The following is a 57671-nucleotide window of genomic DNA, read 5'->3' on the forward strand; positions in this document are numbered from 1 at the left end:
AAGGTGAGTCTGCTGAAAAACGAAGAGCAGAGCGTCAAACAGACGCCAAACCGATACTCGATGAGCTTTACGAATGGATGACAACTCAACAAGTGCTTGAGTCTAGCCCGCTGGGTAAAGCGATAAAGTACACGCTAGGCCAATGGCCGAAACTTATCCGCTATATCGATGACGGTCATTTATCGATAGATAATAATCGTGCTGAACGCGCAATAAAACCGCTGGTTATTGGGAGAAAGAACTCTGGCTCTTCTCGACCAATCCCAATGGAGCTGAAGCGAGTGCGATGCTTTACAGTATCGTCGAGACCGCGAAAGCCAATGGTCTTATCCTTTACGACTATATGGTCAAGTGTATGAAAGAGCTGGCGAAAGCGGAGCCAGATATCGATGCGCTCCTGCCTTGGAACTTCAAACACTAGCAGTGTCGCCCCGTGGGATCATGGGGCGGATACGCATCATGTTTAATAATGCCGTTGTTTACACAAAAGGATTGAATTTGACAATGAAAAAACTAATGAAAAACATTACTACCGTTAGTATAGCTACCTTAGCGGCTCTACTTCCAAATCTATCTTCCGCTGCCGAAACGACTAATGAAAATAACTTACTAGGCTATGCTGTTGCTTGGAAACAAACAGCAGCAGAATATCGAGCACTCTATTATCAAGGGTTCAATGTGGCGAAAATGCACATTGACAAAGCACTTTCGGAACACAAAAAAGGAGACAAACCTTTAGCTATTGTGACAGATCTTGATGATACTCTGGTACTTCCTCTTGAATATTGGGGACACTTAATAAAACACAACAAGGATTTCTTCGAAGATCCAATTTGGGATGAATGGGTTCCAACTAATGGTATGATCCCATCGTTTGGAGCAAGTGATTTTCTTGAATATGTGAATAGCAAAAATGTCGATATTTTCTATGTCACTTCACGCAATCAAGGAGCTCCGACATGGGAGCTAGCCAAACAAAATATTCTGGCAATGGGATTCCCTTTGAAAGACGACTCTCATCTGACTGTACTCATGGACACATCCAACAAAGAAACGCGTCAGAAAGAAATTTTAAAAGGCTATAACGTCATTGTCTTTCTTGGCGATAACTTGAATGACTTTAAGCGTAAATACTACATCAAAGGTGATGTAGATGGTCGTATAGCTAAAATGGAAGAAGATAAAGAGCTATACGGTAGCAAGTACATTCTTTTTCCTAATCCAACCGATGGTCATTGGATCGCAGCTATTTTTGGTGATTCAGAGCCACTTCAGAGTAAAGAAAACCGAGAAGTCCTCATTAACGCCGCTACAAAATCTGCTTGGGACGGCAACTAATTTTAAATGATACAACTAACATTTAAGCCCCAAGTGGGGCTTAAATTGAAGGGTGCTTAAAATCTGGTGTCAGCCAAATTGGGTTCGCTATGTTCCCCCTAATTATTGCTACACTTAAAGTAAGCAGCAACTGTAAACTCGTCAGTCAGTTGGCTAAACTCACCGATAGCCAATCTACTCATATAGCGATGTCGCTCAAAGGGGCAGATCAAAGGACTGTCAGTTCGGAAATTTTGGCGGTTTGGGTGTAGACCCCTGTATAAGTCTAAGGATATAACAAAGAAAAGGGCTTCCATTTGGAAGCCCTTTGCATATGTGAGCGGATTAGCCCGCAAGCACGTCAGTGGCGACCTTGTAGCTTGGGTCTTCTTTGACGTTAATTTCGACCAGACTACCCGCCTTGTGGAGCAGTTTACGGCAGTCAGGGCTTAAATGGCGCAGATGTAATGTCTTACCTTGAGCAGAATAGCGCTCTGCAAGGGTTTCAATCGCTTCGATAGCAGAATGGTCAGTGACGCGTGAATCTGCGAAATCGACAATAACATCGCTAGGGTCTTTGATTGCATCGAAAATTTCTAGGAAATTAGCCACTGAGCCAAAGAATACTGGACCGTGGATCTTGTACTCTTTTGAGCCTTCCTCGTTAATGCAGGTATCCGCGTAAATGTGTTTAGCGTGCTGCCAAGCAAACATCAGAGCGGACGCAATCACACCGACAAAGACAGCGATAGCAAGGTCAGTGAGTACAGTAACGACGGTTACCAATACAATAACAAAGAAATCTTGCTTAGGTACACGACGAGCGAGTTTAAAGGTTGCCCATTCAAATGTGCCGATAACCACCATGAACATCACACCAACAAGTGCCGCGAGTGGAATCATTTCGATCAGCGCGGAAGCAAACAGGATGAACATCAGCAGTGCAACTGCCGCGACGATACCCGACAGGCGACCACGGCCACCTGAGTTTACGTTGATCATTGATTGACCAATCATCGCACAACCACCCATTGCCCCAAATACGGAACAGGTCATGTTTGCCATACCTTGACCGATACATTCGCGGTTAGACTGGCCACGACTGTTCGTCATCTCATCAAGTACTGTCAGTGTAAGCAGAGATTCAATCAGGCCGATAGCCGCAAGAATGATGGCGTATGGCAAGATGATTTGCAGCGTCTCAAATGTCAACGGTACTGCAGGGATCGAGAAAGTCGGTAATGAACCTGCTAGCGTTGCGGCTTCATCCCTTGACATAGTGCGTAAGAAGTCAACAACGGTACGTGTTTCCAGATCTAAGCCAATAACTAGAGCACTTACCGTCACGATAGCCACCAGTGATGAAGGGACGGCAGTTGTGAACTTAGGTAAGAAATGAATGATAGCCATCGTAAGCGCAACGAGACCAAGCATCAACATCATCTGGTCTTGTGGTAACCAAGTCAGCATACCATTGATATCCGGTGCTTTAAATTGACCAAGCTGTGCTAAGAAGATCACAATCGCCAAACCATTAACGAAACCGATCATAACAGGATGTGGCACGATACGAATGAATTTGCCGAGTTTAAATAGACCAGCAGCAATCTGTAGGATACCTGCGAGCAAGATAGCGGCGAAGAGGTATTGTACGCCGTGTGACGCAACCAGAGAGACCATAACAACGGCCATCGCGCCTGTTGCACCAGAGATCATTCCTGGACGACCGCCAAAAATTGAGGTGATTAGGCCAACGATGAAAGCGGCGTATAATCCGACCATTGGGTCAACACCCGCGACAAAAGCGAATGCGACGGCTTCAGGAACCAAGGCAAGTGCAACGGTTAAACCTGATAAAACATCATTTTTTACAGAGTGTTTTGAAAATTGTGGGAATTCAAACATGTTTGCTCAGTTTGGCTAAGTGGTTATAAGTAGTCTGAATTGTATTTAGTCGTCACTGGGCAAAATGCAATGTAAAAGAGCAGAGTGACTAAATGAAATACTCTCGGTGGTTAATTACGTAGAGTATAGATTCAGGTCGAGTCGGCGAATGCTACCGAAAAGTGTGATTAAGTTCAAGATTGGAGCCAGTATTGAACCATATTTGTGATCAATAGATGCAAATCGCTTAATCAGTTTCATTGTAGGTGTTTGCTTACATTGAAGTTTGCAAGAGATAAAAAAACAGCCTCTAACTAGAGGCTGTTTATCAACAGATCAGTGATGACTAAAACTGAGGTTTGGTCATTACTGCGCCAGCTTGGTTTGTAGCAACTTGGCTGCCTGCGCCACGAGACTGGTAACGGTCTTCTTTAAGCGGAGCTGAGACTACAGTGATCTCTTTCATCTCTTTGTTGCCAGGGGCTTTTGCCATAGGAGCACTTGCGTGACCTTTAAAGCCTTGAGGTACCAAGATTTCAGAAGTTGTGGCTTCGATAACTGGCTCAGCTTGAATAACTGTAGGTTCAGATTGCTCTACAACCTCAGCTACTGGAGCCGTTTCAACCGCTTCAACCTCAACTGTTTCAACTTCAACCACTGCAACTTCAACGATTTCGTTTTCAACCGCTGGAGCTTCATCAGCCACTTCAGTAACCACAGCTTGTTGCGCTTCAACAATCACTGGTTCTTCACGGCGAATGATGACTTTGCCCATTGCCATTTCTGGGCAAGCGAAACCACCTAAAGTGCTCGTTGCTGTTTCAACGACAACCGCTTCAACCACAGGAGACTCAACTTTATCAGCCTTCGCGTGTTTAGGTGCTGGCTTAATAATACCGTAGCTTGGCATCACTTTACCCATCGCCATCTCAGGAGAGGCTACGCCACCCTTACGTAAACGGAATGGGTTAGGACGACGGTCACGACCGCGACGGCGACGTTGTCCACTAGCACGTAAGTGACGAGGCGAACGACGGTTACGACGTTGTTTTGGTTGCTCAGCAGACTCTTCTGCTTCAGCTTCCACAACAGCTTCTTCGAACATCTCTGCTTTAGCATCGCTAGCAATCAGTTTTGCTTCTTCGTCAGCTTTAGCTTGTGCCTCTTGATCTTTAACACGAACTTGCTTAGAAAGTTTGCGACGCTGGCGGCGCTCTTTCACTTTTGCCGCTTTCTCTTCAGAACGTTCTTTAGCTGCTTCTGGCTTCTCATTAAGTTGTGCATCAGCCGCCAGTTTCAGGCCTTCTTCAGCAACTTTGCTTTCCTTAACATCGTCACGCTTGTTGCGACGTGGTTCCTGTTTAGGCTTACGGTTTTGTTGCTGCTTACTACGTTCGTTCGCTTTTACTTCGCTCTTCGCTTCGTCACGTGTGTTCTTACGCTTATTATCGCGCTTGTCTTCACGGTTTTCGTTACGACTTTCGTTGCGGTTATCGCGGTTGCTGCGACGACGGTTATCATTGCGATTACGGCGGTTACGGTTGTTACGGTTACCGTCTTTACGCTCGTTCTGCTGTTGCTTCTCTTGATCCTGCTCTTTTTGTGAAGAGCCGAAAAGGAAGCTGCCTAAAGCTTTAAAGAAGCGGCTTACAAGACCAGGTTGTGACTCTTGTTGTTCCGCGTTGTCTGCTTTCTTCTCAGGCGCTTTTACTGGGCTAGGAGCAGGTGCTGACTGTGTTGGTGCCGCGAAACCTTTCAGAGCAGGCTCTTCAATTTTCTTAGGCTTAATATCAACTTCTGCAGGTTCTTTACCTTCAGCCTCTTTCATTGCTTCGATTTTCTGAGGCAATAGGTAAGAGAGAAGATCAAACTCTTCGCCTTCGCGGATACGGATCACGTCAAAGTGCGGCGTTTCCATATCAGAATTTGGTACAACAGTAATTTTAACGTCTTGAATGCGCTCAATGTAGTTCACTGAGCGGCGCTTCTCATTTAATAGGTAAGAAGCGATAGGCACAGGTACAACTGCAAGAACCTGAGCTGTATTGTCTTTCAATGCCTCTTCTTCAATCAGACGAAGAACAGACAATGCAAGAGATTCGTTGTCACGAACTACGCCAGTACCTGTACAGCGAGGGCAAATATGGTGACTTGCTTCTGCTAGCGAAGGGCTAAGACGTTGACGAGACATTTCTAACAAACCGAAGCGAGAAATTCGGCCTATTTGTACACGTGCACGATCCATGCGAACAGAGTCGCGTAGTCGGTTCTCTACTTCACGCTGGTGTCGAACTGGAGTCATATCGATAAAGTCGATAACCACTAGACCACCGAGATCGCGTAGACGAAGTTGACGTGCAATTTCTTCCGCTGCCTCTAAGTTAGTGTTTAACGCTGTCTCTTCGATATCACCGCCCTTAGTTGCGCGAGCAGAGTTAATGTCGATAGATGTAAGAGCTTCTGTTGGGTCAATAACGATTGAACCACCCGATGGAAGACGAACTTCACGTTGGAAGGCCGACTCAATTTGGCTCTCTATTTGGTAGTGACTAAACAGCGGAACTTCACCATCGTATTTCTTAACACGATTTACGAAGTCTGGACGAACCAAACGGATGTGCTCAAGAGCACGTTCGTAAATGGTGTTGCTATCGATAAGAATTTCGCCAATGTCACGACGTAGGTAATCACGAATCGCTCGAACAATAACGTTGCTTTCCTGGTGGATTAGGAAAGGTGCCGCGTTTGCATCTGAAGCCTGCTTAATTGCGCCCCAGTGGTTCAAAAGCACGTTTAAATCCCACTCAAGTTCTTCTGCACTCTTACCAACACCCGCAGTACGAACAATTAGGCCCATACCTTGCGGTAGTTCTAATGTGCTAAGTGCTGATTTGAGTTGAGTACGCTCATCACCTTCGATACGGCGAGAAATACCACCGGCACGAGGGTTATTTGGCATAAGAACTAGGTAGCTACCCGCAAGCGAGATGAACGTAGTAAGAGCTGCGCCCTTGCTACCGCGTTCTTCTTTTTCAACTTGTACGATTACTTCTTGGCCTTCAGTAAGCACTTCTTTAATGCTTGGACGACCTTGGTAGGTGTAACCTTCAGGGAAATATTCGCGGGCAATTTCTTTAAGAGGGAGGAAGCCGTGTCTTTCTGCACCATAGTCAACGAAAGCCGCTTCAAGGCTAGGTTCGATGCGAGTGATACGTCCTTTGTAGATATTTGCTTTTTTTGATTCATGTCCAGGGCTTTCGATATCCAAATCGTACAGGCGCTGACCATCAACCAAAGCAACACGCAACTCTTCTTTTTGAGTTGCGTTAATTAACATTCTTTTCATTGATAAATCTCGTTGTCATTCTTTGTTTTATTACTTGTCATTGCTATCGCTTTCATGGTGCCAGATCCCATGGCTTAATCTTTGCAGCCTCCCGGCTGGAGGGATGCGCTCGGGCACTTCAGTCTCACAAGCTTTCTCGTTTAGCTTGTGAGCCGCATTATTGGCGGTAAACACTCAACATGATCGGCGACGAGTAGGGTGACAAGATTGTTAATTTCAAAAATGTCTTACGCCGTGTGCTGCATTTTGGTAAATTAACGGGCTACTCAAATTATTGCTCAAAAATGAGTTGGTTTGTTTAAAAGGCAACCAAATCACTTATTGCAGGGGTGAACTATAGCAGTACCCATTAAAGTCAGCAATCTGCTTTATAATAATTCGCTAAAAAAGCCGATTTTATTTTCCGTAAGTATCTGTTTTATAGGTTTTATTGAGCCTAATTTATGAAATTGTAATAAAGTCGATGAATTTTTATTCGTAGCGGATCTTGCATCCATTATTAGTTGAGCCATTTTCCAATATGTTGCGAAGAAAATGTGATTTTGCGCAACTTTGAATGATAGAATAATCAGATGAGTGAAATAAGAACAAAAGTCCAGTTTGTCGACATAGACGAAGATATGGCGGGTCAGCGTATTGATAACTTCTTACGCAACCAGTTGAAAAGTATCCCTAAAAGCATGGTTTATCGAATCTTGCGTAAGGGAGAGGTACGAGTAAACAAAAAACGTGTCAAAGCGGAATATAAGCTGAAAGCTGGGGATCTGATCCGAATTCCACCAGTCACCGTTGAAGAAAAAGCCGATGAAGTCGCCCCTAGTACAAAGTTAAATAAGGTGGCTGAGCTTGAGCACATGATTATCTATGAAGATGATCATATGTTGGTTTTAAATAAACCTTCAGGTACAGCAGTGCATGGCGGAAGTGGTCTAAAGTTTGGAGCCATTGAAGCGTTAAGGGCGTTACGTCCAGAAGCACGTTTTCTTGAACTGGTGCATCGCATTGACCGAGATACGTCGGGAATCTTGTTGGTGGCGAAAAAACGTTCAGCGCTACGTCACTTACAAGCGCAATTTCGTGAAAAGACCGTTCAGAAGTATTACTTCGCTTTAGTCATGGGTGAGTGGAAAAGCAGTTGTAAGGTTGTCAACGCCCCTTTGCTTAAAAATGAAGTTAACAGCATTGTGCGAGTGAACCCTAACGGTAAACCATCAGAAACTCGATTTAAGATTATCGAGAAGTTTGCCGATGCAACACTGATACAAGCAAGCCCTATTACGGGTCGTACCCATCAAATTCGCGTGCATACTCAGTACACGGGTCATCCGATAGCGTGGGACGACAGATACGGTGACCGACGTTTTGATGCATACACGGCGAAAGTAGGGCTAGATCGTCTTTTCCTTCATGCGGCGAATATTAAGTTTCAGCACCCTTCTAATGATGAATGGATGGAAATTAATGCGCCGATGGAACCGAAGTTAGAAAAGACACTGGTAGGTCTAAGAGCAAGTACTGCTCGTTAGAGCACCTCAAACCCTTGGTTGCGTAACATATCAATCAAGTCGATCAATGGTAATCCGACCAAGGTGTTTGGATCTTTGCCTTCGAGTCGCTCGAATAGCGCGATACCCAAACCTTCACTCTTGAAGCTGCCAGCACAGTATAGTGGTTGCTCTTTAGCCACGTAACTTTCTATTTGCTGTTGGCTTAGTGAGCGAAAATGGACCGTAAAGGTGTCGACCTTAACCTCTGTCTGCTTGGTGAGGTTGTTGTGCACAGCCAGACCAGTGAAAAACTGAATCGATTGACCACTTTGTTGTGTCAATTGCTCAATCGCTTTTTGCTCGGTAAGTGGTTTACCAATGATTCGACCGTCAATCACACACACTTGGTCGCTACCAATGATCAAAGCCGTTTCTTCAACCTGACATGACTCTGCTTTTCCTTTGGCTAAGCGTGAAACTAGCTCAATAGGTGTTTCGTGCTCTAAGGGTGTTTCATCAAATTGTGGAGAGGCAGTAATAAATGAAACTGCCAATTTATTGAGCAGTTGTTGGCGGTATGGTGATGTTGAGGCTAAAACTAGTTGGTAATTCTGCATTTTAATTTACAATCTAACAGCGGGTTAGTGTGAGCTTAATCTATATTATGGTTGTGATACTAGCTCTCTTGAGGAGAAGGAAAAAAAGTACAACTTTTTGCCCTTTTTCTTTGACTCTAAACGATTTGGAAGATAAAATTCGCGCCCTATGCAAAAGGTAAAAATACCGCGTACGATTGATCCGTCACGCGCTGCTCAAAAGCGACTAGATGTTGAAGGTATTATTCAAGTTAGTCTCTTTAAGCGCTTAGAGGAATCAGTTGAAGGCGTTAAACGCGACGCCCAAGTGTCAATGTCATTTGACTTAGATGAGCAGCGACTCGTTGTTATCTCTGGTAAAGCTAACATCGTGGTCGACTTAGAGTGTCAACGCTGTAATGAGGTTTTCGCACATGAGTGCGACGTCCAATTCACTTATACACCGTATTACGGTGAAAAGACTGAAGAGGAAGCACCGGAAGAGTACGATTTGGTAGATCTGAACGAGTACGGTGAAATAGACCTAATACAGTTAGTTGAAGACGAGTTCATTCTAAACTTGCCTCAAATAGCAATGCACGATGAAGCGGACTGTAGCGTTGATTCAGATAATATGGTGTTTGGTAAACTTCCAGAAGAAATTGTGGAAGAAAAGAAACCGAATCCATTTGACGTTTTAAAAAGCTTAAAGAAGTAATTCTTTAAGAACTTACATAGGAGTAGGGTCAATGGCCGTACAAAAGAGCAAGAAATCACGTTCAATGCGTGGCATGCGTCGTTCACACGATGCACTAACTACAGCAGCACTTTCTGTAGACGCAACTTCAGGTGAAACTCACCTACGCCACAACGTAACTGCTGAAGGTTACTACCGTGGCAAAAAGGTTATCAACAAGTAAGGTTGACCTTTGCAAAATATAACCGTTGCACTTGATGCAATGGGCGGGGATTTCGGTCCTCGCGTCACAGTGCCTGCCGCCGTGCAGGCACTGTCGCATTTCCCAGAGCTAAAAGTGATCCTTATTGGTGATCAAACCGCGATCACGTCTCAATTATCTTCTCTTGGTTATAAACAGGATACGCGTTTGAGTATCCAGCATACTGACCGAGTGATCTCCAACTCAGAAAAACCTTCTCTTGCACTTAGAAATAGCCACGGCACGTCAATGGCCACTGCAATTGAATTGGTCGCTGAAAATCAAGCGGACGCTTGCGTAAGTTGTGGTAACACGGGCGCTTTGATGGCACTGTCTCGTTTCAAGTTGAAATTGTTACCTGGAATCGAAAGGCCTGCTCTTATCTCTGCGTTACCTACCGCCTCCGGGGGACGAACCTGGATGCTCGATTTAGGGGCGAATGTATCAAGTGATGCCGATTCACTGTTTCAATTCGCTGTCATGGGTAGCGCTCTGGCCGAGCAATATTTGCAGCGAGCGCCTCGTGTCGCGATTCTCAATATCGGCGCCGAGGAAATTAAAGGTAATGACCTTGTAAAGCGTTGCGCGGAGATGCTCGCTCAGACTCATTCGGTTAATTTTGTTGGTTACATTGAAGGTAACCAGCTATTACACGATGCCGCAGATGTTGTTGTTTGTGATGGTTTCGTGGGCAATGTTTGTCTTAAAGCCTGTGAAGGCACAGCTCAGCTATTTATTGATAAGTTAAAATCGAGCATGATGACCTCATCTCTAAAGGGGTGGATTGCAAGAAAATTATTTTCTGGCTTATTTAATGAGCTAAAAACATTGAACCCCGACCAGTATAACGGCGCAAGTTTGCTAGGATTGCGCGGCATTGTCATAAAAAGCCACGGAAGTGCTGACGTAGACGCAGTCATCAACGCGATTGGTGAAGCACTGCATGAGGTCAAACGACAAGTACCCAGTCGTATTAGCGATCGTTTGGAAGCGGTTTTACTCGAGAGGCATTATTAGTCTTCATGTATAGCAAAATTTTAGGTACTGGCAGCTACCTGCCATCTCAGGTGCGTACTAACGCAGACCTAGAGAAAATGGTAGATACTAGTGATGAGTGGATTGTTACTCGCACGGGTATTAAAGAACGTCGCATTGCTGCTGAGAACGAGACAGTTGCCGACATGGGTTATATCGCTGCGAAAAATGCGATTGAAATGGCAGGTATCGATAAAAACGATATTGACCTTATTATTGTCGCGACAACAAGTGGCAGCCATACATTCCCATCGTCTGCATGTCAGGTTCAAGCCAAGCTTGAGATAAAAGGTTGTCCAGCATTTGACTTAGCAGCGGCATGTTCAGGTTTTGTATATGCTCTGTCTGTTGCGGATCAACATATCAAATCGGGCATGTGCAAAAATGTGCTGGTGATTGGTTCTGACGCACTTTCTAAAACTTGTGACCCGACAGACCGTTCGACCATTATTTTGTTTGGTGACGGTGCGGGTGCAGTCGTAGTAGGGCAGAGCGAAGAACCAGGCATTCTTTCGACTCACATTTATTCAGATGGTCGCTTTGGTGAGCTACTCAGCCTTGCAGTACCTGAACGTGGTAAAGACGCTGACAAGTGGTTACACATGGCAGGTAATGAAGTGTTCAAGGTTGCGGTGACTCAGCTTTCTAAGCTGGTTAAAGATACGCTTGCCGCGAATGACATGCACAAGTCTGAATTAGACTGGTTAGTTCCACATCAGGCGAACTATCGCATTATTTCTGCTACGGCCAAAAAGTTATCAATGTCACTGGATCAAGTGGTCATTACCCTAGATAGACACGGCAACACGTCGGCGGCGACGGTACCAACTGCGCTAGATGAAGCCGTACGTGATGGGCGTATCAAGCGTGGCCAGACACTGTTGCTTGAAGCATTCGGTGGCGGCTTCACATGGGGCTCGGCTTTAGTCAAATTCTAAGCCAGACGAAATTTATGATTAAGGTGCTTAGTCGCATCTTTCTTACTTTGTTTTAAGGAAAAGAAAATGAGCAAGTTTGCTATCGTATTTCCAGGTCAGGGTTCTCAAGCTGTAGGTATGCTCGCTGAACTTGGCGAACAGTATGACGTAGTTGAACAAACATTTGCTGAAGCGTCTGACGCTCTTGGCTACGACCTATGGGCACTCGTCCAAAATGGTCCTGCTGAAGATCTCAATCAAACGCACCGTACTCAGCCAGCATTGCTAGCTTCTTCTGTTGCTATCTGGCGTGTGTGGCAAGAGCTTGGCCTTGAGCAACCAGCTAACCTAGCGGGTCACAGCCTAGGTGAATACTCTGCGCTAGTTTGTGCGGGTGTTATTGACTTTAAACAAGCGATTAAGCTTGTTCAGCTTCGTGGTCAGCTAATGCAAGAAGCGGTGCCAGCTGGCACAGGTGCAATGTACGCAATCATTGGTTTAGACGATGATGCAATTGCGAAAGCGTGTGAAGAAGCAGCACAAGGTGACGTTGTATCACCAGTTAACTTTAACTCTCCAGGTCAGGTAGTCATCGCTGGTAGTAAAGATGCGGTAGAACGTGCAGGCGCACTTTGTAAAGAAGCGGGCGCTAAGCGTGCACTTCCTCTACCTGTATCAGTGCCTTCACACTGTGCACTAATGAAGCCTGCGGCTGACAAGCTAGCGGTTGCTCTTGAAGAGATCGAATTTAACGCACCTCAGTTCCCAGTGATTAACAACGTTGATGTCGCAGCAGAAACGGACCCAGTGAAAATCAAAGACGCACTGGTACGCCAGCTATACAGCCCAGTTCGTTGGACTGAAAGCGTGCAACTGATGAGTGAGCAAGGTGTTGAGACGCTATTGGAACTTGGCCCTGGTAAAGTTCTCACTGGCCTGACAAAACGCATTGTTAAGACGCTAGGCGGCGCAGCTGTGAATGATGTTGCATCTCTAGAAGCTGCTAAGTAATAAAGAATTTAAGGAATAACGAACATGATGAACCTAGAAGGCAAGATTGCTCTAGTAACTGGTGCTAGTCGTGGTATTGGTCGCGCTATCGCTGAACTGCTTGTTGAGCGCGGTGCAACCGTTATTGGTACAGCAACGTCTGAAAGTGGTGCTGCGGCGATCAGCGAGTACCTTGGTGAAAATGGTAAAGGTCTCGCACTAAACGTAACTGACGTTGAGTCAATTGAAGCAACGCTTAAGACTATTAACGACGAGTTCGGTGCAATCGACATTCTAGTGAACAACGCTGGTATCACTCGTGATAACCTACTAATGCGTATGAAAGACTCTGAGTGGGATGACATCATCGACACTAACCTAACGCCAATCTTCCGTATGTCTAAAGCAGTACTACGCGGTATGATGAAGAAGCGTTCAGGTCGTATTATCAACGTAGGTTCTGTTGTTGGCACTATGGGTAATGCAGGTCAAGCAAACTACGCAGCAGCAAAGGCGGGTGTTATCGGTTTCACTAAATCGATGGCTCGTGAAGTGGCTTCACGCGGTGTAACGGTGAATACGGTTGCTCCTGGTTTCATTGAAACTGATATGACGAAAGCGCTAAATGATGAGCAACGCGCAACCACACTGGCGAACGTTCCAGCTGGTCGTCTAGGTGATCCACGTGAGATTGCTTCAGCAGTAGTATTCCTTGCTTCTCCAGAAGCAGCTTACATTACTGGCGAAACTTTGCATGTAAATGGCGGCATGTACATGGTGTAAAACGCTTTCCTGGCAGAAAAGATGAACTTTTTCATTAATTTTCACTCAAATTTCTGCCAGCTAAGTGAATTTGCACGATTTGTCGTCAACTAGGCTACTTATTGTCATAAAAATAGCCTATAGTTTGTGGTTGATGACGAGAACATGCGCAAGATTTGTGCATGATTTAAGTCAAAAATGTATTGAATTTCGGTTAAAATCGCTAAAATTGTGGTTTGACCAGCAAGGTCCCTCTTGCAACTTTCAGTAGTTCGAATAAACTACGGAATCATCGCATTAGGCGAAATCTGTAAAGGAAAAGAAAAAATGAGCAACATCGAAGAACGCGTAAAGAAAATCATTGTTGAGCAGCTAGGTGTAGACGAAGCTGAAGTTAAAAACGAAGCTTCATTCGTTGACGATCTAGGTGCTGATTCTCTAGACACTGTTGAACTAGTAATGGCTCTAGAAGAAGAATTCGACACTGAGATTCCAGACGAAGAAGCTGAGAAAATCACTACTGTTCAAGCTGCAATCGACTACGTAAACAGCGCTCAGTAATATCTCTCCCAGGCGGCCTTCTGGCCGCCTGTGTTCTTTTTAACACTTCTATCCTTCCATAGAATCATTTCAATTCCGGAGAATAAAATCGTGTCCAAGCGTCGTGTTGTTGTCACTGGCATGGGTATGTTGTCACCGGTAGGCAACACCGTAGAATCATCTTGGAAAGCCTTGCTAGCTGGTCAAAGTGGTATTGTAAATATTGAACACTTTGATACCGAAAATTTCTCAACTCGCTTTGCGGGCCTAGTGAAAGACTTTGACTGTACTGAATACATGTCTAAGAAAGATGCGCGTAAAATGGATTTATTCATCCAGTACGGCATTGCAGCTGGTATCCAAGCTTTAGATGACTCTGGTTTACAAATCAACGAAGAAAATGCACCTCGTGTAGGCGTAGCGATTGGTTCAGGCATCGGTGGTCTAGATCTCATCGAAGCAGGCCATACTGCTCTTGTTGAAAAAGGCCCACGTAAAGTTAGCCCATTCTTCGTTCCATCAACCATCGTTAACATGGTTGCAGGTAACTTATCTATTATGCGTGGTCTTCGCGGTCCTAACATCGCGATCTCGACGGCGTGTACTACTGGCCTTCACAACATTGGTCATGCAGCTCGTATGATTGCATACGGTGATGCTGATGCAATGGTTGCTGGCGGTGCTGAAAAAGCGTCTACGCCACTCGGCATGGCAGGCTTTGGTGCAGCGAAAGCACTGTCAACTCGTAACGATGAGCCACAAAAAGCTTCTCGTCCTTGGGATAAAGACCGCGATGGTTTCGTTCTCGGTGACGGTGCAGGCATGATGGTGCTTGAAGAGTACGAACACGCCAAAGCGCGTGGTGCGAAGATTTATGCTGAGCTTGTTGGCTTTGGTATGTCTGGTGACGCTTACCACATGACTTCACCTAGTGAAGACGGTTCAGGTGGTGCGCTAGCAATGGAAGCCGCGATGCGTGATGCTGGTATTACTGGTGTTCAGGTAGGCTACGTTAACGCTCACGGTACATCAACTCCAGCAGGTGATGTGGCAGAAATCAAAGGCGTTAAGCGCGCTCTAGGTGAAGAGGGTGCTAAACAAGTTAAGGTGTCTTCAACGAAATCGATGACTGGTCACCTACTTGGTGCTGCGGGTTCGGTTGAAGCTATCATTACTGTAATGTCGCTTGTTGATCAGATTGTTCCACCAACAATCAACCTAGACAATCCAGAGGAAGGCCTAGATATCGATCTTGTTCCTCATACAGCTAAAGAAGTATCGATGGAGTATGCAATTTGTAACTCGTTCGGCTTTGGCGGTACTAACGGTTCGTTAGTCTTTAAAAAGATCTAATTAGACTTTTTCTGGTTTAAAACGGCTTAATGCTTTGGCATTAAGCCGTTTTGTTATTTAATAAGCCAAGATTTTCACGCGCTTCGATGCCAGACAAATATAAGGAAGTGACATGTTCTTGGTTAACGGCAGTCCCTCTGATTTTATCTCTTTAACCGATCGATCATTCCAATACGGCGATGGCTGTTTTACCACTATGCTGACAAGAAATGGCACCATTCAATACTGGTCATATCATAGAGATCGCATGAACGCTTGCTTGGACTTGTTACAAATCCCTCATCCTGATTGGCAGCAGGTAGAGCAGTGGTTGGACAGAGTGGTGAGATCAGATAATAGGGCTGGTATCAAACTCCATATTAGTCGTGGCGAAGGGGGCAGGGGATATAGCCCTACTCAAGTGGACTCACCAAATGTTACTATTAGCGACTTTATTTATCCGCCTCATTATGAACAATGGCTAGAGCAAGGATTGTCGCTCGGTATATGCACTACGCGGCTTGGACACAACCCACTATTGGCTGGTCATAAGCACAACAATCGTCTTGAACAGGTGCTACTGAAAGCCGAAATGGATGGCGCTCATTTACCTGATGGTATTGCACTCGATATCGATGATCATGTCATAGAAACTACCATGGCAAACGTGTTTTGGCTTCGCGGTAACCAGTTATGTACTCCTGATCTCTCTAAGTCGGGGGTTTCGGGTGTGATAAGACGGGTCATTTTGGAGTGGGCCAAGGCGAATGGCATCGCAATCGAAGTCAGCAACTTCGCTTTGACAGATGTGCTAGACGCCGACGAAGTATTTATCACCAACTCAATTCTTGGTGTTGCACCGGTAAACCAGATAGGTGAAAAGACGTTTGCAATAGGAACAATAACTAAACGAATTCAGGAGATGGTTAACTCGTGATTAAAAAAATCACTCTTTTTCTGCTATTGGTAGTCGCACTCGCTGCGGCTGGCTACTTCTATGTTGCCAAGCAGGTTCAACACTATGTGGATCAACCTATAAAGATCGAACAAGCCGAAATTTTCACGATTGAATCAGGAACGAGTTTTAATCGTGTTTTGGCTAATCTAACCAAAGCTGATTTGATAGAAACGAGCGATATGGTTCAGTTCGTACGCCGTTTTCATCCCGAACTCACCCAGCTTAGGGCAGGAACCTACCTTCTTGAGCCTGGCCTTGATCTTAAGCAAGCCTTGATGCAATTTAAACAAGGTAAAGAGCATCAGTTTGCGATCACTTTTGTCGAAGGTTCTACATTCAAAGAGTGGCGAGAAATTTTAGAAGTATCGCCATACTTAGAACACGAGTTAATGGGACTCAGTGAGGCCGAAATCGCGGAGTTAGTGGGTTTACCACATCAAAAGCTTGAGGGTTTGCTACTCGCAGAAACATACCACTACACATTTGGTGCGTCCGATCTTGATATTATCAAGCGAGCTGCGGCTAAGCTTCAGGCAGTGCTTGATGATCACTGGGAAAAACGTCAGGCGAATTTACCCCTTAAAACATCGTACGAGGCCCTAATTCTTGCCTCTATTATAGAGAAAGAGACGGCTGTTGAATCGGAGCGTGAACGTGTTGCCGCAGTGTTTATAAATCGCCTCAATAAACGTATGCGACTACAAACGGATCCTACGGTTATCTATGGCATGGGAGACAAGTACGACGGCAATATTCGCAAAAAAGATCTGCGTACTCCGACACCTTATAACACCTATACCATTTTTGGATTGCCGCCAACACCGATCGCTATGCCTGGTGAGGCCTCCATCGCCGCAGCGTTGAATCCTGAAGATAGCAACTATCTTTATTTTGTCGCAAGCGGTAAGGGTGGTCACGTTTTCTCTAAAACATTGGCTGAACACAACCGCGCTGTTCAAGCGTATCTAAAACAATTAAGAAGTAACAAATGAAAAACGCAAAATTCATCGTTATCGAAGGCCTAGAAGGGGCTGGTAAAAGCACGGCGATTCAAGCTGTTCTAGAAACTCTCAAACAGGCGGGGATTGAGCGTATTCAGCAGACACGTGAGCCTGGTGGTACCGCATTGGCGGAAAAACTTCGTACCCTTGTGAAACAAGATCACCAAGGTGAAGAGTTGCAGGACATGACGGAACTGCTATTGATGTATGCTGCCAGAGTTCAATTGGTTGAGAATGTGATAAAGCCAGCCCTTGCTGATGGTGTCTGGGTGGTTGGTGACCGTCATGATATGTCTTCTCAAGCTTATCAAGGTGGTGGCCGTCAGATTCCTCATGAAACCATGCAGGCCCTCAAAAAAACTACCTTGGGAGATTTCAAACCCGACTTAACGCTTTATCTTGACCTCGATCCTCGTGTCGGCTTAGAGCGTGCTCGAGGGCGTGGTGAGCTTGACCGCATTGAAAAAATGGACATGAGCTTTTTTGACAGAACACGCGAACGCTACTTGGAAATTGCTGATCAAGATGATTCTGTTGTGATTATCAATGCAGAGCAAGCTATTGCAAAGGTTGCTGCGGATATCTCTGCCGTGTTAAGTGATTGGGTGAACGCGTAGCCTATGAACCAACTTTATCCTTGGCTGGCTGGCTTATGGCAGGAGTGGCAGGCAAATCTACAAACTGACCGTTTTTCTAACGCGTCTCTTGTCGTCGCGCAACAAGGGATGGGTATCGAGCAACTAATCGAGCAGTTTAGTCGGGCTGTGATGTGTCAAAACTATCCCGCTGAGGCTTGTGGGTTTTGCCACTCATGTCAGTTGATGGAGTCTAAAAGCCACCCTGACTATCACATCATCCAGCCTGAAAAAGAGGGCAAGACGATCACTGTCGAGCAGATTCGCCAATGTAATCGACTCGCGCAGGAATCGTCACAGCTATCTGGGGCAAGGTTGTTTGTTATTTATCCTGTCGAAGCGATGAATGAGTCGGCGGCGAATGCCCTGCTTAAAACGTTAGAAGAGCCTTCTTCGAGCTGTATGTTCTTACTGGTAACACATCGTTCACATTCACTATTACCAACAATTACTAGCCGTTGTCAGCAGTGGCACTTGGCCGCTCCTGAATCTCAATCGGTTGCCAAATGGTTAAGCGAACAGTCGATTGGTGAAGTGCCTGCTTATGCTGCCCATATTAATGGTAATGCGCCTCTCGCGACATTGACGTTTGTTCAACAGGGTAAAGTGAGTCACTATCTTGAACTCGAATCGCAGTTTCTTGCCCTATGCCGACAGCAAGGGGACGTTGTCAAATTGGCTAAAGATCTTGCTCAAGAGCCTAGCGAATCACTGAATTGGGTATGGTATCTGCTTGCAGATGCACAAAAGGTTCACTACGGTTTGCACACCTCGTCTTTTACACCAGGGGCTGCTCAAGTAGCACAGCTAGTGGACTATCAGAAGTTGTATACACAGACTGAGGAATTAATCAAACTCATAGAGCAGCTTAGACTACACTCCGGGTTAAATGCTGAGTTGCTTATTCTTGATTGGCTGTTCAAATTTAATGGGGACATATGTTCGTAGATTCTCACTGTCACTTAGACAAATTAGATTATCAAGAGCTACACAATGGTATAGAGGATGTGGTTGCTAAGGCGAAAGCGGCCAATGTGACTGATCTGCTGTCTGTTGGTGTTACGCTTGACTCTTTTCCTAATATGATTGAGTTGATTGAACCATACGATAATGTCTATGCATCTTGTGGTGTTCATCCTCTCGATGTTGAGAGCGATTTCGCACTCGATCAACTTCATGAATATGCCTCTCACCCCAAAGTTGTGGCTATTGGTGAAACGGGTCTTGATTACCACTACCAGCCTGAGACCGCAGAACTTCAAAAGCTGCGCTTTGAGCAGCAAGTTGAGTTGGCGGTAAAACTGAACAAGCCGCTCATTATCCACACTCGCAATGCACGTCAGGATACATTGAATATTTTGGCGAATGGCCATGCGGAAAAATGTGGAGGGGTTATTCATTGTTTCACTGAGGATCTTCCTTTCGCTCAAGCCGCAATGGAAATGGGTTTTTATATATCAATTTCTGGGATCGTGACTTTTCGCCAAGCCACCGAGCTGAAAGAAGTTGTGAAAGCTTTACCACTTGAAAGGCTGCTTATTGAGACCGACTCACCTTATTTAGCTCCCGTTCCTCATCGAGGTAAACAGAACCAACCAGCGTATGTAGTGGAGGTGGCTTCCTACATTGCACAGCTTAAAGGGTGTTCACTCGGTGAGGTTGGGCAAAAAACCAGCGAAAACTTCAGGAATCTTTTTTTGTGATAGAAAAAGAGATTTGTAAGAAAAAGGAGCACAAGCTCCTTTTTTTTTGTGTCCAAGATCACGTGCTACCGTTTTTTTTAGCCTTGTTTACTAAATATGTTGAAGATGAGAATTAAAAATGTACGGGTTGTAATTTTGTTACATGAAATAACAACCGTGTCTATTTTATTTACCGATCGAAATTAATAAGTGTCATTAATTTTATTAATAAAAACAAGATGTTATTAAGGTGAAATCCATTTCAAATCAGCTTTTGGATTGTGATCTATATATTAGTTTGAAACTAAATTTCGTAACTCGCTAGAAAGTTTGATTACCAGCAATATATATTTAGAGGCAGAAAATATACTGTCATATGTGGTTACATTTTCTTTGGGTGCTAACATTTAAGGCTACGGGGGTGTGCCGTTAGAGCCCAATAATTCTTATAATTTTTCAGGAGCATAAACATGTTTAAGAACCTTTTTGCTAACCTGCAAAAAGTTGGTAAAGCTCTGATGCTACCAGTATCGGTGTTACCAGTTGCAGGTATTTTATTAGGTGTAGGCGCTGCCGACCTAGGCTTTATTCCAGATATCGTATCGAATTTGATGGAACAAGCGGGCGGTTCAGTATTTGGTCAAATGGCACTACTGTTCGCAGTAGGTGTGGCACTTGGCTTTACTAACAACGACGGTGTAGCTGGTCTTGCTGCAATCGTTGGTTACGGCATCATGACTGCAACACTAGGCGTAATGGCTGGTGTTATGGGTGTTGAGAAAATCGATACTGGTGTTCTTGGTGGTATCCTAGTAGGTGGTGTTGCTGCATGGGCATTCAACCGCTTCTTCAAGATCCAACTTCCAGAATACTTGGGTTTCTTCGCTGGTAAACGTGCTGTGCCAATCATCACTGGTTTTACTGCGATTGGTCTTGGTATCGTTCTTTCAGTTGTTTGGCCTCCAATCGGTGGTGCTATCGCATCATTCTCTGACTGGGCTGCTCACCAAAACCCACAAGTTGCATTCGGTATCTACGGTATCGTTGAGCGTTCACTAATCCCATTCGGTCTTCACCACGTATGGAACGTACCATTCTTCTTCGAAGCAGGTACTTGTGTTAACGCTGCTGGCGAAACTCAAAACGGCGTACTTACTTGTTACCTAGTGGCTGATGAGGCTTCTCGTGCTGCGGGCAATGGCTTCGGTCAGCTAGCGGGTGGTTACATGTTCAAGATGTTCGGTCTACCAGCTGCTGCTATCGCTATCGCTCACTCTGCTAAACCAGAGAACCGTGCGAAAGTAATGGGTATCATGGCTTCTGCTGCACTGACTTCATTCCTAACAGGTATCACTGAGCCAATCGAGTTCTCATTCCTATTCGTTGCTCCTGTGCTTTACGGAATTCACGCTCTACTAGCTGGTTCTGCGTACGTTGTTGCTAACACTCTAGGTTTTGTACACGGTACTTCATTCTCACACGGTCTAATCGACTTCCTAGTTCTTTCTGGTAACTCTCAGAAGATGGGTCTGATGGTTGCTGTAGGTCTAGTTTACGCTGCAATCTACTACGTGGTATTCCGCGCAGTTATCAAAGCGATGGATCTTAAGACTCCTGGTCGTGAAGATGAAACAGAAGAGACTTCAGTTGCTACTGGTTCTGACCTAGCTGGTGAACTTGTTGCTGCATTCGGCGGTAAAGCTAACATCACTGGTCTTGACGCATGTATCACTCGCCTACGTGTTGCCGTTGCAGACACAGCAGCTGTTGACCAAGACAAACTAAAACAGCTAGGCGCTGCAGGTGTTGTTGTTGTAGCAGGTGGTGTTCAGGCTATCTTCGGTACTAAGTCTGACAACCTGAAAACAGAAATGGATGAGTGGATTCGTAACCACGGTTAATCTATCCCCATACTGATTAAAAGGAGGCATTAGCCTCCTTTTTACTTTCATGCTCTGAAGATGTATCGGTGTACGACTAAAAGCGCCAGCTAATCCCAAGATTTGCGGAGAATTGGTTCATCCAATCTGTTTGGAATTTAATCACGCAGGAGTCATTACTACTGTTGTTGAATTGGCATATTCCAGTGGTTTCGTTATCCACGACCGTTCCTAGCCAACGAATATGAGTGTTAAGCGCAAGTGAGTCTGACACTCGGTATTCAATTCCCGTAAAGATATTCGCTGAAAAACCTACTTCGTCTTTAACCCAATCCGCATTGATATACGATGCTCCAAGCCCGATACCCAAGTAAGCTGAGATTTTGTCCTCGACCGGATAGTAGATGCTGCTTTGCAGATGCAAGTAGTGGATGGATGAGTTGAGGTTGATGTTTTCCACTTCACTATTTTGCTGGCTGTAGAATAGCCCAATGCGACCGTTGTCAATATCACTTTCAATGGACAGAGCAAAGCTTGGTGAGTTGGTTAAGTCGAGTTTGTTCTGAGCTTGGTCTTCAACACTCCCTCCCGCGGTGTAGCCAATCCAAGGTGAAATGTGTATCTCAGCAAAGGCCACGGGACTGGTTACAAGTAACAGTATTGGCATGGTATGTTTGAGTTTCATTTATAGCCTCTTTCCCGATCAGTAATGTGCTAATTGTGACGCTAACATCATAATGCCACACAAAAAATACGTATTAATTGAAGATGGCTCACATAGATGTTATTACTTTGTTACACAATAAAGGAGGTGTCTATGCAACACGATCTGAAGTTTGCCCTAATCATTACAGTGACAGTATTTGCTGTTCTTCTCGGATTTGCTGTTACTGCTGTTATGACGGCGTAGCCATTCGATGAAAAACTGCGGTGTTATCACCAACGCTGCTGTACAACTCGATACTGAAAGGCTCAAAAAGTACACTGGCGGTAAGAATGCTTTGGTTGCTCAGGGAGGCGGCCAAAGGGGGATTTTTACCTCTGGTGTTCTTGATGCATTTCTCCTTTCCAATTTTGATCCCTTCCACTCCTTTTATGGCACATCGGCTGGTGCATTGAACTTGTGCGCTTTCCTATGCCGCCAAAGAGGTATTGGCCGCTCGTTTATTCTCGACCTGACGACTGACTCTGAGTTTTTCCACCTGTTTCGTTATATTCGTCGTAAGCAGTATCTTGGTTTAGATTGGGCTTTGGATAAGATTAGCGACTATCCGTACCGGCTAGATATAGATTTAGGCCGAAGGGTACTCGCAAATCGGCATGCCTACGCCGCTGTAACCGATACTGAGCGTTTGTTTGACCACTACCTACCAATGTTGCAAGAAGATTGGAAAAAGGTGCTCATAGCCACGTGTGCGATTCCTCGCTTGTATCATCAACCAGTACAGTTTCCTCACGGCGAGTATGTCGATGGGGGTGTTTCTGCTTCGATACCCGTCCAGGAGGCGTGGCGCAGAGAGGCGCGTTGCATCGTTGTCATTCGGACTGAAGGTGATGATCTATTAGATAAGCCTCCTGTTGAGACTCAGCAATTGGAAAATATGTGGTTACGTGATTCGTTTAATCTCATTCATGGTCATTTTCAGGAAAGGCTTGGACGCTGGAAACACGATTGGCACCTGTTTTTCGCCGAGCAGGTTGAGCGTGCTAAGCGGGAAAAAATAGAGCATAAACATCTTGAATCACTAAATGGTGGACGTTGGCTATTTGGTGCGGATGATGTTTATCGACTTAGCCATTTGTTGGGGGACAAGTTTGATTCAGGCCTAGCGGATATGCTGATGGTGCACTATCAAACCTATTCGTTGACCCAAGAGTTTTTGCATTCGCCACCTGATGACTGTTTTGTTATCCAAATTAGGCCCGAACAAGCGCTGAAATCGAGTTCACTAATGAGTGAGAGAGAAGATCTTCTGCATGACTACCAGACGGGTTTAGACGCTGGATTTCGTTTTGTAGAAGCGTTTTCTCAGTGTACTGATAAACTTGCCGTCGTATGTAAATAAGGGAGCTGATACGCTCCCTTAACGGTTGCAGAGTGTTGACTTGTTATGCAGCTAAGATACGCATACAGTTGGTTGAACCAACTACGTCCATCACATCCCCCTGAGTAATAATCACTAGGTCACCATCGTCTAATAATCCACGTTGCTTCAAGGTGGCGACAGCGGCTTCGGCCGTGGCGAGCCCCGTCGCTGACTTATCATCAAAGAAGACAGGGAATACGCCGCGATAAAGCGCCGATAAATTAAGCGTACTTTCATTGCGTGAGAGAGCGAAGATTGGTAGCCCCGAGCTCAAGCGAGACATCATAAGCGCGGTACGACCGGATTCAGTCAGTGTCACAATGCCTTTGATTCCACGCATGTGGTTTGCTGCAAACATTGTTGACATTGCAATCGTCTCTTCACCTGTCTCAAATACGGACTCCATTCGGTAGCTAGAACGGTTTACAGCGGACATTTTCTCTGCCCCTAAACAGACTTCTGCCATCGAGCGAACGGTTTCTAGTGGGTATTTGCCCGCAGCGGTTTCACCTGACAACATAACGGCATCGGTGCCGTCTAAGACCGCATTGGCTACGTCCATTACTTCGGCACGAGTCGGCATTGGGTTTTCCATCATCGACTCCATCATCTGCGTCGCCGTGATAACGGTTCGGTTGAGTGCTCGAGCTCTGCGGATAAGTTGTTTTTGAACACCCACAAGCTCAGGGTCTCCAATTTCGACCCCTAAATCACCACGCGCAACCATCACCGCATCCGAAGCAATGATGATGTCGTCAATGTTAGCTTCACTCTCTACTGTTTCGGCACGTTCCACTTTGGCGACGAGACGAGTTTGTAGCCCTGCATCGGTCGCGAGTCTGCGGGCATACTTCATATCTTCCCCGTTGCGAGGAAATGAAACCGCAAGGTAGTCAACGTTAATTTCGGCTGCGAGCTTGATATCTTTCTTGTCCTTCTCTGTGAGCGCTTCAGCAGAGAGACCACCGCCTTTTTTGTTTATCCCTTTGTTGTTTGATAGCGGGCCACCAATAATAACTTTGGTACGGACTTCTGTACCGCTAACAGCAATGACCTGTAGCTGAACACGGCCATCGTCAAGCAGTAGAATGTCGCCTGTCGAGACATCGTTTGGTAGTTCTTTATAGTCAAGACCGACTGCATCCTTATTGCCTTCACCCGGAGGTAAGGCGCTGTCGAGAGTGAAAATATCGCCGATAGAGAGGGTGATTTTGCCTTCTTTAAATGTGGATACACGAATTTTTGGGCCTTGAAGGTCTCCCAGAATTGCGACATGAGTGCCCAGTTTTGCAGCGATGTTACGAACTCGTGTTGCTCGCTCACGATGATCGTCTGCGGTTCCGTGCGAGAAGTTCATCCGTACTACATTGACCCCAGCTTCGATAATTGCTTCCAGCATGCCGGGTTGATCGGTAGAAGGTCCTAGAGTAGAGACAATTTTTGTTCTTCTTTGGATTGCAGTCATTCGGATCTCCTTGGTTTGACTTTGCCGCGTACTCGTTAACGTGCGGCACCTGTGCTTTTTTCCGTACTTACGTCAGGTTAGCTATAAGTATATACCTGAGTAAAATCTGTGCTAATAAATCACATTACAATTCGATGTCGGTCTGTGAAAAGGTGATTGAAGAGATATTTATTAACGCAAAAAAATGCGAATCGATTTGTGATAAATCCTTCGCTATTTGATTAGGAACACAAAGAATCATGTTTATACGTGACACTTGTCACGGCAATCTATCAAAGCTCTTCACAATTACTTCGCAAAGTAAAAAAATTGTCGAGTTGTTGATATTTGGAGCACTCTATGTACATGGCTCAACCCGGCCATATTGATCATATCAAGCAGGTCAATGCTGGCCGCGTATATAAACTTATTGATCAAAAAGGACCTATTTCGCGGATTGACCTCTCCAAACAGAGTGAGCTGGCGCCAGCTAGCATTACCAAAATCACCCGAGAGCTCATCGAAGTACATCTTATTCATGAAACCACGGTTCAAGAAGCGACCAGTCGTGGGCGTCCTGCTGTTGGTTTGCAAGTCAACAATGAAGGTTGGCAGTTCCTATCTATGCGTCTTGGACGTGGCTACTTAACAATCGCTTTGCATGAGCTGGGTGGGGGCGTTCTAATCGACACCAAAATCGATATCCATGAAGTGGACCAAGATGATGTTCTCGCTCGCTTACTTCATGAAATTGATGAGTTTTTTCAAACCTACTCAGAGCAGTTAGATCGCGTAACCAGTATCGCGATTACTTTGCCAGGTCTCGTTAACTCTGAGCAGGGGATAGTGTTGCAGATGCCGCACTACAATGTTGAGAATCTGCCGTTAGGGCCAGAAATATATAAGGCGACGGGGTTGCCAGTATTTATTGCCAACGATACGCGCGCATGGGCTTTAGCTGAAAAGCTGTTCGGTCATTCGCAAGATAATGAGAATTCGGTTCTGATCTCAATTCACCACGGCTTAGGTGCGGGGATTGTGCTGGATGGACGCGTACTGCAAGGGCGTCATGGCAATATTGGTGAACTCGGTCATATCCAAATCGATCCCAATGGCAAGTTATGTCATTGTGGAAACCGTGGGTGTCTAGAAACGGTTGCCAGTTCTCAGGCAATTAGGGGGGAGGTGACCCAGCGTATCGCTCAGGGCGAAGCTTCTTCCCTGTCGGAAATAGAAGAGATCACCGTAGAAGATATCTGTGAAGCGGCTGAAAATGGCGACCCGCTCGCTGTTGATGTGATTGAAAAACTTGGCCGTTACCTTGGCTCTGCGATTGCAATTGTGATTAACCTCTTCAACCCAGAAAAGGTGTTGATTGGTGGGGTGATTAACCAAGCGAAAGAAGTACTTTACCCTGCGATTCAAACTTGTATTGAAGAGCAAAGCTTACCCGTGTATCACCAAGACTTAGAGCTGGTAGAGTCACGTTTCTATAAGCAGGCGACGATGCCTGGAGCGGCATTAATCAAGCAAGCTCTTTATGATGGTCTATTGTTGATGAAGGTTATCGAAGGATAGTAGTTTCTGAGCTGTAGTTCCTTTATCTTTCTAGTAAACCCATATAATCTTGAATGATATATGGGTTTATTTTTATGTTAGTCTTGCTATAGACTACTTTTGTTATATACACATCGGTCGAGAAGTAGTATGTCTGGAGTTTTAAATACCGTTGATCAGCGAACTAATCTAGTGGGTGAAAACCGCCTAGAGCTTCTGTTGTTTAGCTTGAATAGCAGGCAGGTTTTCGCCATCAACGTATTCAAAGTACGTGAAGTGATCAAGGTTCCACCGTTGACCAAAATGCCCGGTTCGCATCACCATATCACCGGCGTTGCTTCTCTTCGTGGTGTATCCGTTCCTGTTATTGATTTGCGTGCCGCAATTGGTTTTCCTCCATCTCGTCTAGAGAATCAAGAAGAAAATCTGATCATCACGGAATATAACCGAACCATACAAGGGTTTCTGGTTGGTCAGGTGCGCAACATCGTTAATACCGCATGGACGGAAATTCAGCCTCCGCCAAAAACCGCAGGACGAGCAAACTACTTAACGGCGATCACGCATGTTAAAGGTGGTGACAATCTAGATATCGTTGAAATCATCGATGTCGAGAAGGTGCTGGCTGAGATTATTGACTATGACATTTCTATCTCGGAAGGGGTTCTTGATCACGATTTGGTGACCGAGATGGTTGGTCGTAACGTTCTGATTGTTGATGATTCTTCGACAGCACGTACTCAAGTACGTGGTACTTTGTCACAGCTTGGCCTGAATATTATTGAATGTCGCGATGGCTTAGAAGCGCTCAATTTACTTAAGTCGTGGTGCGACGAAGGTAAGAACGTCGTTGAAGATCTGCTGTTGATGATCACAGATGCCGAAATGCCAGAAATGGATGGCTATAAGCTGACTCATGAAGTTCGTAGTGATCCCCGAATGAAAGATCTTTTTGTCACACTCAATACTTCTCTCAGTGGCAGTTTTAATGATGCCATGGTGAAAAAGGTAGGCTGTGACCGTTTTATTTCTAAGTTCCAGCCAGACTTATTGGTTCAAGTGGCGCAAGATCGTCTGCGCGATGTATTGAATAAATAGAGATTATCGATATCTGTATTGATTAAAGGGAGCATTGCTCCCTTTTTGCTTAATTTATAATGGGCTTACATCGTTGAATTTAGTGAAAGTCCCGCGATTTACTGCGTAAATCTTGCAGCTTATCGGTCATATCGATCAAACGGCCGGCAATAACATGATGAACATCCCCTTCTTTCTCTAGAATCCCTTTCACCTGCAAGATCTTTGCGGTCAAATAGGCGGCTTTTTGGGCCCGTGAGGTTGCTTTCCAAACCACGACATTGATGTTGCCTGTATCATCTTCGAGCGTGAAAAACGTCACTCCTGCGGCGGTGCCAGGTGACTGTTTCCCCGTTACGACACCTGTCACCGTGACTAAAGACTGATGTGCTTTCTGTGCCAAATCACGCATACGAGTAAAGCGACCGAGAACACCGCTTTCATCCAATAGAGTGATAGGATGCTTGGCAAGAGATAGCCCAGTCGCGGCATAATCTTCAAGGATAGTTTGACTTTCGGAAGGTACATTCACAGTGGGGAATTCAGCTTCTTGCATATGCTGAAATAGAGGGAGCTCAGAGAGAGTGTCCATCATTGCCCAGCGGGTCTGATAGCGATTATTACTTAGACTATGCATGGCGTTGGCGGACGCTAGCAGCTCAAGATCACGTTGGTTGAGACCAATATGTTTAAGTTGATTGATATGAGTAAATCTCGTTTCGGCTCTGGCATGGAGCAATTGTTTAGCACTCTGAGTGCTGAAGCCTTTGATTTGTCTGAGTCCAAGCCGAATCGCCCACTTCCCCTGTTCACAAACGACGTGGTGATCGTATTGTGAGGCATTCACACAGACTGGCAAAATATGAACACCATGGCGACGAGCGTCTTGTACGAGTTGTGAGGCACTATAAAAACCCATCGGCAGGCTATTGAGAAGCGATGTATAAAAAGCCTCAGGGTAGTAATGCTTGAGCCATGCCGAGCAATAAGCAAGTACTGCAAAAGAGGCTGAGTGACTTTCTGGAAAGCCGTATTCACCAAATCCAAGTATCTGGGCGAAGATGCGTTCAGCAAACTTAATCTCATAGCCTCTGGCGAGCATGCCTTCTATCAGCTTGGTTTTGAATTTGACTAAGTCACCACTCTTTTTCCACGCGGCCATAGCACGGCGAAGTTGATCCGCTTCCCCCCCCACTGAAGCCCGCAGCCACCATGGCAATTTTAATCACTTGTTCCTGAAAAATAGGCACACCGAGAGTCCTCTCGAGTACGCTGCGCACCTCTTGTGATGGGTACTCGACACTTTCTTCGCCATTTCTGCGTTTTAGGTAGGGATGAACCATGTCACCTTGAATCGGGCCAGGACGAACAATGGCAATCTGGATGACGAGATCGTAATGGATGACGAGATCGTAATAGCAGGCGGGTTTTAAGCGTGGTAGCATGCTCATTTGTGCCCGAGATTCGATTTGAAACACACCGACAGTATCGGCTTTCTGAATCATGCGGTAGACCTGGCTATCATCCTGACGCCGGGTGATTTCCGCGATGGTGAGTGTACGGTGGTGGAGACGTTCAATGAGGTCAAAGCATTTACGAATCGCAGTCAGCATTCCTAGGGCTAATACGTCTACTTTCAACAGTTTCAGTGACTCTAGATCATCCTTATCCCATTGAATAACGGTTCTGTCTACCATCGATGCGTTTTCTACTGGGACGAGCTCATATAGCGGCCCTGCGGCAATAATAAAACCGCCCACATGTTGCGAGAGATGACGTGGAAAACCAAGAATATCATTCACCAACGAGATGAACTGTTCTCCCTTTAGCGAGTCTGGTTGAAGACCAAGCTCCACTATCTGAGCTTGCCATCCCTGAGCTCGGTCGCGGCGATTGATATTTTTGATAAAGTAATCCAACTGACTCTCTTCGATTCCCAACGCTTTACCTACATCACGCACGGCGCTTTTGAAACGGTACGAAATGACCGTGGCGGCGAGTGCGGCACGTTCGCGACCATATTTTTGATAAATATACTGGATGACTTCTTCGCGTCGTTCATGCTCAAAATCGACATCAATATCCGGTGGCTCATCGCGTTCACGGCTGATGAACCGTTCGAACAGGACGGAGATTTTTCTGGGATCCACAGAGGTAATCTCTAAGCAGTAACAGACGACTGAGTTGGCGGCTGAACCCCGACCCTGATAGAGGATATGGTTGTTTTTGGCGAACATGACGATGTCATGAATGGTCAAAAAATAGAATGGATAATTAAGCTCGTCGATCAGTGCGAGCTCTTTATTAATCGTCGTTTCGATATCACTTGGAACACCATCTGGAAAGCGCAGCTTTTTACCATGTTCAACTAACTTGGTTAGGTAACTCATCGGCGTGTGTCCATCAGGGACCAGCTCGCTTGGATATTCGTATTGAAGCTCTCCTAAACTGAAGGTACAGCGGTTGGCAACCGCTATACTTTCTTGCAACCATTCAGCTTTAAACAACTTAGTGAGCTTTTCCTGACTGCGTAGCGTTCGTTCGGTGTTTGTTAATCGCTGCTCACCTAATTCACTCACGCTACAACCGTGCTTTATTGCAGTCAGAGTGTGTTGCAGTGGTAAACGAGTCGCGGTATGCATTAATACGCCACCACAAGCGGTAATGGGTAATTGATGGTGAGTGGCGAGTTGCTGACAGTGTTCTAGGTATTGTTTGTCATCGGATTTAAGATGACGCTGTACGCCAACCCAAAGTCGATGTCGGTGATGCTGAGTGAGCCAATGTCCCCACTTATTGTCAGTGGTTCTATGACAAGGAAGCCAGATGAGTAAGCAACGCTTAGCCGACATCAAATCCCATTCTGACAGCTGATAGCTGCCTTTTTCAGAACGTCTCCTAGCATTGGTGATAATCCGACAAAGCTCAGCATAGGCCTCTCTGTTGGGGCATAACAGAACGACCTGACAGTCGTCATTGAGCCAGAACATGCTGCCTATAATCAGCTTAATATTAAGATTATGCTGTTGGCTGGCGCTATAAGCTCGGACGACTCCCGCAACAGAGCACTCGTCAGTGATAGCCAGCGAGTGATAGCGAAGAAAGTCCGCTTGTAAGATCAACTCTTCAGCATGCGAAGCGCCGCTAAGAAAAGAGAAGTTACTTTGACAAAACAGTTCAGCGTAAGCCATATCAACACTCGTCAGCTAAACATCCCGTGGACGAACCACTGGTGATCCTGATTACGAAATACCCATAGCCAACGTCCTGCGTGACTGCGAGCAACGAAGTAATCACGGGTCATATCATCGCCATCCCACCAGCCAGCAACGAGACGTTCAGGACCTTGAATAATGGCAATCTTTTCCATTAATGGCTCGGGTTTATATAACAATAAACTCGGACGTAAGCGATAACTGATATGACGTATAGGGATTGGTAGAGTTGGGTCACAGAGAAAGGTCGCCTTTTCAGGACGAGGATCATGGCTGTGAGCGACTTTACGCACGTGTTCATTACCTAGCTTCGCTTGCAGAAGACCAATCAGTTCCAGTTCGGTCTGTTCGCCTTGCACGCCGTTAAAGAGATCGGCGCTGGTGGATTCAAGCTCTCCGGCGCGAATGAGACGCAAGGTTAATCCTTGAACCGGAGCCTCCAGTTTGATTGACTCCATTGTTAGGCGACAAAGAGTCAGCCATCGTGTGGTGAGATAATCCCCACTAGCGGAATAAAAGCTGACTGTGCACTCTTCTTTATCGCGTTGATGTAATCGCAGTGCCAGCTCGTAGCCCACTTGATTGCGTAGCGTCAGGAAGCATTCGAGTTTATCGAGTAGTTTGGTTAAAGGTTTTTCTAGCCATTGGACATTTTCGATGTCGAACAGAAGTTCTTGATAGCATTCAAAATGTTCAGGGGGGTGATAAAACGTGACAGGATGTTTGAATTGCCCCATCAGACGTCCTACGTAGTTGACGAGATCAATATCAAAACGACGAGCGACCTCTTGCATCGGTAAGGCGAGAAGCTGCTCAAGGGTCGTCACTCCAACTCGTTGCAGTTTTTCAACTTGCTTGTGCTCTAATTCAGTAGCAAAGAGCGGAAAAGGGGCCATCGCCGAGATAATTTTCTCTTTATCGAGCGTCAGTAGTGCGACACCTGATTTGGCTAACAGCATGGCCGAGAATGGCGAGAATCCGATCGAGTACAGATAGTTAAGCTGTAACTTTTCAAGATGGTGAGAGACCCGTTGCCAATAGGCGTTCAACCCTCCGTAGAGTGACAGCATATCCGTGACTTTCAATAACACGCCTTGCGGAGGAAATAAGCAAATATCAGACGTGACCATATAAAGCCATTGGGCAATATTGAGCAACGTTTGCTGTTCGATTTTCGGATCGTAGGGGTGAACTTGTAGCTTCTGGCACAAAGCACTGGCACTGCCCAACCCCATACCTAGCTGAATACCTTCGTCGAGAGCCGCTTGGTTACATTGCACCACTTTAAAATAGCTTGATTCAACAATCGCCAGTGGTGATGCGCTGTTTTCTGCAAATAATGCATCCAGCTGCAAGGTTGGGAAATGAAGGTAGATCCAACTTTGCATAGTTAGCCTTGTTGACGGATCGGGAATGGGATAACGACGGGTGCTTTAGGTTGCAGGGTTAAACTTGGCCAACTTGCACTCATATCGATGACGAAACTGCCCTGTGGTCAGCCTCCTTTGCGTTTAGTGATGGTCACTTCAATACCAAGCGGGTGGGGCAGCAATGTCATACTTAAGCTGACAGGTAGAGAAAAGAGACTTTTTGCTACGCTTTTAAAGACGAAGTGCAGGCAGTTGCCACGTTCACTTGCGACTTGCAGTCGTCTGGCTTGGTGAACTTCAAGCTCAGGATGCCAAAGCAACACATTGCTACACGCGCCACTGCGCAGGCACTGTTCAGCCGCCCACAATGCTTGGTGCGGGTTGCGAGGGGAGATCATCAGGACTTTATTCGTGTCTAAGCCCAAATGATGAAGCTGCTCAGCACATAAGTAACCCGGTGCTTGAATGAAGACAGATAATCGATCTTGGCTGGTGTTTTTCAGGTGTGGCAGCACTAGGCGTAATTCACCAATGCTGGTCTCACTTTGTAACTCGACGACGCCATATTTTGGAAAGCCACCTTCGAGCTTTTGATCCAAGAGTTCATAGCCTGTTGAGTAGTAATCGTGGTGTTCAGGTGTTTGGATTCCTGACCAAAGCCACTGTTTTTTCTTCAGATGCTCGATTAATTCATACATAATAATTTACCTGTATATATGTACAGTATAATTTATTGAGTATGAACGGCAAGAGGAGAGAGATTTAAATGGATAAAAAAACGCCTTGTGCGATTAGAAACAGACCACAAGGCGTTGATTGCAATGTAAAATAGTTTTTTACGTTTATCGTTTTGGTTGTGCGTCGATACACTCACCGTTTACTGACTTGCTCTCTGCTGACATCAGGTACAGATAGAGCGGCATAATATCGAGAGGTGTTTTTAGCAAATCTGCATCTTCAGCAGGATAAGCTTTAGCACGCATGCCTGTTCGAGTCGCACCTGGATTGATGGCGTTGACACGAATGTTGCTTTCGCTCAATTCGTCAGCAAGGATCTGCATCATCCCCTCAGTCGCAAACTTGGACATCGCATAAGTTCCCCAGAATGCACGGCCACTATGACCAACCGTTGATGAGGTAAAAATGATGCGAGCATCTGGCGATTTATGCAGTAGAGGCAGCACAGCTTGAGTCATCAGAAATTGCGCTTTAACGTTAACCTGCATGATATCGTCGTAAGTGTCTTCACCGATCTGATCAAATGGGCTAATGACACCGAGTAAGCTGGCATTGTGCAAAACACCGTCTAAACGACCAAACTGACCCTCAATGGTATCAACCATATCGAGGTAGTTTTGTTTAGTCGCGCCTTTCATATCAAGCGGGATAATCGCTGGTTGAGGATAACCAGCCGCTTCGATTTCGTCGTAAGTCTGCTCCAGCTTTTTCACTGTACGACCAAGTAAAATCACGGTAGCGCCGTGCTCTGCATAAGAGAGCGCCGCTTGCTTACCGATGCCGGCACCTGCGCCAGTCACCAGAATGACTTTACCTTTCAGGGCATCTGAAGAAACAGCATATTCCACGATGTGTATCCTTTTGTAATGTTCTGCTTTATGAATCCATAACTTGGTTGTTACAATACACTAATTCGCACATTTGGGGATCTCACATTGGAATTTTTGTTGGACTATGGCCTGTTTTTGGCCAAGATTGTGACTGTTGTAGTCGCGGTGATTGCGATATTGGTTATTGCTAAAGCAGTGAGCGGAAAAAGTGGTGCTGCCAAGGGTGAACTCGAAATCACCAACTTAACAGAGCAGCATAAAAATACCGTTGAACAGCTAGAACATTACTTACATGACGACGCTTTCATCAAGGCTCGCGATAAGGCTGAGAAGAAGCAAGAGAAAGAACAGAATAAAGCACGCGAAAAAGAGATTAAGAAGGCATCAAAAGAGGGTGAACTGGATAGCAAACGTGAACCTCATCTGTTTGTCCTTGATTTTAAAGGTAGTATTGATGCTAAAGAAGTGGCTTCGCTGCGTGAGGAAGTGACGGCGATTTTAGCTGTAGCCCGTGAAGGTGATGAAGTGTTACTACGATTAGAGTCTGGTGGTGGCATGGTACATGGCTACGGCCTTGCTTCGTCTCAACTGGATCGTATCAAGGCAGCAAAACTTCCTTTGACGATTGCTGTTGATAAAGTCGCGGCAAGCGGGGGCTATATGATGGCCTGCATCGCCGATAAGATTGTTTCAGCACCATTTGCCATCGTCGGTTCTATTGGCGTGATTGCCCAGTTACCAAACTTCAATAAAGTGCTGAAAAAGTACGATATTGAATATGAGCAACTGACGGCCGGCGAATACAAGCGCACGCTGACTATGTTTGGAGAAAACACAGATAAAGCACGCGAGAAATTCAAGCAAGAGCTAGAAGAGACGCATGATCTTTTTAAAGATTTTATCCGTGAACGTCGTCCTGCATTAGAGTTAGATAAAGTCGCGACGGGCGAGCATTGGTTTGGTACCCAAGCCTATAAACTTGGTTTGGTTGATGAGATTAAAACGTCAGATGACATTGTCGTTGAAGCGTGCAAGGACAAAACCGTACTAGCCATTCATTATGTAGAGAAGAAGAAGCTGACCTCAAAGCTTGCAGGTCTTGCCGGAGAGGCGGCTGACAACGTTCTGATGAAGTTGATTGACCGTGGCCAGCGCCCAATCATCTAAATGACTAATCATGCAGAATCAAAGCGCCTATCTCAAATGGCGCTTTTTTTTAACTCACTTCAGTGGTCTAAACGGAGTCGTTTAGCCTTAAACGATGAGCCTGCTATTGGCTTGATGCAGAACTGCGAGGTGCTTTTGCGCGGTTAGGGCGTCGGTTAGACGGTTTACCGTTTGATGGCTTACTGCTGCCAGAACGGCCTTTCGCTTTTCCTTCGCCATGCTTAACGTTAGTAGGTTTGCTTTCTCCACTTGGCTTACTATGACCGAAATGGCGTTTATTTTTGCTTGCTGGCTTATTGCCACGGGCATTATCTCCCGAGCGTTGACCATCTTGGTGGCCAGTCTTAGGCTTCTTAGGTTTTTTCGCCTTGATAGGGCGTGTATCTAGTTTTGATTCTGGCAACTCGTTAACCGGTTTAAAGCCTTCCAGCTCAAAACGCGGCAGTACTTGTTGAATCAAACGTTCAATACCAAATAAATCACCCGCCTCATCCGCTTCTACTAAAGAGATCGCTTTGCCTACTTCACCGGCACGACCTGTACGACCGATACGATGAACGTAGTCTTCGGAGACATTTGGCAGCTCAAAGTTAACAACTTGTGGCAGCTGTGGAATATCGATACCACGTGCGGCGATATCTGTCGCAACTAAAACTCGGATATCACCGGATTTAAAGTCAGCCAGTGCTCGAGTACGTGCGCCTTGGCTTTTGTTGCCGTGAATAGCGGCTGCTGTAATGTTCTCATTATTGAGGAACAGCGCTAAACGGTTCGCACCATGCTTGGTACGGCAGAACACCAGCACCTGTTTCCAGTCGCCATCTTTAATCAGTTTGACTAGCATCGGTGCTTTTTTGCGCTTGTCTGCTGGGTAGATGCTTTGCTCAATGGTCACTGCTGTCGAGTTTTCAGGGTTAACCGAAATCTCGACTGGATTGTTTACCAATCCCTTTGCTAGTTCGCGGATCTCTGGCGAAAAGGTGGCCGAAAACAGTAAGTTCTGACGTTTTGCTGGTAATAAATTTAGGATCTTACGAATATCGCGGATAAAACCCATGTCAAGCATGCGGTCGGCTTCATCAAGAACTAAAACTTCAAGCTGCTCAAACTTAATCGCGTTTTGCTGGTAAAGGTCGAGTAGACGTCCTGGCGTAGCCACAACAATGTCGCTACCTTTACGAAGCTTCATCATTTGAGGGTTAATTTTCACACCGCCAAAAACAACGGTGGAAGTCAGTTTCTGATAACGACTGTACTTGAATACATTCTCTTGAACTTGTGCAGCCAGCTCACGAGTCGGCGTCAAGATTAACGCACGGACATGATTGCCCCTTACTCGTGTACCATTGTCTAGGCGTTCAAGGATAGGAAGAGTGAAACCGGCTGTTTTACCTGTACCTGTCTGCGCTGCTGCCATAACATCCTGACCGTTAAGTACGGCAGGGATAGCTTGCTCCTGAATTGGAGATGGTTTGTTGTAACCCTGTTCCTCAATTGCTTTGAGAATCGGGGCAGAAAGGCCTAAGGAGGTAAAACCCATAGTGTGTACTCTGTATAATAAATGCGTAATATTCACGCACATTGGTTATGCGTGAAAAAGGGCGCCATTCTGAGCCCTTTGACGATGAACATCAACCAAATTATTACGCAGTGGTCAGAGGTTGGGATTTTCTCTTGATGAAATAGACCATCAGAGCGAATACCAAGCCAGACAGCGCACCGAATAAGTGAGCTTCAACGGCAACCGGTGCGTTGATAAGATCGCTGGTTGACTGGGCGGCTCCCATGGTGAGTTCCCACGTCACTTTAAGCATCACACCAGCCACCAATAGCCAACTGCTTTTACGTTCTTGTAGGGCTTCTAAGGTGGCGAAATAGGCGAAGATGCCATGTAATGTGCCTGATAGTCCGACATAGCCATTCATAGTGGTAAACAAATTGAGAATACCAATACAAAGGCTAGTTGCAATCAATATGAGCGCTAAACTCTTGGCCGTTGGCTTAAAAACGAAACAAATCACCCATAGACCCGCCAGATTCATCGTGAGGTGAGCAAAGTTGGTATGAGTGAAATTTCCTGTTAGGATTCGCCACCATTGGCCTTGGTTAATCCAGTAGCGATGCCAATTTACTTGCGACGCTAAGGGATCGAATTGCAGACCCAAGCACACTAAACTTATAGCGATTAACAGAAGAAATAAGCGCACACTATGTCCCGATATTGTTCTCAATGTGGAAAGTCACTCAAAGCTTGTATATGTAAGTGGATACAAAGCTTAACATCAAATGTTGAGCTGGTTATTCTACAGCATCACAGCGAGACGACCAGACCTATGGGCACTGCACGTATATTAAAATTGTCGCTGGCCAACAGTTACTGCTTTGAAGGCGAAGATTTCTCGCAGCACACTGAACTCAATGCTTTGCTGAATGAAGCTCAGTGTCATCACTTTGTACTCTATCCAGGAGAAGGGGCGTTAGCGCATACTGAAGTCGCTGAGAAGCTGACTGAAGGTACCAAGATACGCATTATCTTACTCGATGGTACATGGAAAAAAGCCTATAAAATTTGGCAGTTATCGACCAATCTGCATTCTCTTCCTTTGATACGTTTACCTGATGACCTACAAGGCAACTACCGTATCCGCAAAGCGCCAAGTGACAACAGTTTGTCGACTGTTGAGGCTGGCTATCATATTTTGTCGCTCCTTGAGCCAGAAAACGAGTTTAGGCCACTGATTGAGGCTTTTAACCACATGATAGAGTTTCAGATAAAGCAGATGCCACCGGGGGTGTTTGAGAAAAACTATCTGAGTTAATTAAAATGCCTAGAAAAACAGGAACTGACTGCAAAGTTGGATGCCTTTATGGCTGACTAAATAGAATCAGGAGCCATTTGGCTCCTGATTTGTTAAAGCGCAACGATTGCTAGTGTGATGAAAATAGCTGCTGATGCAGGCGCTGGGCATGTCCATCTGTCATCGATGAAATGTAATCGGCGATTACCCTATATCCTTCACTCGGGTCGTGTTTTGCTGCCCACTGCAAACGAACTTGAGTAGGTAACAATCGCTCAGGATCAGCACTGAGCGCTTCGAAAATATCCATGATGATCTGTTGGCCTTTGTACTCGACTACCTGTACATGCGGTACTTGAATAACGTAGTCACTAACGAAGTGTTTAAGAATGTCTAAAGCCTTAGCCATCTTAGGCTCAAGATAGGCATTGAATGAAAGCAGTTCACACGCAAAACAGGCATCAACTGGTTTAATAGATATACTGGTCAATAGCGCGTTGACCATCCCACCAATCGCATCTTTGCGCTGGTAGTGAGTGCCTGCAAACAACATGTCGGTGATGGAATCGATATGTTGTTCAAACCATGGGTCACCACATTCCGATAACTGACTGGCCGCCCCTTCAATCCATTGGTGGCGATTGACCATTCCAAGTACCAAGGCGTCTTCAAGATCATGCACACCGTAGGCGATATCATCGGCCAGCTCCATAATCGAACAATCGATAGACTTATAGCGAGTCTTTTTGTGTTCGGTATCAGGCAGTTTTTCATCGCGCATCGTACTGAAAAGCTGTTTGTCTTTTTCGCTCAGAGGTTCGAGCAACCAGTCAAACAGTGAGCGATCACAATCATAAAGTCCTTTAGCAGGCATCCAGTCGCGTGCACGGAGTTTGCGTTGATGGGAGACACTGTCTGGGAGGGTCACTGCTCGTGTTTGACTGATCATTGCCGGATACTTGATGAGCCCAAGTAGCGTTCGACGAGTTAGGTTCATACCGAAATGTTCAGTGTAAGGTTCGAGTTTAGTGACGATACGAAATGTCTGTGCATTGCCTTCGAATCCACCGTGTTTGCGCATCATGTAGTTAAGTGCAACTTCTCCGCCATGCCCGTAGGGTGGGGTATCGATATATGAAAATATATTTCAACTCACTTGATACAGGCATAGATACATAAAGGGATCTATATAAAAAAAGTGATTTGTATTTTTGAAGCTTAAAACATGGGTTCACATCACTTTTTTCTATATAAACTTCGTAGAAAAGTAAGAAGATAGAAATTTATGTTCTAAAACTCATCACTTCTGGCTTCACGGTTGGGGCTGGGTGATAGGATAACGGCTTATGAATTCTTGCAGTTAGTTCGGTAGAGAGAAATTTATTTACAGAGTATAGTGATGGGTATTGGTATTAGCACAACTCAGTGATTATGTGGGTAAATATTTATGAAAGATAGTTCCTTTTTAGCATGGATACTTAGGATGAACCTTGTTGCTCGCTGGTCTCCTATGCACTTAGTAAAGCTTGAGAACGTTGCAGAGCACAGCCATCAGGTCGCAGTAATTGCTCATTTACTAGCAACGGTTAAAAATGCGTATTGTAGCGGTAATGTTGATCCTGAGAAAGCCGCCACTATAGCGCTTTATCATGAAGTTTCAGAGACAAAGTTACAAGATATTAATCACATAACTAAGTACAGTTCACCTTCCTTTACTAAAGAGATTAAGAAGCTTGAGGATATGGCGGAAGTAAAATGTTTAGAATCTCTGCCAACCCGTCTTCAACCTTTGTTTGAAGAAATTTTAGTTCAAAAACAAGTAGATCCTATTTATAAACAGTTAGTTAAAGCTGCTGATGTGATTGCAGCGTATTTTAAAGCTTGCGATGAGCTAAAATATCAAAACCCAGAGTTTGTGACAGTTAAAGATCGGTTGGGTAAAAAAATTGAAAACTTCAAGAATGATATGCCAGAGGTAGGAGTTTTTATGGACTTATTTGAGAACAACTGTTTGGTTAGTCTTGATGAGATGTCTGATTGATGGGCTAATTTACGTAAGCGCTCTATTTATTCGTGCAGCTAGGCCAATATTGTGGCGAGACAAATCAGTCGGAAAATACTTTGGTTCATGGTTCGTATAGTTTAAGAAACGAAAACCTTTTAATGTAGCTGTGGTAGCACTAGTGGGGCGTACCATCTTAGGCATAAAAGTCTAATTAGCTCTCTTAAGATTATTCTTTTGATGAAAAAATGGTATTGTTCTCAGTTGCCATTGAATATGTTTCGAATAGATATTTAAAAAATAACAATTTACTTATTCCGTCATGCGGCTTTGTTGCTTAACTCGGTGAGAAGACATGCTAGCCCCATGTTGTTCGGTTCTTAAACAACATACTGAGTTTTAGGCATACCAAGCCCTGTAAGCTTGTTCAGCGCTTTGATCATAGCGTAAGTCTCACCAACCTGAGCATTGTAATTTCTTAGGCTTAATTTTCCACCTAGCAGCTGTTTTACTCGGTACATTGCAGTCTCTGATAGAGAGCGCTTATGATAACCATACTGCTTTTTCCACCTCTTATTGGAACCGTAGAGCTTCTGGCAACCTACCGCTAAGTTACGAGGATGGCCTTGTTCCCAGAAGGCTGCTCCCTCCCTTGGCGGGATGAGTGGAACAGCACGCTTGAACCGTATGGCATCATGGCAATTCCTTGTGTCATAAGCGCCATCGCCTGATATCTCAATGATTGTGCGACGTGTCTGCTTAAGCAAGTTGGGGAGCACTTCGGCATCGGTTACGTTAGAGAAGCTCAGCTCTGCTGCGACTATTTCGTGGGTGTTGGTATCTACTGCGATATGGAGTTTACGCCAAACCCTACGCTTCCCGTCAGTACCATGCTTCTTGACCTTCCATTCCCCCTCACCATAAACCTTAAGACTAGTGGCATCAATGGCTAGGTGTTGTATTGCTCCTCGAGTTTTGGGTTTAAATTAAACCTCAACGGCCTTAGCTCGACGACTTATACAGGTGTAGTGCTGACAAACAAGCGGGATGTTAGCCAGCTTAAATACGGAGTCTAGAAAACCTTGTAGCACTCTCAATGGCATAGAGAAAACGCGTTTCACCATCAGAGCGGTAGTAATGGCTAAGTCGCTGAATCGGCGAGGTCTACCTCGCTTGTCTTGTTTGTTTTGCTTCCACTCGGCTATCGCTTCCTCATCAATCCAAAAGGTCAGAGAACCACGGTTGATTAAGGCTTTATTGTACTGCTTCCAGTTAGTAGTTTTGTAACGAGGTTTCGGCATGAGGCTACGACGATTGATGGGTGTAACCGATCAGATCGTAGCTTCTTGATTTAGTTCCAACGACTTAAGCAACAAAGCCACTGAATTACGCAAAAAAGCCAACTAAAATCACAGATGGTAGGGATCACTAAATGTTTAATGATGAAAATTGATACAAATCAATTAACTACAAAAAATTGATGGTACTAATAATGGTGCAACTTGTGGCACATGGTATGTTCAAGGCATCTTGAAAGATTGTGTTGAATTTAAAATGGTATTTTTTAGACTGGTATAAGAATGAGTTTGCATTTAGAGAACAACTGCCTCGAACAAAGTAAGTCATCTTTATATTCAAGTATTGAAGATATTCTTCCCGTCACTTCTCTACAAGAAGCACTTCTATTAAGGACAATAGAATTTCCTGATGATAGAGCGTATTTGGAACAAGTTATTATTAGACTTCACGCTCCTGTTAATATTGAAAAATTTCAACAATCCTTGACAGCTCTTTTTAAACGCCATGCGGGGCTTCGTGCTCGTTTTATTTGGGATGGACTTAAACAACCAGTACAAACAATTCTCCCACTAAAAGAAAGTTTGCCTTTTGAGGTAGTTGAATATGAATCTCAGGATTCAAATTCAATTGAGACTTATGCTACGGATTGGTTAGCCAGACAAAAAAAGCAAGGTCACGATATTAGTAAAGATGCGATTCAGGTGTGTTTGGTGCAAAATCAACTGAATGCAGCGTTGCTTCTGTCATGGCATCATATTTTGCTTGATGGTTGGAGTCTTGCTAATTGCTTGAAAGAACTATTTGCAGATTATGAGAAAGAAATATCTGTAGATATATCAAAGAGCAAAACATCACCTAAGTATCTCCTCCCAAGCAAGAATAAAAGAGAACAGGATAGGCAATTTTGGCGTGAGCATTTACAAGCTGCTGAACCGACGTTTTTAATCGGATTTGATAATCAAATGGCAGTAACACATCAACATAAGATCATGTTGAACTGCGGCTCAGAGGTGGCGCAATTTTGTGCAGGATTGCATGTGACTCCAGCTTCCCTCTACTATACCGTATGGGGGATGGTTGTTCAGCGTTGGACTTATTGTCGTGACGTGTTATTTGGGACTGTATTTTCGGGGCGCGAGAAAGCCCTCGACTCTGATCAAACAGTTGGTATGTTTATCAATACATTACCGATACGATCTACTTCTTCAGGCTCTGATACAGTAGCTAATGCCGTTATGGCAATGCATGAGAATATTCAATCTTATGTGAGCAATCAGGCCGCCTCGCTTGCAGATATTACCCAAATGGTCAATCCAGGCGAGAGAGGGAATATTTTTGACTCACTGTTTGTTGTTGAGAATTATCCTTTGGATACAACGTTGATAGGAGGGGCATCTGATCTCATTGACTCAGTCTCATTGGAAGAAACAACAGAATTTCCTATTAGCGTTACTGTGATGGATGTTCCTGACGGCATCCAACTTCATGTTACGGTACGTTCCTCAAGTAAGAATAAAATTGCACAACAGTTAGCAACGCTTTGGGCCTGCTTAGTAAAGCAAATGATTACAGCTGCAGATACCAGACTGGCAGACTTGCAAAACATGACGGCAGGCCGTTTATCAGAGCAGCATGCACGTTTACAAGCTGATGTATTTACCCAGCCTTATCGCTCCATATTAGATGTTGTATGGCAACAGGCGCGAGTACGACCTGAAGCAATTGCATTGGTTGATGCATCTCGAAAGTTGAATTACCGTGCAATGGTATCAGAGGTTGATCAAAGAGCATGTGCTCTTTACGCACAAGGTGTGCGATGTGGTGACTATATTGGAGTTATTACTAACCGTTCGATTGATACAGTTTTAAATTTAATGGCGGTTCATAGAATCGGTGCAGTTTACGTTCCAATATCTGAAAATTATCCAATTGGCCGGATTGCTGAAGTTGTCAAGGATTTTGAACCTAAGCTTCTCATTTGTCAGCCTGATCAGAAAATTCCTTTGAGTTGTCCAACCTTTATTCCTCAGCATCAACAGAGTGTGCCGTCAATTGATTTATCGATGTTGGCGAGGCCAAATCCTTCTGATCCAGCTTATGTTATTTACTCATCTGGTTCGACGGGTAAACCTAAAGGGATTGTGGTGCCATTTAGCGCGATGCCCAGATTAATTCTGGAGCAATTTGAACTGCTACCTTCGGCAGATAGCTGTGTCTTGTTAACCAGTGCCTTTGAGTTTGATGTTTCTGTTTTTGAAATGTGGTCAACTTTGGCTCAAGGGGCAAAACTTGTAATTCCTTCCCGTGTGGATTTGTTAGATGCAGAATCATTAGATCGTTGGATCACAAGTGAGGGTGTTACTCAGGCTTGGTTTATAACATCGTTATTCAACGCCCATGTTGCATCCGGTGCGGATTTTTTTGCAAAAATGGAACGGGTCATCATTGGTGGTGAAGCACTTTCAGCATCGCATGTTCGTCAAGCCATCGAGCGTTTCCCCAAATTGCAGCTCTTTAATGGATATGGGCCGACAGAAAATACCATATTGACAACTTACATGCCGCTGAGCGCCCCTATCGGTGAGCCTGTTCCGATAGGGTATGCAATTCATGGTACGAGTCTACAAGTACTGGATTTGGACAACAATCTATTGCCTCATGGCGCATTAGGGCAACTGGCCACTGGTGGTGTTGGAGTTGCTCTTGGCTATATAAATCACGATGAATATGATCGTAACCGTTTTATTGAAGACCCATATAATATGAACAAAAAGCGTTTTCTTACCGGTGATCTTGTTCAAGCACAGGCTGATGGTACTTTGGTTTATCATGGTCGTCTAGATAATCAGGTAAAGATACGTGGAAATCGATTAGATCTTTCTGAGGTTGAGCAGCGTCTGCTTGCTGTACCTCAGGTCAATGAAGCGGCCGTTCTCCTACTTTCTGACCAGCATTCTCAGCAGCTTGTTGGTTTCTATAAATCAAAGGCTGTTGTCGGCTCAAAAGACATTCTGAAGATTCTGGCAGAACACTTGCCTTACTGGGCGTTGCCTGATTATGTATTTCAGATTGATAAATTTCCTGAACTTCCGAATGGCAAACTTGATCGTTTGAGATTAATTGACCTTGGCCAAAAATATGTCGAAGATTTATCAACTGAAGAGATGACTGAGATAGAAAGAGCCAAAGATCATGAACAAGCATGGCTATTAGAAACAAGCGCTGATGCTAATTCAGGAAATATTCTTTCATCAATAAGGTCGGCATGGCAGATTGTATTAGATAAAACAGACATCTCTGATACCACTCCTTTTTTTGATGCAGGTGGCACTTCTCTTCTTATTATTCGCTTAAAGAGCTTACTTACCAAAAAATTAGGGCAACCTGTTGCAGTGACAGATTTGTTCTCGAATACCACAATAAGCGAACAGGCACGTTTTTTCCGCAAAACGCAATCTGCCCAGATACAACAGTCTAATTCAACGAAGCCTGATTCAAGCGAATCTATCAAATATGAGAACAAAGCTGAAATAAGTTCTGATGATATAGCAATTATTGGTATGTCAGGGCGCTTTCCCAATGCTGCTAATGTCGATGAACTTTGGGAACTAGTGAAAACAGGTCGTTCAGCTATTCATAGATTTTCAACTCAAGAGTTGATTGCTCATGGTGTCGCACATGAAGACATCAGTGCAGATAGCTATGTGCCTGCAAAGGGAATACTTGCAGATGTTGACAAGTTTGATGCAAACTTTTTTGGTTATTCTGAGCGGCAGGCGAATCTTATGGATCCGCAGGTACGTCTGCTGCATCAAGTTTGCTGGGATGCTCTGGAATCTAGTGGTCAAGCTGATGCACACCAGAAGTATCAAATTGGTTTATATGTTGGTGTATTACCAAATCCAACCTGGATGAATCATGTTTTAGCACATACTGAGATTCAGACCGAACGTTACGAGGCCGCTAATCTTAATTTGCAAGCACCACAGGCTTTGATTTCTCATTCTTTAGGATTGACAGGGCCTTCGGTACTGGTTGATACAGCCTGTTCAACATCTGCTGCGGCAATTCATATTGCAGCTCAAGCTTTGCTTGCATCTGATTGTGACATTGCTATTGCTGGTGCAGCATCAATAGAAATGCCAGTTAACTGCGGTTATCATTACGTTGAAGGCATGATTCACTCAAAAGATGGTTATTGTCGTCCTTTTGATGCAAAGGCATCAGGAACCGTTACTGGTGATGGTGTAGCTGTTATTGTGCTCAAGCGTTTGAAGCAGGCATTGGCTGATAAAGATCCAATACTGGTGACACTCAAAGCCAGTGCTATTAACAATGATGGTAATCGAAAAGTAGGTTATACTGCACCTAGTGTTCAGGGACAAAGCGATGTAATCGAAATGTGCCTGAACAAAGCTGATTTTGCTCCAGAAACCATTGGCCTCATAGAAGCTCATGGTACAGCAACGTCTTTGGGCGATCCGATTGAAGCCGCATCTTTAGCGAAAGTCTATGGTGATATCCGTAAACACCATTGTGTGTTGGGCTCAATTAAAGGGACAATCGGGCATTTAAATTCGACTGCTGGCGTGGCTGGTGTAATCAAGGCTGTCAGTGCATTGCGGCACAAAGTGTTACCCCCGAATCCAAATTTTGAACATTTAAATCCAGAAATTCCTACGGAAAATTTCCCTTTTCATATCTTAACTAAATCGAAGCCTTGGTTGACCCCTAACCATCACGGTCGTCGTGCTGTAGTGAGTTCATTTGGCATTGGTGGAACCAACGTACACTTAGCACTTGAAGAAGCCCCTTTACCAGAAAATGTTGCTGGTAAAGGGCGGAGAAAAGCTCTAAAGACAATGTATCTAATCGCATTCGTTTTTTCCCATTTTCTGCAGCCGATCCAATCAGCTTGACTCAACGCGCCCAATCAACAATGGCTGATGCGGCAGCGAGAAGGTTATTGGCAGATGATGTTGAAATCACACTGCGATCTGGTAGACGGGCACTTACCCATCGTATGGTTGCAATGTCGCAACATGATAGTGAACTATTTTCAAGCGAACACATCCTGCTAGCTGACTGGGTAACAGGGCAGCAAAATAAGCAACCATCTGATCTGGTGTTCTTGTTTCCTGGGCAAGGTACGCAATACGTAGGAATGGGACGAGGGCTTTATCGCGATTATTTGCCATTTGCGCATCATTTAGATGAGCTAGCAGCACAGTTGCAGAGTCATGTCGATTTTGACGTCCATCACTGGCTGCATATTGAACCGACTGAAACGATTTTGCGAGAAACACGAATTGTGCAGCCTTTGTTATTCATAATGGAGCTGGCATTGGCGAGATGCTTGATTGAGGTTGGTTTAAAACCTGATGCAATGATAGGACATAGCCTTGGTGAGTTTACAGCAGCGACACTTGCTGAGGTTTTTGATGTTAATGACGCACTTGGCCTCGTTGCCAAGAGAGGCCGGTTGATGCAGGCTTTGCCATCAGGAGTGATGTACAGTGTAAAGCAATCAAAAGCTGAGCTGACACCATTGCTTGAATATTGGCCAGGAATTGAAATTGCCACAGTAAACATGCGAGATGCTTGTGTGGTAGCAGGGCCAGAGGACAAAATCCAACTCTTCTTTGCACAGAATCAAGTCCTTGGTCAATCGGCTGTGCGTTTAGATACATCGCACGCTTTTCATACACAGATGATGGATGGCATGCTAGAGGATTTTGAAGAAGCGTTGCAGTCGTTAACGCTCAATGAACCAACCACACCGTTCATCTCTAATGTAACAGGATGTTGGATTACCCCACAACAAGCGATGGATCCAAAGTATTGGTGCCAGCACACCAGGAACGCCGTATTGTTTGACGATGGGTTATCAACATTGCTTGCTGAACGAGGGTTGTTTGTTGAAGTTGGTCCGGGTAGCGTATTGACTAATCTCAGCAAACGTCATTCACATTGGAATTCAGATAAACATACTGCGATTGACCTTCTATCACACAAATTTTCGCGCTTAACCTCTACTGCTTCAGATGATTGGCGGAATTTTAGTACAGCTTTAGCCAGACTTTGGTGTGTTGGTGCTCCACTGTCCTGGCAGATGTTTGATCATGGTGTCACAGGACAGCGGCAATCACTTGCTCTTTATCCATTCAAAGGTCAATCCTATTGGAAAATAGGTCAGTCTTTTGAGCCACTCAGTATTCGGGAGAAACTGCGCGCTCCACGAAATGAATGGGCGAGACAACCAATCTGGTGGCCTTTGGCTGAAGAGCAACTCATGATGCCTGAATTAGGTAATTTGTGCATTGTACCTGTGGGAAATGAGGCGACCGATGTCGTGAATGAGCTTGCTAATGCACTTCATGCGCATGAAATAACTTATCAAGTGATTTCAAATAGTGATAAAGCGGCGCTGGCTCAGTGTGGGACGAAACATACGCCGGTGTATTGGTTGCTTGTGGTTAACGCTACGGCTGATCCGTTAAAAGAGGCCGACGCGCCGCTACTATTAATCAATCAGTTTCTTGATAGTCTTAGAAGTATTAATGAACAATTTGGTCCTAGAGACAAAATTTGCCTACTCACATCTGGCGCATTTGCTGTTTTAGATTCTGATGTAGTTAATCCTGTGGTACGAGCGGTCGCCGGAGCAGCGATGCAAGTACAGGCTGAGTTAACGGCCACACATATAGCACAGTGTGACTTACCTGCTTCCGGATATCAGCAAGATTGGATGTTACCATCTCTACTTGGGCAGCTTTATGAAGGGAAGAACGACGCGCCATACTTAGCCTGCAGAAATGGTAAGTTGTTCAACCGTCATGCTTGTGCGATCAGTCCAGCAAACTTGCCAAGAAATACTCTGCCAGATATGCCAACGATTTGGATTTTTGGTGCAAGAGGAGCTATTGGCTCAGTACTTACTGAATATTGGTTGAAGCAATCACAGGTTAAAGTTGTTTTATTTGCGAGAAAAGAATTACGAGCAGATCAAATATCAAAATATGACCAGTTGGCACGCCAATATCGTTCGACGTGGCACTATCACCAACTGGATGTGACACAACCACAAAAAGAGTTGCTCTTGAGTCCAGTACTGGCTGCTGGTTTGGCACCGGATCATATTTGTTTTGCGGTAGGCAATGTCGGTTCAACGATGCTTCACAAACTTGATCAGCAAGCGTTGAATCAAGAAGTTTGTGCAAAAATTTTGGGCACGGCACAATGCTTGGCGGATATACAAGCTTTAGGTGGTTTAAACGCAAATGTTGTGGTCACTTTCTGCTCCTCCATCGCCTCTGAAACGATTGGAACTCCAGGGCAGATAGCTTATGGTGCTGCAAACGCTTGGCTTGATGGTATCGCGGATTATTGTAGTAAAAAGTTGGGCATTCATTGTTTGTCTCTTGGCTGGGATTCTTGGCAAGAACGAGGAATGGCTGCGCGGCTCATACAAGGGGAAACGAATGATACAGCTCCCCTTCCATTTCAGGCTCTGTTTGAGCAAGACTTATTAGATAAATCGACCGAGCTTCGTAAACATTTAGAACATAATCAAGTTCTTATCCGACTACAACGTCCGAATGATTGGGTGATTGATCAGCACACTTTTAAAGATATGGGCATTATGCCTGCGACAGGCTTCTTGTTTCTTGCATTAGAGCACCTTAACGCTGTTGGTGTGAAAGTGGCTGTATTGGATGAAGCAACTGTTTTAACACCGTTGACGATGTCACCAGAAGAAGACTGTTTACTCCTTATTGAAAGAGAGGAGCATCCAGACCATATGAAGATCACGATTCGATCGCGGTCTGATTTGTTTGTCGATCGCTGGACAACCCATTTTCTGGCGAAGGTTAATACTGAGCATTCGGCAAAGAACATACTTTATCGGCACGGTTATGATATGACCGACGATATGTCAATGATGCAGGTGGCTTTGTCTGATCTATACCAGACAGAATTGCATTATGCAGGTCCTTGGCATTGTATTGATTCAGTCTACAGCACCTCAGACAAAACGACTGTTCGTGCAACGCTTTCTCTTCCAACAGAATATCAATCAGAAACAACAGGGATACTTATCCATCCAGCATTGTTGGATGTCGCAATCGGGCTATGGGAGCGAGTCAGTGGTGAAGGGCTTTCGGCTGTGCCATTCACGTTTGACCAACTTTCCGTTACAGGCCCGATCGGAAATACGGTACAAGTCAGTGTTACCCCTGTAGTTGATCGTTCTGGAGGGCATAGCTTGGCTTTAACACTTTATGGCGAGACAGGTCATCAACTTACTTGCCAGGCAATAACCAAACGACAATTACCGACATTTCCAACATCAGAATCTGACGCCAGTAATCAGAAAACTGCACGACAGACAAGAGTATTGCCAACCAGTACCAACTATACATTGACTCAAAATGAGCCAGGAAATCTCCAAAGTCTGCAATTCAAATCAAGTTCAAGAGTTGCGCCTGGCCCTAATGAGGTTGAAATTGAAGTATTGGCAACAGGCTTGAGTTTCAAGGATGTTTTATTTGCCGCTGGTAAATTACCTCAAAGAACGAATCCTAATCAATACGGTTTAGAGTGTGCAGGGCGGGTTGTTCGCATCGGGGATAAAGTCGTTGGCCTTCAGATTGGTGATGATGTCGTCACATCTCAGCCTAGTAGTTTTTCTCGTTTTCTCATTGCTCCTGATTGTACTGTTGTTCCTATGCCAAGGGGGTATACATATGAAGCCGCATCGACATTGCCAGTGACCTATTTAACAGCCTGGATAGCGCTGAAAGAGCGGGCGAGATTAAAGCCTAAAGAAAGAGTCCTTCTTCATGCGGCGGCTGGTGGCGTTGGGCTTTCGGCACTATATGTTGCCAAATATATTGGGGCAGATATTTTTGTAACGGCGGGGAGTGAAGATAAAAGGCAACGGCTTGAGGAGCTGGGAGTAACTGTCGTTGGCTCTACTCGGGATGCCACATTTGAAACAAATCTGATGAAGGTAACCAACAACCAGGGAGTCGATGTTGTCCTTAATGCGTTGACAGGCGAACTGTTAGATGCGGGTGTACGTTGTTTATCAGCAGGTGGCCGTTTTGTTGAACTTGGTGTGCAGGATATTCATTCAGGTCGTTCGATACCGATGAACCTGTTTAGCCATGGACGTCAATTCATTCCTGTTGGTGATGATTTGAATTTAGAAGCTACAGGGCGCGGGCTTAAAGAGATAGTTACACTCGTTGAACAAGGACACCTACCTTGTTTACCAATGACGGTTTTTGGTGCAGATGAAGTGAATGATGCGTTTAGCTTTATGGCAGGTGCCCGCCATTATGGCAAGATCACTATTACCCACCGTAATCGTGAAACGATGAATCGCCTGAATGCGCTATTGCAGGAACGAACAGAGGGGGCGTTTGCATGTGGATTTTCAGATCAGGAAGCACTGGCACTTTATGATGTTTGGGCAGGAAAGTCAGTACCTAATTCACATATTTTGCTCAGTTCAAGATCACAAGCAAAGTTGTTGACACAGAATGGCCTGAGTCAATATCAAAGCCAACGTGATGTTGCAGCCAATACCAACAAAGTAGATTTACGACCTAGACCAAAACTGACGTCATCCTATCGGTCCTCACAAACAGAGCACGAGAAAAAATATGTGAGTTTATTTGAGCAGCACTTAGGCATTTCTCCGGTTGGTGTAGACGATAATTTTTTTGAACTAGGTGCCACATCACTCGATATCGTGCAAATTGCAGGAAAGTTGTCCGCCATATCATCTTCAAGCAAAGTTGTAGATTTTTATGAATACCCAACGATTTCTCGATTGGCACGACATTATCAAGGTGATGGATCAGGATCGTTATCAATAGACAAAAATGACTACAAGAGCAATCGCGATAGTCAACATGCAGTCAATAAGAATGGCAAGTCACGAGTTAGTGCAGTCAAGGCTGTGCGTGATCGAGTTCAAGCTACATCTCGTCGCCATACCCCATCAAAATGGAATGAACAATGACGTCAGAATTAGATTTTTCGGATTATGGCTTAGGTATTGCCATTGTGGGTATGGCTGTTCGATTACCCAGAGCAAGTTCGCTGGAAGAATATTGGCAAGTGATTCTTAATAAAAAAGCCTGTCAAAGCTGGTTTAGCAAAGACGAGCTTATTGAAGAGGGAATCGATCCTGATATGGTTAATCACCCAGATTTTCTGCGTGTGAAGCCTATTATCTCAGGTGTTGATTCATTTGATGCCGATTTTTTTGGTTACAGTCGTACTGAGGCGATGAACCTTGACTCTAAAACCCGAGTTTTCCATGAAGTTGCATACCACGCACTGGAACACGCTGGTTATGGTGGAGACAATCGTTCTGATCTATTAATTGGTGTATTTGCCGGAGCCTCAGAAGACCCTGAATGGCTTCGAAGAACGGCAGATACACTCGCAACAAGCGGTGCTGAACAGTTTGAAAAAGGCATTCATGCACATAAGGATCTTCTTGCTCAGCTTGTTGCGTATCATTTAGATCTGCACGGCCCGGCATACAGCCTTTATACCGCATGCTCGACGTCATTATCCGCTGTCCAATTGGCTGCACAGAGCTTGCTTTTTGGTGAATGTGATATTGCCGTTTCTGGTGGTGTGACAATCGATCTGCCCATAAAAAGTGGCTATTTGCCGCAAAAAGGTATGATTCACTCTTTAGATGGCTATTGTCGACCGTTTGATAAACAGGCAAAGGGCACGTTGTTTGGTGATGGCGCTTGTGCGGTGGTGATGAAACGTTTGCAGGATGCTGTTGAGGACGGAGATCAAATTCACGCTGTTTTACGAGGTATCAGTGCGAATAATGATGGTCACCGTAAAGTTGGTTTTTCTGCCCCGAGCTTTGAAGGGCAAAAAGAGCTGATTGAGCGAACAATGGCAATTGCAGATGTTGATGCATCAACTATCGGCTACGTAGAGACTCATGGAACAGGGACATCGGTTGGTGATCCGGTCGAATTTGATGCGCTTGTTTCAGCTTTTAGAACAGTAGATAAAAGCCAGTGCGCATTAGGTTCTGTAAAAGCAAATATTGGTCATACTCATGCTGCTGCCGGAGTTGCGGGGCTTATTAAAGCCGTATTAGCTGTTAAAGCAGCTAAGATTCCACCAATGGCCAACTTTCAATCGCCAAATGAAAATCTGACGCTTGAACAAAGTCCATTTTACATTCCAATGGATGTCAGAGAGTGGTGCGCTGATCTATCTCCTCGTCGGGCTGCTATAAGCTCATTTGGTATTGGTGGCACCAATGTGCATGCCATTGTAGAGCAAGCCCCGAATATAGAACTGAATCATTGCCAGACCGGGCCGTTAGTTTTTCCTGTTTCTACTCAGACTCAGGCAGGGGCAAAAAAGCTGCTTCATGCAGTATTAGATCAGCTTCATGAAACCGCTACACCACATGAAATGCAACGATTAGCGTTTAGCCTGCAAACTAAGCGGCGGATATTGGAACATCGCGAAGCAATTGTTGCTTTTGTTGATTCATCTCAACAGTGGTCATTTGAACATATTCATGCAACAACACAATCAGGTTCAGCACAAGCCTTAATGTTAGAACTTGTAGTGGAAGAACATGATTCGATGAAAGATCTTGATCTTGCCAATGAGCTCTCACAGTTACGATTCTTATTTGAGGCAGTGCCGAATTTGGATTGTGTCACAGGTGATGGGCTAGCGCTTTGGTTAGCTGCTGTCGCTGTCGGCATGATGGAATACGATGCAGTGATGGCCACACTATCCTCTTTGCAGTCGGGTGATTTCCTCAGTGTACCGGAACGGAACCTCTCAACATCAATCAAGCTGTGTTTTTCACAAGGAGATGAGATTCCCGCAGAGGTGCTCATGGATGATGGCTATTGGCTTAATTTATTACTGGAAGATTCGTCGAAAAAAGTTATTAAAAAGAATAATTTACAGCGCTTAAGGCAAGCGGGCGCAATAAAGATAATAACTTGTCAGTTGCAAATGAATGTATTGTCGCAACTGGATTATCAATTGGCTGAGATTTGGCTACAAGGTTATCCAGTAAAATGGGCTTCTTTTTACGATGGGTGTTTCCCTGTGCATCTAGCAGGACCCGCATATCCATTTACGCAAATGCATTTTCCAATCCCTCATAGGAAAATTTCTGGCTCAGAACAAACCGAACCACCAGAAAATATGGTTCAAACAGGAACGGTTGCATCAAGACCCGAGCTTTCAATCACATACCGATCACCGAAAACGCAGACAGAAATGAAAGTAGTCAATTTAATGGAGGTATTGCTCGGTATAGCTCCAGTTGGGCTTGACGATGATTTTTTTGAGCTAGGCGGCCATTCTCTGCTTGCAACTCGATTGGCTCTGTCCATTGAGAAATGCTTTTCTCAAAAAATTGATCTCGCAGATTTGCTGGAAACACCTACGGCTGCATCTATCTGTCGTTATTTGAGGCTTTCAGTACTTAATCAAAACCCTGAAGAACTTGAAAATAAGGATGATTCATGAGCTTACATCTTAAAGGCGATACTGCCGAATTCGTTAAATTGTTCGGATTATCACCGGAATCAATCTCAATCGCTGTCATTGGTGCTGGTGTCATGGGGACTGGGGTTGCGCATGATCTGGCACGACATGGGTTTAACACGATTGTCGTTGATAATGATCAGAATCAGCTTGATACCTGTGCCAGTTTAATCAATCGAAATTTACGTCTTTATCAAGTACATGAAGTACATGGCAAGCTGACTAATTCGAGACAGGCCATTCTTGAACGTTTGAAGTTTACAACCGATCTGAATCAGATCTCGGATGTATCAATAGTTATCGAAAATGTGACTGAAAACTGGGATATCAAACAATCTCTTTATCAACAAATGCGCGAGATATGTAGGCCGGACACAATCTTCTGTGTAAATACCTCAGCTATTTCAATCACACGTGTTGCCAGTTTGATGCCCAGACCCGAAAACGTCGTCGGGGTGCACTTTATGAACCCTGTTCCCCTAAAGCCAATGGTCGAGCTTATTCGAGGAATGTTGAGCAATGAACACGCCCTTGAATGCATTCGTGAATTGCTTGCTCAACTCAACAAAGAAACGATTACAGTAGAAGACTCACCGGGTTTTGTGACCAATAGAGCCATGATGATCTTTGTTAACGAAGCCATATTTATGGTTCAGGAAAATGTCGCATCGGCTGCGGATGTAGATACGCTGTTCAAAACCTGCTTTGGGCACAAAATGGGCCCGCTGCAAACTGCAGATTTAATAGGTCTGGACACAATTCTTAAGTCGTTGGAAGTGCTTTATGAAGGTTTCAACGATTGTAAATTTCGTCCGTGCTTTTTACTAAAGAAAATGGTCAGTTCCGGCAAGTTAGGCATGAAGTCAGGTTCAGGTTTTTATGAATACAATTCGTAATCTTAAGGAGAATAAAAATGGATAACATTAAATCAGAAATACGTGCCTTTTTGTCTCGTGCAACCAATGGTATTGAGATAGAAGCGGATACTAATATCTTTGAACTTGGCTTTACCCATTCACTTTTTATTATGCAGATGATCTTGTTCATTGAGAGTAATTTCGGTATCGAATTGGAGCTGGATGATATTGACCACGATGACATCAGCACCATCAACAAAATTGCTCAACTAATCAGTAAAAATATCAACAGGGAGCAGCAGGAGGTTAGTCATGCAGCTTTCTGATGAATTGCACCAATTTCAACTAGGTATTCGTGAGTTTGTTGATAATAGGTTAATACCTGACGCAAAGAGGCTTGATAAAGAGCAATTCATTGAGCGCTCGCTTATTGAGTCATTGGCAAATCAGGGTTATCTAGCTGCATCAATACGGCATATAAATGGTGGTTCTGGATACACGACTCATCAACTGATGATACTTCACAAAGAGTTGGCACGTGCGCACGGCTCAATAGAAAACCTACTCACAGTAACGGGGATGGTTGCTGCCTCAATCGAACGTTTTGCTAAAACTGATGTAGTGAAAGGGTATCTGAAAGAGCTAGCAGAGGGAAGCAAAGTAGGTGCCTTTGCAATGACTGAACCTGATGTGGGTAGTGGGTTGAGTGATGTTACAACCACGATTAGTCGCGTTGGTGATGATTACGTGGTCAATGGCACTAAAACTTGGATTACATTGGCTCAAATTGCAGATTTTTTTGTTGTTCTGGGCCGAACCAGTGAAAAGCGCACCCAAATGATAGTCATCGATCGCGCGACACCAGGCCTCACCGTTGAACCCATTGCAGACATGGTTGGATTAAGGGCAAATATGCTTGCGACAGTCACTTTTGATAATTGTCGCGTATCAGCAGATTACCTACTTGGTAGTGAAGCAATGGGTCTAGCGCTCCCAGCAACGTTTGGGTTACATGAAGGACGTTTTACAACAGCGTGTGGCTGTATGGGACTGGCTGAAGCAGCGTTGGATATCATGACTGACTATGCACTGACACGTAAACAATCCCGCAAGAAGCTTTATCGACATCAATTGGTGCAGAAACTGCTGACCGAGACACTCGTCGCTGTGAAAGCATCACAGGAACTCCTTAACCGTGCAGCAGAAGCGCGAGATACGATCTCACCAGATATGGTCCAAGCCATAATGATTGCAAAGTATTCAGCATCGTTAACTGCTCGGTTAGCGACAAATAATGCGGTGCAATTACTGGGGGCATCTGGCTGTCAAAGTGACCGTTTAGTTGAGCGATATTTCCGCGATGCAAAAGTCATGGAAATTATTGAAGGAACAACACAAGTTCACGAAATACAGATTGCATCAGCGCATGTCGCGAGCAATAGAAAACGGGTGTCTTTATGAGAAAAATTGCATTCATATTCCCTGGGTCTGGCTCGCAGTACCCAGGCATGGCCGCCAGATTGATCAAAACCAGCTCTCGGGCTCGAGAAGTTTTTGAAGAAGCATCTGATGTGCTTGGTTGGGATTTGGTGGCACTATGCACAAAAGGTGGGTTGATAAAACTAAATAAAACAAAGTTTCTATTTCCTGCGTTACATGTCACCAATATCGCTCATTTTCATGTTGCGATGCAGGAATGTGGATGCAAACCTTCCGTGATGCTTGGGCATAGTCTGGGGGAGTACTCCGCATTGCATTGTGCTGGGGCGATAAGTCTGGCTGATAGTGTCCGTATTGTTGAGAAACGTGCAGAAATCGCTGTCAAGGCTCAACAGGCCTCTGTCACTGGAACCACCATTCTCAAGAATACCTCTATTGAGGTGGTACAGCGAATTATCGAACAACATCATGCTGAAAATGAATCAGCACTCAATCTTGCCTGCATTAATAGTGATTCACAGTTTATGTTGACTGGAGACGCAAAAGCTATCTTAGCGGCTGAACAAACCCTATTACAGCAAGATGCTGGTGCAGAAGTTATCCCGATTATTGGTGGTGCACCATATCACAGCAGTTTGATGACACCATACGTCCCGGCGCTACGAGAAGTTCTTCATTCTGCAACATTCTATAAGCCTTCTATCCCTGTGATTTCCAGTGCAACTACACGACTTATTGATACGTCAGAAGATATCAAGCTGGCACTTACTCAGCAATTAGACCATACCGTTTTATGGCGGGATTGTATAGAAACATTGAAGCGTGATGAAGTTTCGGTAGTGGTGGAGATGGGGCCGCAAAGTGTTCTGAAAAACCTGTTGTTAGAGGTGGATTATCCTGGTCAGGTACTTGCCCATGATGATAAAGCGGACCGTGAGGCGCTGGGGGGACTTAAGGTTGAAGCGTCAAATCAGAACAAGCCCCAAACTATCATGGCAACCATAGAAAAGTCATTGAAGCGCAATGCCAGAGAGATTGCGGTACGTTCGAATGAAGGCACCCTGACTTATGCAGAGTTAGATCACAAATCTGCATTGCTAGCACACCAGTTAAGAGATATAGGGGTTGGTCCAGATGTTCCTGTTGCAGTTGGTCTGACTCGCAGTCCAATGATGATCGTTGCCATATTTGCCATCTTAAGAGCGGGTGGGGCTTATCTGCCATTGAATATGCATCATCCAAGTGGCAGAAACCATGCGATTTTAAAAGATTCCCAAACCGCTTGTCTGATCAGTGATACCGTGAGTCTGAAGCATTTTGAGTTTGACGGGCAAACAGTGCTCACAGATATGTTTAACTGGGATGCGCCTCTGCCTAATAAAGCCTTACCAATCATTCAACCTGAAGATCTGGCTTACATTATTTATACCTCTGGATCAACTGGACGGCCTAAAGGTGTTTGTACTGAGCATGCCGCATTAAATAATCGACTGAATTGGATGCAAGATGCTTATCCTATTGATTCATCAGACACGATATTACAAAAAACAGTGTCAACCTTTGATGTATCGCTCTGGGAATTGCTCTGGTGGGCGATGCAGGGTGCAAGCGTTGCCTTGCTTCCATCAGGAAAAGAGCAAGACCCTCGGGCCATTTCACGAGCCATTCGGGCCTTTCATGTCAGCGTGGTGCATTTTGTTCCGTCAGTATTTGAGTTGTTTGTCACCTATGAAGAGATCAAAGCGGTGCCCGAAGAGCTGGCGAATATGCGATATGTCTTTCTTAGTGGGGAAAAACTACCCAGCGAGATTGTGCAGCGATTTTACGCATTATGCGCCCCTTTACCCGAGCTCCTGCTGGTTAATTTGTATGGCCCGACAGAAGCAGCAATTGATGTTACGTATTTTAATTGTCCACGTGATCAATGCTTACCAGATA

The 57671-nt window shown here is 44.8% G+C and carries 39 protein-coding genes and 5 pseudogenes (1 of these 44 running past the window's edge); 31 read left to right on the forward strand and 13 right to left on the reverse strand.

Annotated elements, in window-relative coordinates:
* Both QTN94_RS04995 and QTN94_RS05000 read left to right on the forward strand, forming a co-directional pair.
* Positions 1-421 (forward strand): annotated as a pseudogene (locus QTN94_RS04995) (IS66 family transposase); the annotation flags it as partial.
* 38 nt (positions 422-459) lie between these two features.
* Complete coding sequence (locus tag QTN94_RS05000) at positions 460-1338, forward strand: 5'-nucleotidase, lipoprotein e(P4) family (RefSeq protein WP_331427100.1); 879 nt, start codon at positions 460-462, stop codon at positions 1336-1338.
* Between the two features lie 324 nt (positions 1339-1662).
* On the opposite strand, the gene QTN94_RS05005 is transcribed toward QTN94_RS05000, so the two are convergent.
* On the reverse strand, positions 1663-3222 hold the full coding sequence (locus tag QTN94_RS05005) for a SulP family inorganic anion transporter (protein ID WP_331427102.1): 1560 nt from the start codon (positions 3220-3222) through the stop codon (positions 1663-1665).
* A gap of 325 nt (positions 3223-3547) precedes the next feature.
* Positions 3548-6547, reverse strand: a complete 3000-nt coding sequence (gene rne, locus QTN94_RS05010) for a ribonuclease E (protein ID WP_331427103.1) — start codon at positions 6545-6547, stop codon at positions 3548-3550.
* A gap of 572 nt (positions 6548-7119) precedes the next feature.
* Here rne and rluC point away from each other — a divergent pair.
* Positions 7120-8073, forward strand: a complete 954-nt coding sequence (rluC, locus tag QTN94_RS05015; protein WP_331427104.1) for a 23S rRNA pseudouridine(955/2504/2580) synthase RluC — start codon at positions 7120-7122, stop codon at positions 8071-8073.
* Here the strand turns inward: rluC and QTN94_RS05020 are convergent.
* The gene (locus tag QTN94_RS05020; protein WP_331418287.1) at positions 8070-8651 is read right to left on the reverse strand and encodes a Maf family protein; all 582 of its coding nucleotides are present in this window, start codon (positions 8649-8651) and stop codon (positions 8070-8072) included. The genes rluC and QTN94_RS05020 overlap by 4 nt on opposite strands.
* A 148-nt stretch (positions 8652-8799) precedes the next feature.
* On the opposite strand from QTN94_RS05020, the gene yceD reads away from it, so the two are divergent.
* From yceD to ptsG, 14 genes are all read left to right on the forward strand, one after another.
* Positions 8800-9327, forward strand: coding sequence for a 23S rRNA accumulation protein YceD (yceD, locus tag QTN94_RS05025; protein WP_138970790.1), 528 nt, complete (start codon positions 8800-8802; stop codon positions 9325-9327).
* Between the two features lie 31 nt (positions 9328-9358).
* Positions 9359-9529, forward strand: coding sequence for a 50S ribosomal protein L32 (gene rpmF / locus QTN94_RS05030; RefSeq protein ID WP_004414666.1), 171 nt, complete (start codon positions 9359-9361; stop codon positions 9527-9529).
* A gap of 9 nt (positions 9530-9538) precedes the next feature.
* Positions 9539-10564 (forward strand): phosphate acyltransferase PlsX, encoded by a 1026-nt coding sequence (plsX, locus tag QTN94_RS05035; RefSeq protein ID WP_138970791.1) that lies wholly within the window; start codon positions 9539-9541, stop codon positions 10562-10564.
* A gap of 5 nt (positions 10565-10569) precedes the next feature.
* Positions 10570-11520: a beta-ketoacyl-ACP synthase III gene (locus QTN94_RS05040; RefSeq protein WP_331427105.1), complete on the forward strand. Its 951-nt coding sequence runs from the start codon at positions 10570-10572 to the stop codon at positions 11518-11520.
* Positions 11521-11586: 66 nt separating this feature from the next.
* The gene (fabD, locus tag QTN94_RS05045; protein ID WP_331427107.1) at positions 11587-12510 is read left to right on the forward strand and encodes an ACP S-malonyltransferase; all 924 of its coding nucleotides are present in this window, start codon (positions 11587-11589) and stop codon (positions 12508-12510) included.
* Between the two features lie 27 nt (positions 12511-12537).
* Entirely contained in the window at positions 12538-13272 is a 735-nt protein-coding gene (fabG, locus tag QTN94_RS05050) for a 3-oxoacyl-ACP reductase FabG (RefSeq protein WP_331418293.1), read from the forward strand.
* Positions 13273-13578: 306 nt separating this feature from the next.
* Complete coding sequence (acpP, locus tag QTN94_RS05055; protein ID WP_004406112.1) at positions 13579-13812, forward strand: acyl carrier protein; 234 nt, start codon at positions 13579-13581, stop codon at positions 13810-13812.
* 90 nt (positions 13813-13902) lie between these two features.
* On the forward strand, positions 13903-15144 hold the full coding sequence (gene fabF / locus QTN94_RS05060; RefSeq protein WP_138970795.1) for a beta-ketoacyl-ACP synthase II: 1242 nt from the start codon (positions 13903-13905) through the stop codon (positions 15142-15144).
* A 112-nt stretch (positions 15145-15256) separates the two neighbouring features.
* Positions 15257-16060 carry an aminodeoxychorismate lyase gene (pabC, locus tag QTN94_RS05065; protein ID WP_331427109.1) on the forward strand — a complete coding sequence of 268 codons (804 nt, stop codon included), beginning with the start codon at positions 15257-15259 and terminating at the stop codon, positions 16058-16060.
* Positions 16057-17073 (forward strand): endolytic transglycosylase MltG, encoded by a 1017-nt coding sequence (gene mltG / locus QTN94_RS05070; RefSeq protein WP_138970797.1) that lies wholly within the window; start codon positions 16057-16059, stop codon positions 17071-17073. Before pabC ends, mltG begins: the two co-directional genes overlap by 4 nt.
* Positions 17070-17699: a dTMP kinase gene (gene tmk, locus QTN94_RS05075; protein WP_331418283.1), complete on the forward strand. Its 630-nt coding sequence runs from the start codon at positions 17070-17072 to the stop codon at positions 17697-17699. Before mltG ends, tmk begins: the two co-directional genes overlap by 4 nt.
* 3 nt (positions 17700-17702) lie before the next feature.
* Positions 17703-18665 carry a DNA polymerase III subunit delta' gene (gene holB, locus QTN94_RS05080; protein ID WP_331418282.1) on the forward strand — a complete coding sequence of 321 codons (963 nt, stop codon included), beginning with the start codon at positions 17703-17705 and terminating at the stop codon, positions 18663-18665.
* Complete coding sequence (locus tag QTN94_RS05085; protein ID WP_331418281.1) at positions 18656-19420, forward strand: TatD family hydrolase; 765 nt, start codon at positions 18656-18658, stop codon at positions 19418-19420. The genes holB and QTN94_RS05085 overlap by 10 nt, the downstream gene beginning before the upstream one ends.
* A gap of 449 nt (positions 19421-19869) precedes the next feature.
* The gene (gene ptsG / locus QTN94_RS05090; RefSeq protein ID WP_269376026.1) at positions 19870-21300 is read left to right on the forward strand and encodes a PTS glucose transporter subunit IIBC; all 1431 of its coding nucleotides are present in this window, start codon (positions 19870-19872) and stop codon (positions 21298-21300) included.
* A gap of 76 nt (positions 21301-21376) precedes the next feature.
* On the opposite strand, the gene QTN94_RS05095 is transcribed toward ptsG, so the two are convergent.
* Positions 21377-21964, reverse strand: coding sequence for an outer membrane protein (locus QTN94_RS05095; protein WP_331427111.1), 588 nt, complete (start codon positions 21962-21964; stop codon positions 21377-21379).
* Positions 21965-22096: 132 nt separating this feature from the next.
* On the opposite strand from QTN94_RS05095, the gene cydH reads away from it, so the two are divergent.
* Positions 22097-22189: a cytochrome bd-I oxidase subunit CydH gene (gene cydH / locus QTN94_RS05100; protein ID WP_138970803.1), complete on the forward strand. Its 93-nt coding sequence runs from the start codon at positions 22097-22099 to the stop codon at positions 22187-22189.
* A gap of 7 nt (positions 22190-22196) precedes the next feature.
* Positions 22197-23345: a patatin-like phospholipase family protein gene (locus QTN94_RS05105; protein ID WP_331427114.1), complete on the forward strand. Its 1149-nt coding sequence runs from the start codon at positions 22197-22199 to the stop codon at positions 23343-23345.
* Positions 23346-23388: 43 nt separating this feature from the next.
* Here the strand turns inward: QTN94_RS05105 and pyk are convergent, their stop codons facing one another.
* Positions 23389-24831, reverse strand: coding sequence for a pyruvate kinase (gene pyk, locus QTN94_RS05110; RefSeq protein WP_331417254.1), 1443 nt, complete (start codon positions 24829-24831; stop codon positions 23389-23391).
* 339 nt (positions 24832-25170) lie between these two features.
* Here pyk and mlc point away from each other — a divergent pair, with 339 nt between their 5' ends.
* Both mlc and QTN94_RS05120 read left to right on the forward strand, forming a co-directional pair.
* Entirely contained in the window at positions 25171-26388 is a 1218-nt protein-coding gene (gene mlc, locus QTN94_RS05115; RefSeq protein ID WP_331417255.1) for a sugar metabolism global transcriptional regulator Mlc, read from the forward strand.
* Between the two features lie 129 nt (positions 26389-26517).
* Entirely contained in the window at positions 26518-27465 is a 948-nt protein-coding gene (locus tag QTN94_RS05120; protein WP_138970807.1) for a chemotaxis protein CheV, read from the forward strand.
* 79 nt (positions 27466-27544) lie between these two features.
* On the opposite strand, the pseudogene QTN94_RS05125 reads toward QTN94_RS05120, so the two are convergent.
* The 4 genes and pseudogenes from QTN94_RS05125 to QTN94_RS05140 all read right to left on the reverse strand — a co-directional run bounded on the left by QTN94_RS05125 (position 27545) and on the right by QTN94_RS05140 (position 33615).
* Positions 27545-30635 (reverse strand): annotated as a pseudogene (locus QTN94_RS05125) (error-prone DNA polymerase).
* Between the two features lie 11 nt (positions 30636-30646).
* Positions 30647-32047 (reverse strand): Y-family DNA polymerase, encoded by a 1401-nt coding sequence (locus QTN94_RS05130; protein ID WP_331427116.1) that lies wholly within the window; start codon positions 32045-32047, stop codon positions 30647-30649.
* 2 nt (positions 32048-32049) lie between these two features.
* Positions 32050-32727: pseudogene (imuA, locus tag QTN94_RS05135) on the reverse strand (translesion DNA synthesis-associated protein ImuA).
* 144 nt (positions 32728-32871) lie between these two features.
* The gene (locus QTN94_RS05140; protein WP_269376015.1) at positions 32872-33615 is read right to left on the reverse strand and encodes a YciK family oxidoreductase; all 744 of its coding nucleotides are present in this window, start codon (positions 33613-33615) and stop codon (positions 32872-32874) included.
* Between the two features lie 87 nt (positions 33616-33702).
* On the opposite strand from QTN94_RS05140, the gene sohB reads away from it, so the two are divergent.
* The gene (gene sohB / locus QTN94_RS05145) at positions 33703-34764 is read left to right on the forward strand and encodes a protease SohB (protein WP_138970812.1); all 1062 of its coding nucleotides are present in this window, start codon (positions 33703-33705) and stop codon (positions 34762-34764) included.
* Between the two features lie 103 nt (positions 34765-34867).
* On the opposite strand, the gene QTN94_RS05150 is transcribed toward sohB, so the two are convergent.
* Both QTN94_RS05150 and rrtA read right to left on the reverse strand, forming a co-directional pair.
* Positions 34868-36304: a DEAD/DEAH box helicase gene (locus QTN94_RS05150; RefSeq protein ID WP_331417259.1), complete on the reverse strand. Its 1437-nt coding sequence runs from the start codon at positions 36302-36304 to the stop codon at positions 34868-34870.
* Between the two features lie 103 nt (positions 36305-36407).
* A complete protein-coding gene (rrtA, locus tag QTN94_RS05155) occupies positions 36408-36971 on the reverse strand; it encodes a rhombosortase (RefSeq protein ID WP_331417260.1) in 564 nt (187 codons plus the stop codon).
* 3 nt (positions 36972-36974) lie between these two features.
* On the opposite strand from rrtA, the gene QTN94_RS05160 reads away from it, so the two are divergent.
* Positions 36975-37583: a tRNA-uridine aminocarboxypropyltransferase gene (locus QTN94_RS05160; protein WP_331427117.1), complete on the forward strand. Its 609-nt coding sequence runs from the start codon at positions 36975-36977 to the stop codon at positions 37581-37583.
* 109 nt (positions 37584-37692) lie between these two features.
* Here the strand turns inward: QTN94_RS05160 and QTN94_RS05165 are convergent.
* Positions 37693-38694: pseudogene (locus tag QTN94_RS05165) on the reverse strand (anti-phage deoxyguanosine triphosphatase); the annotation flags it as partial.
* A gap of 315 nt (positions 38695-39009) precedes the next feature.
* Here QTN94_RS05165 and yfbR point away from each other — a divergent pair.
* Positions 39010-39603 carry a 5'-deoxynucleotidase gene (yfbR, locus tag QTN94_RS05170; protein WP_101904108.1) on the forward strand — a complete coding sequence of 198 codons (594 nt, stop codon included), beginning with the start codon at positions 39010-39012 and terminating at the stop codon, positions 39601-39603.
* Positions 39604-39944: 341 nt separating this feature from the next.
* Here yfbR and QTN94_RS05175 read toward each other — a convergent pair.
* Positions 39945-40865: pseudogene (locus tag QTN94_RS05175) on the reverse strand (IS5 family transposase).
* Between the two features lie 279 nt (positions 40866-41144).
* Here QTN94_RS05175 and QTN94_RS05180 point away from each other — a divergent pair.
* The 7 genes in view from QTN94_RS05180 to QTN94_RS05210 are tightly spaced (at most 20 nt apart) and all read left to right on the forward strand, a layout consistent with a single transcriptional unit that may run on beyond the window.
* Positions 41145-45782, forward strand: a complete 4638-nt coding sequence (locus QTN94_RS05180; RefSeq protein ID WP_331427119.1) for an amino acid adenylation domain-containing protein — start codon at positions 41145-41147, stop codon at positions 45780-45782.
* Positions 45783-45802: 20 nt separating this feature from the next.
* The gene (locus QTN94_RS05185) at positions 45803-50896 is read left to right on the forward strand and encodes an acyltransferase domain-containing protein (protein WP_331427120.1); all 5094 of its coding nucleotides are present in this window, start codon (positions 45803-45805) and stop codon (positions 50894-50896) included.
* Entirely contained in the window at positions 50893-53418 is a 2526-nt protein-coding gene (locus tag QTN94_RS05190) for a beta-ketoacyl synthase N-terminal-like domain-containing protein (protein WP_331427121.1), read from the forward strand. The genes QTN94_RS05185 and QTN94_RS05190 overlap by 4 nt, the downstream gene beginning before the upstream one ends.
* Positions 53415-54332 (forward strand): 3-hydroxyacyl-CoA dehydrogenase family protein, encoded by a 918-nt coding sequence (locus QTN94_RS05195; protein WP_331427123.1) that lies wholly within the window; start codon positions 53415-53417, stop codon positions 54330-54332. The genes QTN94_RS05190 and QTN94_RS05195 overlap by 4 nt, the downstream gene beginning before the upstream one ends.
* Positions 54333-54349: 17 nt before the next feature.
* Positions 54350-54619 (forward strand): acyl carrier protein, encoded by a 270-nt coding sequence (locus QTN94_RS05200; protein WP_101904104.1) that lies wholly within the window; start codon positions 54350-54352, stop codon positions 54617-54619.
* A complete protein-coding gene (locus QTN94_RS05205) occupies positions 54606-55754 on the forward strand; it encodes an acyl-CoA dehydrogenase family protein (protein ID WP_101904103.1) in 1149 nt (382 codons plus the stop codon). Before QTN94_RS05200 ends, QTN94_RS05205 begins: the two co-directional genes overlap by 14 nt.
* On the forward strand, positions 55751-57671 hold the start of the coding sequence (locus tag QTN94_RS05210) for an amino acid adenylation domain-containing protein (RefSeq protein WP_331427124.1). It continues 3863 nt past the right edge of the window; the window shows 1921 of its 5784 coding nt (coding positions 1-1921); its start codon is at positions 55751-55753; its stop codon lies off the right edge, out of view. Before QTN94_RS05205 ends, QTN94_RS05210 begins: the two co-directional genes overlap by 4 nt.

Origin of the sequence: Vibrio sp. M250220 (assembly GCF_036533795.1) — a bacterium.
GTDB lineage: Bacteria > Pseudomonadota > Gammaproteobacteria > Enterobacterales > Vibrionaceae > Vibrio.

Excerpts from the sequence above, each read along its gene's own strand:
- QTN94_RS05040 (WP_331427105.1), top strand. The coding sequence starts at position 10,570 with ATGTATAGCAAAATTTTAGGTACTGGCAGCTACCTGCCATCTCAGGTG.
- QTN94_RS05160 (WP_331427117.1), top strand. The coding sequence starts at position 36,975 with ATGTCCCGATATTGTTCTCAATGTGGAAAGTCACTCAAAGCTTGTATA.
- QTN94_RS05105 (WP_331427114.1), top strand. The coding sequence starts at position 22,197 with ATGAAAAACTGCGGTGTTATCACCAACGCTGCTGTACAACTCGATACT.
- QTN94_RS05180 (WP_331427119.1), top strand. The coding sequence starts at position 41,145 with ATGAGTTTGCATTTAGAGAACAACTGCCTCGAACAAAGTAAGTCATCT.
- QTN94_RS05120 (WP_138970807.1), top strand. The coding sequence starts at position 26,518 with ATGTCTGGAGTTTTAAATACCGTTGATCAGCGAACTAATCTAGTGGGT.
- QTN94_RS05095 (WP_331427111.1), bottom strand. The coding sequence starts at position 21,964 with ATGAAACTCAAACATACCATGCCAATACTGTTACTTGTAACCAGTCCC.
- rne (WP_331427103.1), bottom strand. The coding sequence starts at position 6,547 with ATGAAAAGAATGTTAATTAACGCAACTCAAAAAGAAGAGTTGCGTGTT.
- mlc (WP_331417255.1), top strand. The coding sequence starts at position 25,171 with ATGTACATGGCTCAACCCGGCCATATTGATCATATCAAGCAGGTCAAT.
- QTN94_RS05000 (WP_331427100.1), top strand. The coding sequence starts at position 460 with ATGTTTAATAATGCCGTTGTTTACACAAAAGGATTGAATTTGACAATG.
- QTN94_RS05020 (WP_331418287.1), bottom strand. The coding sequence starts at position 8,651 with ATGCAGAATTACCAACTAGTTTTAGCCTCAACATCACCATACCGCCAA.
- fabG (WP_331418293.1), top strand. The coding sequence starts at position 12,538 with ATGAACCTAGAAGGCAAGATTGCTCTAGTAACTGGTGCTAGTCGTGGT.
- QTN94_RS05185 (WP_331427120.1), top strand. The coding sequence starts at position 45,803 with ATGGCTGATGCGGCAGCGAGAAGGTTATTGGCAGATGATGTTGAAATC.
- pabC (WP_331427109.1), top strand. The coding sequence starts at position 15,257 with ATGTTCTTGGTTAACGGCAGTCCCTCTGATTTTATCTCTTTAACCGAT.
- yfbR (WP_101904108.1), top strand. The coding sequence starts at position 39,010 with ATGAAAGATAGTTCCTTTTTAGCATGGATACTTAGGATGAACCTTGTT.
- pyk (WP_331417254.1), bottom strand. The coding sequence starts at position 24,831 with ATGACTGCAATCCAAAGAAGAACAAAAATTGTCTCTACTCTAGGACCT.
- fabD (WP_331427107.1), top strand. The coding sequence starts at position 11,587 with ATGAGCAAGTTTGCTATCGTATTTCCAGGTCAGGGTTCTCAAGCTGTA.
- acpP (WP_004406112.1), top strand. The coding sequence starts at position 13,579 with ATGAGCAACATCGAAGAACGCGTAAAGAAAATCATTGTTGAGCAGCTA.
- QTN94_RS05205 (WP_101904103.1), top strand. The coding sequence starts at position 54,606 with ATGCAGCTTTCTGATGAATTGCACCAATTTCAACTAGGTATTCGTGAG.
- rluC (WP_331427104.1), top strand. The coding sequence starts at position 7,120 with ATGAGTGAAATAAGAACAAAAGTCCAGTTTGTCGACATAGACGAAGAT.
- QTN94_RS05190 (WP_331427121.1), top strand. The coding sequence starts at position 50,893 with ATGACGTCAGAATTAGATTTTTCGGATTATGGCTTAGGTATTGCCATT.
- QTN94_RS05130 (WP_331427116.1), bottom strand. The coding sequence starts at position 32,047 with ATGCAAAGTTGGATCTACCTTCATTTCCCAACCTTGCAGCTGGATGCA.
- QTN94_RS05195 (WP_331427123.1), top strand. The coding sequence starts at position 53,415 with ATGAGCTTACATCTTAAAGGCGATACTGCCGAATTCGTTAAATTGTTC.
- holB (WP_331418282.1), top strand. The coding sequence starts at position 17,703 with ATGAACCAACTTTATCCTTGGCTGGCTGGCTTATGGCAGGAGTGGCAG.
- QTN94_RS05005 (WP_331427102.1), bottom strand. The coding sequence starts at position 3,222 with ATGTTTGAATTCCCACAATTTTCAAAACACTCTGTAAAAAATGATGTT.
- rpmF (WP_004414666.1), top strand. The coding sequence starts at position 9,359 with ATGGCCGTACAAAAGAGCAAGAAATCACGTTCAATGCGTGGCATGCGT.
- cydH (WP_138970803.1), top strand. The coding sequence starts at position 22,097 with ATGCAACACGATCTGAAGTTTGCCCTAATCATTACAGTGACAGTATTT.
- tmk (WP_331418283.1), top strand. The coding sequence starts at position 17,070 with ATGAAAAACGCAAAATTCATCGTTATCGAAGGCCTAGAAGGGGCTGGT.
- QTN94_RS05150 (WP_331417259.1), bottom strand. The coding sequence starts at position 36,304 with ATGGGTTTTACCTCCTTAGGCCTTTCTGCCCCGATTCTCAAAGCAATT.
- QTN94_RS05085 (WP_331418281.1), top strand. The coding sequence starts at position 18,656 with ATGTTCGTAGATTCTCACTGTCACTTAGACAAATTAGATTATCAAGAG.
- ptsG (WP_269376026.1), top strand. The coding sequence starts at position 19,870 with ATGTTTAAGAACCTTTTTGCTAACCTGCAAAAAGTTGGTAAAGCTCTG.
- QTN94_RS05200 (WP_101904104.1), top strand. The coding sequence starts at position 54,350 with ATGGATAACATTAAATCAGAAATACGTGCCTTTTTGTCTCGTGCAACC.
- yceD (WP_138970790.1), top strand. The coding sequence starts at position 8,800 with ATGCAAAAGGTAAAAATACCGCGTACGATTGATCCGTCACGCGCTGCT.